We start from the raw sequence: 57304 nt of genomic DNA, 5'->3' as shown, positions 1-57304 counted from the left end.
AAGGCCGACGGGCTGGCGGCGGGCAAGGGCGTCACCGTGGCCCACACCCTAGAGGAGGCCATTCAAGCAGTCAAAGATGCCTTTAGCGGCAAGTTTGGCGCGGCGGGCCACCAGGTGGTAATCGAAGAATTCATGACCGGCCAAGAGGCGTCGGTGCTGGCCATCACCGACGGCCAGACCATTCGCCCCCTGGTGCCGGCCCAAGACCACAAAGCCATTGGCGAGGGCGACACCGGCCCCAATACCGGCGGCATGGGAGCCTACGCCCCGACCCCCGTGGTCTCCGCTGAGATGATGGAACGGGTGCAGAAAGAGGTGCTGGAGCCGGCGATCGCCACCCTGCGCCGCCGGGGCATTGACTATCGCGGCATTCTCTACGCCGGGCTGATGATTACCCCCGAGGGCATCCCCAAGGTGGTGGAGTTTAACTGCCGCCTGGGCGACCCCGAAACCCAGGCCGTGCTGCCCCTGCTCGAAACCCCGTTAGAAGAGGTGATGCTGGCCTGCATCGAAGGGCGGCTCGACACCCTAGAGCTGACCTGGAAACCGGAGGCCGCCGCCTGTGTCGTGGTGGCCGCCGAGGGCTACCCCGATAAATACCCCAAGGGTATGGAAATTGTCGGCTTTGAAGCCGCCGCCGCCACCGGAGCGCTGGTGTTCCACGCGGGCACCCGTCGCCGGGGCGACACCATTGTGGCCGACGGTGGACGAGTGCTGGGGGTGACGGGCCTGGGTGACACCTTTGAGGCGGCGATCGCCAAAGCCTACGAAGCGATCGACAAAATTTGCTTCGAGGGCATGTACTATCGCCGCGACATTGGCTACCGGGTCAAGGGGCTCTCGTAAATCGCGTGTTTACACTCAAACGATGGCCACAAAGGAGCCGGCTGGGGCCAACTTGGCCCCAACTGCGACGAAGACCAGTCCGGAAGCCATGGGTAGAGGACTAAGGGAAGAGGACTAAACCGCAAAGCCGGTCTTTTGCTTTGGTTTGCCCTTCGACTTTTTCTTGGATGAGTTTTGGCCCACCTCTTGCAGCGCCTCTTGAAACAAGTCATTCAGATGGATAGGCACGCTGGCAATCTCTGGCAGCGTCGGTTCCAACGGCTTGCCCGCTTGGACTAACACATCGTCTAGGTCGTCAGGGGTCAGCTCGGGGCGGTTAACGCATCGCTCCAAAGACGCCATCAACGGCAGGGCATTGTCTTCGGCAAAGCAGTGCCAAACGTAGGCGTTGACCGCATCTTCCTTGAGATATTTTTGAATCAGCTTGTCTACCTTCGCCGCAGATTCTTCATCGGTAGCGTCAAACAGTTGGGTGAGGCGCACGTAGTCTTTTAAGAACGTCTGCCCCCAGCGGGGATGAACAAAAACAGTAACCGCCTCGGCCCGACGCAGTTCATCGGGAAGGTTGATCGGCGGCATCGCCATCTTGATCGCCTGATCGTCTTTGAGCAGACGGCTCACCTCGCGACTGTCTTCGCCAAGCGACTCTACCGACTCAGCAACCTCTTCCTCAGACATGCCTGACTGAGCCACCAGTTCTTTCAATGACTTAGACCCATCCACTCCGATTTCTTCTAAACGGCGCTGGGTCGTCACCTCTTGATACTCTTTGAGCTTTTTGTTTAGCTCATAGCCAGACAGCGTGATCCGATCGCCACCAAAAAAATCGACAAAATCGTGATGGTAGCGCTCTACAGATTGCCAAGCTTCGGTCAACAGCTCAGGGGCATCGCCGTAGAGATAGTTGGGGAACCAATTTTTAAAGTTGCCAATGGCCACGGCCAGCTTTGGCTTTCCCAGTTTTCCCAACAGCATCAGGGGGCCTGAAAACGTCCAGATATCTCCTGTGTCGGGTGCCAGGCGAGTGACGACAATTTCACCGGGGCTTAACCGCGATAGTTCTGCCGCCGACTGCGCCCCGCTGGGTTCTACCCAGTAGCGCTTTTCGGTTAGCCAGTTCATCAATTCGTAGCGCTCTGCTTCGACCTGAAGCACTTTAAAGAGGCCGTTGAAGGTGTTCTGCCAGCTTTTAACCAGAGCCTGATCGTCTAGAGATAGGTCGGGCTGATTTTGTATAAAAATATCCAATACCGATCGGTTAGAAACCCGGCCTTCGGTTAAAAACATATCAATCGCCAGATCAGATCGACTGATGCCCTGGAGGTTGGTGGCTGACCAATGCTTTAAGCGATCGGCGCTGTAGGTTTCTAAGGCCGTTGCTAAATCGCCCTCGGCATCGAGCACAAAGGCCTGTAGGGCTTGCTTTAGAGCATTAGATCGTTTTAGTTGTTCGTTCACGCGCGGCCTTGTTGACACAGTGGAAAGAAAGCTAATCAAAACCTTACTAGAAAAAACAATTTAGGGCAACCTGCTGACAAGCTGCCCTAAATCATTGTAATTAGATAAGTTTATCGCCAAAGAACAGTCGCAATCCTAAGCAGTGAACCGAAGTTTCAATCTTTGGAAAATGCCATCTTTAATCTGGCTGACTTGTGCTTACCTACTTTGCTAGCAAAAACTGATAACGATTAGACGGCCCGCTTAGCCACTGCGTAGTAGATAAATAGAGCAACAATTGCGCCCAGAACCGCAATTACCACACCACCGATGCTGAGGCCGGTTGCCGTTAGGGCTAGCGATCCTGTGGTTAGCAGGGTATAGAGGCTACCGCCAACAAATGCACCAATTACACCCAGAATTAGCGTGCCTAAAATGCCGCCGCTCTGATGCCCAGGATAAATAGCTTTAGCAATTGCGCCAGCAATCAAACCCAATACGATCCATGCCAGAATATTCATGCGTCCTCTCCAAAATGTTTAGTAGGCAATTAGTGCCTTTGTCCTTACTGTTAAAACAATAGCGAATGGCCCCAGCTAGCGAGACCATCTAAAGATATAGTTGGCCCTCGTCTAAAGGCATACCTGAGGTTTTGGCGGCTAGCACTGCTGGCGTTTAGCTAGGCTATATCTTGCTGCCTCGGCACTGTTTCTAATTTAGGCAGCAAACCATCGGCTTCCGTGGCATCGGGGCCAAACTCTAAAGCGGATCGGCTTAGGTCATGGCGCTGGGCAACGGTGCTTTACTGGGCAAATGGCTCACCTGACACAAGGTTCAGGGCTGAGTCGATTGGGGCATCTTGAGACGACGCATCTCGTCAACGGTTTTCCGCTGTTTTTTGCTTCAGCCACTGGCGACGTGCTGTCAGGGCCGAGATCGATTCACTTGCTATGGCGCAACCAGCGGGCCGCCCAGGGCTGCAACTGACAGTCTTATGCTAAGAGGTCTAACCCCATGCCGTCTTTCACCCCCGCCGACCGGGCTCAACCCCGGTCGGCCTACATCACCCACATCGGCAAATGTCTGCCGGGAGACCCGATCGCCAACAATGAGATGGAAGCCTATCTGGGCCAGGTGGGCGATCGCCCCTCCCGAGTCAAGGCCCGCATTCTCAAAAGCAACGGCATTCAGCAGCGCTACTACGCCCTCGATCGCCAGCAGCAGACTACCCTCAGCAACAGCCAGATGGCGGCAACAGCGGTGCGAGACACCCTGGCCCAGGCTGAGCTAGACCCCAAGGCCATTGACCTGCTGGCCTGCGCCACCACCTGGCCCGACCTGCTGGTGCCGGGCTTTGCCAGCATGGTGCACGGAGAACTGTCGGAACTGGCCCCGGTGGAGGCGACCTCCCACCAGGGGGTGTGCTGCGCTGGCGTGGCGGCGCTTAAATACGCGGCGGCCCAGGTGCAGCTGGGTCAAAAGCGGCGGGCGATCGCAGTGGCCTCAGAGCTGGCCTCGCGGTTGTTTAAGCACACCCGGTTTGAGGCCGAAACCGCCGCCGGGACTACCCTTCCCTTCGACACCGAGTTTCTGCGGTGGATGCTGTCGGATGGGGCGGGGGCCTGCTTAGTCAGCGATCGCCCCAGCGCCAGCGGTCTCAGCCTCAAGATTGAGTGGATTGAGTCGGTCTCCCACGCCAACACCCATCCGGTGTGCATGTACGCCGGGGTCGATAACCCTACGAATCTGACCAGCTGGATGGACTTTCCCGACCAGGGGGCAGCGGCAGCGGCGGGAGCGCTCAACCTGCGCCAAAACATTCGCCTACTCGACCAGGTGGTGCAACTGGGCGTAGAGGGCTGGATTCGGCTGATTGAAGCCGGTCGGGTGCACCCCGACCAGGTGGACTGGCTGCTCTGCCACTACTCGTCGCATTTCTTTCGCAGTCAGATCATCGACCTGCTCGAACAGGCGGGCTGCATGATTCCTGAAGAGCAGTGGTTTACCAACCTCTACACCCGAGGCAACACCGGCTGCGCCTCGATCTATCTGATGCTGGAGGAGTTGTTTAACTCGGGCAAGCTGCGAACCGGGCAGCAGATCTTTTGCTTTGTGCCCGAAAGCGGTCGGTTCACCACTGCCTACCTGCTGCTGACGGTGGTGGAGGCGACCCCAAGCCAAGGTTCTGAAGCCGAGCCGCCGAGGGCTGTTGCTGCGGTCGCCCCCCCTAACCTTCCTACCCCGGCGGATACTCCCCCAGAGGTCGAAACTCTGGAGTCCACCGTCTCTGAAACGCTGCTGCGCCAGCTGATGCTGGTGTGGCTGACCTTTGAGCGAGAGCTGCGATCTGTCCCCATCGTCAGGCGACTGCACCGGGGGGAGTTTACCCTTGTAGACTACCGGGCGCTGCTGCGGGCCTTGCGCCCCCAGGTGGTCGATGGCGCAAGGTGGATTACTCGGGCCGCGTCGAATATGACCGACTTTGAGCTGCGATCGCACCTGATCGGCCACGCCCGCGACGAGCACCGCGACTTTCAAATGCTGGAGCGCGACTACGTCTCGGTGGGGGGAAAGCTTGAGGAGATCCTGGGGGCTGAGCAAAACATTGGTTCAGAGGCCCTGTCCGCCTTTATTTTTCAGCGTGCCTCCCGCGAAAACCCAATTGATCTGCTGGGCAGCATCTTCATTGTGGAAGGGCTGGGCAACCGCATGGCGGGCCAGTGGGCCGCGCTCATTCAACAAAGTCTGGGGTTAGATAAGACCCAGATCTCCTTCCTCAGCTACCACGGCGAGAACGACGAGGCCCACGTGCAAAAGCTCGATGCCTTTCTGACCGCCGACTGGATGACGGCAGACATTGCCGCCCGCATTGTCAAAACGGCCCAGGTCACCGCCCGCCTGTACCGCCTGCAACTGGAAGAGATTGACCTATGACCTACACCCCAGCGCCCCACAACCGGCAAGACCCCAGCTACTGGGATGCCATCTATGCCGACTGGGCCATCCCCCTCGACCCCACCGCCAAAGCCTATATGGTCAAAGACCTGCAAAGCTGGTCGCGCTGCTACCTGCTGCTGCCGATCAAACTCTTCGCCAACCTGGCCATGGCCTTGATTATGACGCTCAAGCGGCTGTTGCCCTTTCAGTTTCGCAACTACTGGCTGATGCACCAGCTGGCCGTCTGGTTTCTCAACACCTTTACCACCCCCGAAGCCTGCTACCTGATTGTGCGCCACTTCGGCATTGGCTCTAACATCGTCAATTTTTTAATTGACAACGGCCCCGACCCAACCCTGCCCCACGCCACCCTCTACCCCCGCCGGGTAGAAGACCTGGCCGCCAACGCCTTTTTAGAGCACGACATCAACCTCTACAACTTTGTGCTCGACTATCACCGCGCCCAGGAGCAGCATCCTAACTGGCTAGAGCATGTGCGTCAGCGCGGGCTCAGCTATGGCGGCATTCGCCCGGTGTCGGTTGCGATCGACATCACCCGACGGGGCTGGCTCCAGGTGCTCGATATGGAGTCCTCCCTGGAGCTGTTCAAGATCTGCTATTCCCTCTGGGTCACCAGCGACGAGTTTGAGCGGGCGGTACTTTCCCTTCAGTTTGACGAAAGCTTTGCCCTCTACTTTAGCCGGGTAACGGGCGACTACAGCTGGAACCACACCGTGAGCAACCGCCATCCCTTAGCCCCCAACAGCGCTTTTGGGGCGGCCCGCAATCTGCTGCTGCACGGTCTGGCGTCGGAGTCGCTTCAGCGGTATCTGGAACTGGCTATGGCAGATGGGCGGGAGAGAGTTGAAGGGGCAATCGCCCCAAGTCATACTGTCTAGGCAGACCGCCGCGGCATGCCGAATGCTGTCGGTAAGAGGTGGCAGCGATCGCTCCTGCCGACGCGCTATACCTCTAGCTACAGCCAGAACCCATGGGACATTGGTTAAGCTAAGGTCACCTTCCTTCCCTAGCCTCTCCTGCCCATGCCCCGTCTACAACAAACCTGGGACAACAGCGCCTTTTTCAGCGGTAGTGACGATCCCCAAATTGCCGTTACTGTCGAACGCATCAGGGCCGAAATCGATACTCTAGCCACTCTCTGCGCTCCCTTTGTCGAGCAGATCGAACCCGCAGAACCCCTGGTTCAAGACCAATTCGAGGGATTGCTGGCCCAGGTTAGAACCGCCCACCAGCAGCGCACCGCCACCGCCAAACGCCTAGGCAACCTGCGTACCTTTATTTCCTCTATTCTCAGCGTTGACTCCCGCGATGCCAGCGCCAGCGAGTGGAAACCCACCCTGCAACAGCTCAGCGCCGAAATCAGCCAGGCCACCAAAGCCCTGGATATTTTTCTGCTGCGGGTCGATGACGCCTTTATCCAGGCCTTGATTGCGGATCCAGTGCTCGCCGAGCTGAGCTTCTCGCTGCGGCACCAGCGCCAGCTCAACGATCAGCTGCTCAGCCTGGCCGAAGAAAAGCTGATCACCGGCCTGGCTGTAAACGGACTCCAGGGCTGGGGCAACCTCTACACCGAACTCTCGGGCACCCTGCAATGCACCGTGGCGGGTGACACCGTTGGCTTGGCCAAAGCCTTTAACCTGCTCAGTTCCCCCGATCGCACCATCCGCTCCGAGGCCTGGCACGGGGTCAACGCCGCCTGGGAAAGCCGGGCCGATACGGTAGCGGCCATCCTCAACGCCATCAACGGCTGGCGGCTCGAGGAAACCAAGCAGCGGGGGCACCACCGCCGCCTGCACTACCTCGACAAAAGCTGTCACCAGAGCCGCATCGATCGCACCACCCTCGACGCCATGATGGCGGCCACCTACGACCGGCGGGCGATCGGCCAGCGGGCTCTAACGGCGATGGGCAAAGTGCTCGACATCCAGCCCGCCCCCTGGGATTTATTTGCGCCACCCCCGGCAGCGGGCCAGACCGAGGGCTTTTCTTTTGAGGCGGCGATCGAACTAGTTGCCGATGCCTTTCGCCAGTTCACCCCGGCCATGGGCGACTTTGCCATGATGATGGCCGAAAAGGGCTGGATTGACGCAAAGCCGACTCCCAACCGAGCCACCGGGGCCTACTGCACCAGCTTCGCCGAGCCCAAGGAACCGCGCATTTTTATGACCTTCGAGGGCAGCATGAACAACGTGCTCACCCTGGCCCACGAACTGGGCCATGCCTGGCACAACTGGGTGATGCAAGATCTGCCCCGCTACAAGACCTTCTACCCCATGACCCTGGCCGAAACCGCCAGCATCTTTGCCGAAACCCTAGTGCGCGACGCCCTGTTTGAGCAGGCCCGCTCCCCCGAACAGATGCTCAAAATTGCCTGGGAAGAAGGAGCCGCCGCCATCACATTTCTACTCAACATTCCCGCTCGATTTACCTTTGAACAAAAATTGGTCGAGGCTCGCCAGCAAGGGTTTGTGATTGCAGGCACCCTCAAGGGGCTGATGCGCGACAGCTGGCAGCACTGGTACGAAGACAGCCTGACCAGCTACGACGAGATGTTTTGGGCCAGCAAGCTGCACTTCTCGATCGCAGAGCTGGGCTTCTACAACTATCCCTACCTGTTTGGCTATCTGTTTAGCCTGGGCATCTACGCCCAAAAAGACCACTACGGCGCTCAGTTCAATGATCTGTACACCAAGCTTCTGCGCGACACCGGCAGCATGACGGCAGAAGATGTAGTGCTGCGCCACCTCCAGCAAGACATTCGCCAGCCCAAGTTTTGGCAGGCCAGTTTAGACATCGTCGATCGCGCCGTCAGTCGCTTAGAAAGCCTGGTGGTGTAGGCGCAGAAATTTGCTGCCTGGTTGTTGCTGGTCATTAGAGCCTGTGAACTTGGCGAAATTTAGCGATCGCTAAATTTCGCCAAGTTGGCTCATGGATACTCTTCACCGCCAGCTTGCAGGATGAGGAAGGGTTAACCAAAATCGCTGAACACCTACTGATCTCCCTAAACTCCGTAGCAAGTGAAGTCCAGATTAGGACAGTCCAAAACGCCAGGATTCAAGCCGATCGCGCATTTTTAATTTTTCACTCTTCCATCTTTCATTTTTTGCCCTATGTCTATCGCTCACGATCTGTGGATACCCGATATATCCATCCTCGAAAAGATTGTTCGGCCCATCTTGGTCTACGGCTTTTTGCTCATTGCCCTGCGGCTGGGGGGCAAGCGCGAGCTAGGACAGCTGACTGGTTTTGATCTGGTTGTGCTGCTCATGCTCTCCAATGCCGTGCAAAACGCCATCATTGGCGACGACAACTCGGTCTCAGGGGGGCTGATTGGGGCCACTACCCTGCTGATTACCAACTACCTGGTGGTGCGCCTGGCCTATCGCTATCCCCGCATTCAGCAGGTGGTGGAAGGCCGATCGACGCCGCTGCTGGTAGACGGGCAGATGATCTCAAAAAACCTGGCCAAAGAGCTGATTAGCGAAAAAGAGCTGTATACGGTGCTGCGCCGCCAGGGGTTTGAAGACCTGGCGGAAATTAGGGCGGCAATTTTAGAAACCAGTGGCAGCATCACCGTCGAGCGAGCCACCGATTTGCCTACCCCCGTTGAGGCAGAGCTGCTGCACCGGCTAGACCGCATTGAGCAGCGGCTCCAGCGGCTTAGTTGAGATCGCCAAGGCGATTGGGGGGCCAAAACCGAAACACAGCGCGGCCAATCAGGTGGTCGGCCGGCAAAAAGCCCCAAAAGTGGGAATCGAAACTCTTATTGCGGTTGTCGCCCAGCACTAGGTAAGCATCGTCGGGCACCGTCACTGGCCCGTACTGGTAGTCGGGCTTAGCCGCAATGTAGGGTTCTGTTTGGGGCTCGTTGTTGACGTAGAGCTGTCCGTCTTTGACCTCAATTACGTCCCCCGGCAGGCCAATCAGCCGCTTGATGAAGGCCTCGTCTTGGCCCAGGGCGTCGGGGGGACGAAACACCACAATGTCGCCCCGCTGGGGATCGCCAAAGTCGTAGCTGACCTTGTCGATGATCAGGCGATCGTTGATCTCCAGGGTGGGCAACATAGAGCCCGAGGGAATGTAACGGGCCTCGGCCACAAAGGTGCGAATACCCAAGGCCAGCAGCACGCTGAGGCCCAGGGTCTCAACGGTTTCACGCAAAATGCCTTTGCCGCTGGGGGCCGAGGGTTGGGGCGGGGTAGAGCTAGAATCGGTCATGGCTGGCTCACTGGCAAGGGTTGAAAGCTAATGCTCGTTTGGTCGGGGTCGGCATCAACCGCCGGACAGGGCTGATACTGACCGTCATCACTGACACAATGCTAACGGTAAACACTGGCGTAGGTATAGGTACCCCCAAGTATGTTCTGGAGCGGCGGCGATCGCGCCAATTATAAACGATGCAGAAATAGCCAGTATTGCCAACCGGACAGCTCAGCGTCCTGCCACTAAGGCCTAGTCTTAGCTCTAGATTAGGCCTCAGGTATGTCAATGCCGTGGCGTTGCCGTGGCATTGTGACTGATTTAGCCCCGCGCAACAGAGCTGAAACGCCAGCGACACAGCATTGCCACAACCGCTGCTTAAGCTTTGCCTTCAAATGCAAGCCTGTCGCGAGTGGTCCGCTGCGGCTACTACCAGGCAGCATCAACGCTCCCTCACACCAGAAACTCGCTATGAACTCACCGATGATCAACCGGTTGGTCAGCTTTGTGCAAACCGAATTTGGGGTCTCCAACGAAGAAGTGGCTACCGCCTTCCACCACCATGACTCGGCCACTCAACTGCCGATGATTTTCTGGCAGTATGGGTTTATCACCACAAGCCAGCTCGACATGCTCTTTGCCTGGCTAGAACGGGCTAGATTCCGCTCTCTAGATTTCGCTCTCTGGGGAGAAATAATCAACGGCTCGGAGAATACCGTTTTGCCAATATCCCACAGCGGCGGCGTGACCCTGGGCCGTGCCGATTTCCTCGGCTCTTGCCGACAGCAGTGCGTACGCTCTCAGCAGCGGCGGCAAGGGGAATTTGTCTGCCGCAAACAAGTCAAGCTGTCGGCAGCTTCTCAGCATCGTGATACACCTCCTCAAAAATCCGCTTGATAGCCCCCGCCAGGGGCACCGCTAACAGCAGGCCCAAGACCCCCGCCAGCTGAGAGCCCACTAGCAGCAGTAGCAAAATCCAAACCGGGTTTAGCCCAATTAGGTCGCCGAGAATTTTGGGGGCCACAGCGTTATCAATCAGCTGATCGACCAGCAGGGCGACCACTGCCAGCTCGCCCCCCAGCAAAATGCTTTTAAAGCTGACAACAACAGCCGCCGTAAAAATTCCCACAATATCGCCAAACGGAATCAGCGCCATCAGGCCAATGCCGATGCCAAACACCAGCCAGTAGGGAATTTTCAGCAGAAAGAAGACGGTGGTGAGGCTGGTGGCCATGAGCAGGGCGATCGCAGCCTGCCCCACAAAGTAGTTCTTAAACTTTTCCTGAAACGCCAGCCGAATCTGGCCGCCAAAGTCGCCCGGCAGCCAGCGCAGCAGCCCACCCCAAAACTCATGGCCGTGGAGCAGCAGGTACAGGGTCAGCACAGCCGTAATCAGCACTTCCAGCAGGCTGTCGGCCACGCCAACGATGACTTCAAGCAGCTGGTCGGGCAGTTGGGCCACCTCATCGGGCAGCATTTGGGCCAGCTGAGTCACCAGCGCGGTGACATTTAGAGGAATGCGCTGAACCACCAACCAGTCATCCAGCGCCTGAAACTGCTCGCTACCCGACTCTAACCAGTGGGGCAGGCGATTGCCCAAATCTCCCAGCTGCAACAGCAGGGCCGGCACCAGGGTAAAGCCCAAAAGCCCCACCAGCCCAACGGTCAAGAGCAAAATTAGCGCGATACTGATGCCGGGTTTAATGCCCCGCTTTTCGAGCTGCTCAATCGGGTAGCTGAGTAAAAACGACAGCAGCGTGGCGGCAATCAGCATGGTAAAGGCTGCTTGAAAGGTTTGAAAGACCTTGTAAAGCAGCCAAACATTCAGCATGGTCAAGGGCAGGGCAATTTCCCACACCAGCCAACGGGGCAGCTTGTCGAATGCTTGCATGGTTAAGGGCGGGGCCAAACGGGGTGATCTATAAGACTTTAAGGTAGCGTCTTGCGATTGGGGCAAGTGAAGCCCTGAGGTAGAGATTGGCTGATAGCGGCGGCCTTGAGGAGTCTGCCCAAGGTCGCCGCAGGTTGAAAATTTACCTCAGTGAAGCAATGAAATATAAGTGCCCAGAGCTGCGCTCGCAGAGAGCGGTGGGGGAATGCTTAAGGAGCTATTCCTCAAGGTCAGACATGTTTACGCAGAACCGTAAGTTTCGCATTGGCGGTTATCAGCCGGGGCAAAAGCCGGACGACGTTAAGCATCACCAGATTGGGCGGTTTCAGAAAGAGGAATTGCCGCCCCGGGTCGATCTGCGTCACCACATGACCGAGGTAGAGGCGCAGGTGGGCAACAGCTGTGTGGCCAACGCCTTTGTGGGAGCCTATGAGTACTTGGCTAAGCGCGACCTGGGCGATGCCGCCGATGTCAGCCGGTTGTTTGTCTACTACAACGCGCGATCGCAGACCGGCAGCCACAACGAAGACCGCGGCACCCAGATGTACTGTGCGATCGAGACGCTGATGCAGCACGGAGCCTGCGCCGAAGACCTGTGGCCCAACGACGAAGCGCTGATCTTCACTGAGCCCGACACCGGGGCCTACGACCACGCCGCCAACTTTAAAATCATCGAAGCCGAAACCATCGACACCGACCTAGATCTCTGGCGGCACACATTAGCTGAGGGCTACCCGATCGCCTTTGCCCTCAACACCTTTGAATCGTTTGACGAGGCCACCCGCAACAAAGGCCGGGTGCCCCAGCCCAAGCGCTCCGACAACGTGCGCGAAACCCACGGCTGGCACGCCATGCTCTGCGTCGGCTACTCCGACAAAGACCGCTTCTTTATTGTGCGCAACTCCTGGGGGCCAGAGTGGGGCGATCGCGGCTACTGCTACATTCCCTACGACTACGTCATCCACGACGACTATAACGGCCACGACTCCTGGATCATCAAATCCCTCAGCGAACTCGACTTTAGTGCCGAAGTTTGGGAAGACGACGAGTCATTCTTTGCCGACGATTGCTCGCTCTTGCTCTACGACTTTTACATTCACACCGAAGACCCCGAGGGCTTTACCGACGCGATCGCCGCCCTCTGCCTCACCTACGTCGAAAGCGAAGACGACTACTACTTCGACTACGACTATAGCGACGACGAAGGCAGCCCCTACCTGCTAAATATCCTCAACTTTGACCTCAGTGTTGAGGACGGCACCGAGTTTGTCGCGGAGCTAGACGCCCTCTGCCAAGAGTACGCCGTCGATGAATCCTACGGTTTTGGCTACGGCAGCAGCGACGAAGAGGAGACCGAGGAATCCGAGGAAGAGGAGGAATCTGAGGAGGAAGAGTCTGACGAAGACTATTCCGAAGAGGAGGAATCCACAGACGAAGAATCAGAGGAGGAAGAGTCCGAAGACGCGGAAGAGGAATACTCTGAGGAAAACGAGGAGTCTGAAGAAGAGTACACCGAAGATGAAGAATCTGAGGAAGAGTACACCGAAGAAGAATAGCCGACTGGCTGCACCTTGATTTCGATGGCCAATTTCAGCCCTTACCCTCGTTGGCGATCTGCTTGCTCAGCCACAGCACCGGCAGCAGCCCCACCAGAATGATCGCCAGCGCCGGGGCCGAGGCCTCGATCAGTCGCTCGTCGGCGGCGTATTGGTAGACCCGCACCGCCAGGGTGTCAAAGTTAAACGGGCGAATGATCAGCGTGGCGGGCAGCTCTTTCATCACATCCACAAACACCAGCATGGTGGCGGTGAGCAGACTGCTGCCCAGCAGCGGGCGATGAATTTTGAGCAGGGTTTGGTTGGGGCTTTGGCCCAGGCTGCGGGCGGCATCGTCCAGCGAGGGCTTAATTTTGCCCAGGCCCGCCTCGATCGCCCCAAAGCTGACCGCCAAAAACCGCACCAGATAGGCCAACAGCAGCGCAATAATCGTGCCGCTCAGCAGCAGCCCAGTCGAAAAACCAAAGGTCTGCCGCATCCAGGCATCGACGGCATTGTCAAACCGCGCCAGGGGAATCAGCGTGCCCACCGCAATCACCGCGCCGGGGACGGCATAGCCCAGGTTGGCCCCCTGCACCGAGAGCTTGAGAAACGGCGTGCCGTTGAGCCGCAGACCGTAGGCCATCACCAGCGCCAGCAGCACCGCCAGCACCGCCGCCAGCACCGCCAGCACCAAGCTGTTGAGACTGAGCACCACAAAGTCACCATCGAGGGTGTCTTCGGCGTTCCGCACCGTCATCGCCAGCAGCAGCCCGGTGGGGATGATCAGCCCCAGCAGCACGGGGGCGGCACAGACCAGCCAGGCTCCCACGGCCCGCAGCCCACCCAGCCCGTAGCGCGACTGCGAAATCGTGCGAGCCATGCCCTGGTAGTAGCGAGCCCGACGGCGCGATCGCTGTTCCAACACCACCAGGGCAAAGATAAACAGCAGCAGCACCGCCGAGAGCTGCACCGCCGCCGGGCGATCGCCCATGCCAAACCAGGTGCGGTAGATGCCCGTGGTAAAGGTCGAGACGCTGAAGTAGGCCACGGTGCCAAAGTCGTTCAGGGTTTCCATCAGGGCCAGGGCGGTACCAGCGGCGATCGCCGGTCGAGCCATCGGCAGCGCCACCGCCCTAAAGCTGCGCCAGGGGCCACAGCCTAACGAGCGACTCGCCTCCAGCGTGGCGGTTGACTGTTCTAAAAACGCCACCCGCGCCAGCAAATACACGTAGGGGTAGAGCGTCAGGCTAAACAGGAGAATCGCCCCCTCAATGGAGCGAATATTGGGGAACCAGTAGTCGGTCGCTCGCTGCCAGCCAAACAGGCCGCGCAGGGCCGTCTGCACCGGGCCAAAGTACTCCAACGTGTCGGTGTAGACGTAGGCAAGAATATAGGTCGGGGCCGCCAGCGGCAGCAGCAGCAGCCATTCAAACCACCGCCTGCCCCAAAACTGGCAGGTGCTCACCAGCCAGGCGGTGCTCACCCCGATCGCCAGCACCCCCAGGCCCACCCCCACCATCAGCACCAGCGAGTTGCGAATGTACTCGGGCAGCACCGTCGCCGCCAGGTGCCCCCAGGCATCGCTGGTGTTGGTGAATAGGCTGGTAAGAATAATTGCCACCGGCAGCAGCATCACCAGGGCGATCAGCGCCACGCCCAGCGTCCAGCCGTCGAGCCGGGGTAGAAACGCTTTCCGGGAGACGCCGAGGGATTTCATAACCGGTAATTATTGCTACCCATTCCTTTTAACACAGAACGAAACCCCGACCATCAGCCGCTTCAGAATTACAAGTCTCATAGAGCAAAAGAACAAAAATGTAGAAGAGCGACAAATGGAAAGACATGCCCAATGGCTTGAACCCCGGTGTTTTAGGCTGTCCTAACCCAGCCCTCACCTGCCAGATGATCGCCAAGCCATCGTAAGTGAGAACTTTGGGGCTGATTGGGGCCGCACATAGCCCGAGTTTTCGTTACTGAAGTATGCTTTGCAGAGAGTTCCTGCGGGGTCAGTTTGGCCCCCCAAAAGCCACCCTAGGCCAGGGTGCGAATTTCGCCCTTCGCCCTACAGCGCCCACCTGTCCGTTGCCGATCTGACTATGGATATTCTCAACCTCTTAACCCGTCTGCTGCTGTGGCTTGGCATTGGCTACTTTCTGTGGTGGGTGCTCAAAAAATTTATCCCCGCCAACTTCTTGACCTGGTTTGGCGGAGCCATGATTTTGGCGCTGATTGCCGGGGCATTTTTGTTCCCTGAAGACAGCACTATCGGGGTGTTTTGGCAGTTTTTGGTGTTTCCGCTGACGCCCCTAGGGGCGGCCATTACGCTGCTGGCTCTGTCCCTCAGCAACGGCATGAAAAAGGTCAATGGGCGCATGGTGACGGTGGCGCTGCTGATCTTATTTTTCGCCAGTATGCCGCTGATTGCGCGGGCCTTGGTCAACCATTCTGAACAGTCGGTACAGCGGGCCTACGCCAGCCAGCAGCGGCTGTGTAGCGACATCTGCCCTGCGATCGACCAGGTGCCCGTAGACCGGGCCGTGTCGATTGTGGTGATTGGCGAAAACGCTGACGCCTACCGACAGACCAACGCCCTCAGCAGCCGCATTGATGCCGACAACCCCCTCGACCCGGTGCTGGTAGCCCGGCTGAATAGCGCCGCCAACGTCTACAGCCGCATCAGCTTGGCCCGTCCCTACGTGACGGTCACTGCCGGGCCTCGGTTTGGCAGCGGCGAAGAGCAAGAACCCCTGCGGCAGGCGATTCGCCAGCAGCTGGTGGGCCGGGGGGTGCCCTCAGAGGGCATTCGGGTTGAGGCCACGGGCACCGATATTCGCAATACGGTGGTCGATCAAAAGAACTTTTTGATCGAGCAGGGGTTGTTTACCGAGCCGGCCCGCGTGGGCCGCTTTGATACGGCCCGCACCAACCGTGACGCCAACCGAGTAGTGCTGGTGGCCCCCGCGTTAACCATGCGCCGCGCCGCCCTGGCCTTTGAGAATGAGGGCATTCAGGTGGTGGCGGCCCCCACCGAGCTCTACACGACCCTCAACCTAGAAAACCGCGATACCCTGGCCAGCCTGGCCGACCTGGCCCCCAATGTGAATGCCCTGGTGCTGACGACGCGCTACTGGGGCGAGCTGCTGAGCGCGGTTTACTACTACCTGCGGGGCTGGCTGCCCCCCTTCAGCATGCAGTGGGAGCAGGTGGTTGAGACGATTTAGGGAAAGTGTTGGCAGTTGGAAAGTTGGCAGGTTGGCTATGGGGAAGTCTTAAACCCTTTAACTTTCCAACCTTTCAACGTTTGAACCTTCAAACTTTCCAACCTTGAACTTTCTAACCGTTTAACCCTCAAGCCCATGCTCAACCCATCGCCCAGTGCGCTCCTCAAATTCGTCTAGGATAGGGGGGCAATTAGGGCGGATGTTATGGCGCGATCGCAGCTACAAAAACTGGGTACCTACCTCAACCCCCACAGGCGGCAGGCGGCCCTGGGGGTTGCTGCATTATTTATCGTCAACCTGGTCGGCGTGTGGATACCGCTGCTGATTCGCAACGGCATTGACGAATTGCAGGTCACCTTTAGCTTTAACCGGGTAATGTACTATGCCCTGCTGGTGCTGGTACTAGCCTCGGTGATGTGGGTGATTCGCATGGTGTCACGCATTACGCTGTTTGGGGTGGGCCGCCAGGTGGAGTTTGACCTCAAGCAGCGCATCTTTCAACACCTGCTGCGCATGGAGCCCGCCTATTTTGGCCGCAACACCGCCGGAGAGCTGATCAGCCGCGCCACCAGCGATGTCGATAATATTCGCCGCCTGCTGGGGTTTGCCATTTTGAGTTTGGCCAACACGCTGTTTGCCTATGCCCTGACGGTGCCGGTAATGCTCTCGATCAGCGTGCGGCTAACGCTGATTTCGCTGATTGTCTACCCGCTGATGCTGGTGCTGGTGCAAAGCTTTAGCCACCGCCTGCGCAATGAACAACTGACTGTGCAAGAGCGCCTCTCCGACCTCAGCGACCTGATTCAAGAAGACATGAGCGGCATTGCGCTGATCAAAATCTACGCCCAAGAAGAGAACGAGCGCCGTGCCTTCAACCGTCGCAACACCAGTCTGCTCGACGCCAACCTGAAGCTGGCCCGCACCCGCAATACCCTGTTTCCGCTGCTGGGGGGCCTTGCCAGCATTAGCCTGCTGGTGATTTTGGCCACCGGGGCGGGGGCGATCGCCACCGGGGCGCTGTCTGTAGGCGATTTCGTGGCCCTGCTGCTGTATGTGGAGCGGCTGGTGTTTCCCACCGCGCTGCTGGGGTTCACCATTACCGCCTACCAGCGGGGCGAGGTCAGCATCAACCGGGTCGAAGAGATTCTCGATGCCGAGCCCGAGGTGCAGACGGCTTCCACCGCCATCCCCCTGCCCCTAGAGCAGGTGCAGGGTACCTTAGAAGCCCGCCGCCTCAACTACGCCTACCCCGACAGCAAAATTCCGGCCCTAGATGAGGTGAGCTTTAAAATTGTGCCGGGAGAGCAGATCGCGATCGTTGGCCCGATTGGCTCGGGCAAATCGACTTTGGCCAACGCCCTGCCTCGCCTGCTCGACATCGGCCCCGGCCAGCTCTATCTGGATGGCTACGATGTCACCGAGCTGCCCCTGGCGGATCTGCGACGGGCGATCGCCTACGTCCCCCAAGACAGCTTTCTCTTCAGCACCAGCATCAACAACAACATCCGCTACGGCGAACCGCACATGGAGTTTCCCGAGGTGCAGTACGCCGCCAAACAGGCCCAAATGGATGAAGAGATTCAGAACTTTCCCCAGCACTACGACACCATTGTCGGCGAGCGCGGCATTACCCTCTCGGGGGGGCAGCGGCAGCGCACCGCCCTGGCCCGCGCCCTGGTGGTCGATGCCCCCATTCTGGTGCTGGACGACGCCCTCTCCAGCGTGGACAACCGCACCGCCACCGCCATTCTCAACGCCCTCTCGGAGGGCACCCAGCAAAAGACGGTGCTGTTTATCTCCCACCAAATGTCTGCCGCCGCCACCGCCGATCGCATCTTTGTGATGGACAAAGGCCGCATTGTGCAGCAGGGCTGTCATAGCGACCTGGTGAAGCAGCCGGGCCTCTACCGCGATCTGTGGGAGCAGCACCAGCTTGAATCAGCACTGCGGTAGGTTTGGTGGTTAAGACTGCCATGGGTTTTCTGCACCACCAAGCCTGACGCGAGAAGCTCTAAAAGCCTGCATTGCCTATGCCGCCGATCGCGAGCGACGGTTTATGACCGCGCCCCTATCGGCATGAAATTACTTTCTGATGAAAACCTATCGCCCAAACTGCCAAATCGTTATCTGGAATAGACCAGGAAAGATTCCCACCCTCAAAGGTCTGAAGCCGCTAGAATTTCTCTGACCCGGCTGCACAGACGGCGGGCAGCACCCTACTTCGTTAGCGCACTATGGCTACGCTCTCCCTACCCCGATTTCAGTTTCAACCCCTGGGCCATCGGCGATCGCGATGGCTGGGCGCGGTGGGCGGCATGGCGATCGCCCTCACCATTGCGATCGCCGCCCCCGCCCCCGCCGCCCAAAACCCGGTGATTCAGGTGGGCATTGTGCAGCGCTTTGGTGAAAACCTGCAAGACCGCATCACCCTCGAAGCTCTGCCCGGCGAGCAGCTCACCCTCAGCTTCGACACCCAGGGCCAGCCCCAGACCGTCACCACCGGCCGGGTTGTAATCGGTCTAGCCCCTGAGCAACTGCCCGAGGCCACCCTGGGCGAGCGCGTGGTGCTCAGCAACCACCGCAGCTTTGAAACCGCCGAATACAGTGCTCAGCAGTGGCGCGATCGCGGCATTGAGCCCGAGATTGCCCAGCCCGGCAGTTGGGAAGTGTGGGCCAACCGCGAAACCTACAACAGCCCCCTGGTGCGCCGCCTGTTGATTAAGAATCTGCAAGCCCAGGGGTTTACCGAGGTCTTTCTCGACAGCGAGGTGGTGGGCCAAATTCCCCGCGCCTACTTTGAGGCCAACGGCTATCGCTATGGCCGCGACACCCTCGACATTCGCGCCAGCGGCGGGCGGGTGCGGGTCACCCAGCCCGGCGACCCGCCTGTCACCCGCGTCTACGGCGGCACCCTGCGGGTACAGCCCAACACCTACGGCACCTACACCCTGGTCAACAGCGTGCCCATCGAAACCTACCTGCGCGGCGTGGTGCCCCACGAAATTGGCCCCAGCGCTCCGGTACCCGCTATTCAGGCCCAGACGGTGCTGGCCCGCACCTACGCCCTGCGCAACCTGCGCCGCTTCGCCATCGACGACTACGAACTCTGCGCCGACACCCAGTGCCAGGTGTACCGAGGGCTGACCGGCACCGCACCCGTAGCCGACCAGGCCATTCAGGCTACCCAGGGTCAGGTGCTCACCTACCAAAACGAGCTGGTCGATGCGCTGTATTCTTCCACCACGGGCGGCATTACCGCCGCCTTTAGCGATGTGTGGGAGGGGCCAGATCGGCCCTACCTGCGTCCGGTAGTGGATTCGGTCTATGGCCTGTGGAATATCGACCAGTACCCGCTCAACTCCGAGGAGGCAATCCGGCGATTTATTGCCATCGACAAGGGCTTTAACGAAGACACCTGGCAACTGTTTCGCTGGCGCAACGAGGGCACCCTCAGCGAGATTACGGCAGATCTCAAGGGCTATCTAGGGCGGCGGCAGCATCCACTGGCGGGGTTTAGCCAAGTGCGATCGCTGCGCGTTTCAGAACGGGCTAACTCGGGTCGGGTGCAGACCATTGACATCGAAACCGACCTGGGCGTAGTGCAGCTCAAAAAAGATGAAATTGTGCGGGTGCTCACGGCCCCCCGCAGCCTGCTGTTCTATGTCGAGCCTATGTATCAGGCCCCAGCGGCAGGCGGCGCTGCCCCTGCTGCCAGACAGATCACAGGCTACCGCTTTGTGGGCGGTGGCTGGGGCCACGGAGTCGGCATGAGTCAAACGGGGTCGTACCGCCTGGGCAATCTGGGCTGGGCCTATCCTCGCATTCTCCAGTTCTACTACCCCGGCACCACGCTACAGCCGATCGGCGAAAATCTGACCTTCTGGCGCGAGCCGATGTAGGGATGGGTAAATCAGTAGGTGGAGGTAAGGCTGTCTGTCTTTCAGAGCGGCCCTGTCAATGGGGAGCATCCCTAGAGGGGAAAGGGCACATAATGGGGACAATAACCCTGATACTGACCCATGACTCAGGCTACCCAACAGCGCAAGAGACCGTTCTCTAGCTTCACCTATCGGGACGCGTTTAAGCACCTGGAAGTCACCGAACTCAAGCGGTGGACACTTGCCGCCGAACCGGTACCCGTGAGCGACTTCTTTCGCGAGCGGTTAGAGCGACTGCAACGATTTGACTTAGAAAGCCTGGAGGCCTCTAAAACCCTACTCATTGATGCCATTTGTGAAGAAGGCCTAGAGGGCTTTGAGCGGCTGAAGGTTTGGAAAGGAGCCTACCTGGAGGGCGAAACCGTTTGCGGCAATGTGGACTACCTGATCGCTGAGCGGCGAGCTTACCTGGAGGCTCCCTTTGGCTGTGTGATTGAGGCCAAAAAAGACGACTTCGAGCAGGGAGCCGCTCAGTGCCTAGTAGAAATTCAGGCCTGCCAATGGGTCAACCACCAGCTGAGCCGAGCAATGGATATTTACGGCATTGTCACCAACGGTGAAGGCTGGAAGTTTTACCGGCTAACGCTGGATGGCGAGGTATCTGAATCACTGCTGCACGGTATTGGGGAGATGCCGACGCTGCTAGGATTGTTGCGCGTATTTTTTGGGCTGTGTTATGGAAATTTGGCACTCTTCTCTTAACCAGACCAGTCCCTCGTAGTAGGCTGTAAGCAACGCGTCCGCCGGCTAATTTCCGGGAAATAGTCATGGTTTTTAACCTCCGACAGCTTGACAACCTCAACGACGACGATGTCGAGCCACTGCTGTTGTCCAGTACTGAGTTTCGTCCAGAGCGGCACATTTTTAAGGTATCCCTAGGCAAGGCATGGCGGCGCGTTGCCGTAGTTGGCGAAGCTACCTTAGACGACTTAAGCGGCCTGATTCTAGAGTCAATTGAGTTTGATGATCACGACTATCTTCATAAGTTCACTTTCAAAACATCCGCTGGGCGAGTGATGGAGGTTACACATCCCTATGCCTATGGCGATCTATCTACCGACGAGGTCAAGGTTGGTAGCCTGCCGCTGCAAGTGGGTGACACGATAGACTACCTACCTGACCTTGGTGACTGCTGGGAGATTCAGCTCGTTCTAGATGGCATTGAGCCTGAAACTTCGAAAGGGTTTCAGAAAACTAAGATAGCTAAGCGCAAAAAGCCCAAGGTTCTTGGAGAAATTTTGGAAGCCTACGGCGAGGCCCCGGAGCAGTACCCAGATGAAGATTAGTAGGTGTGTTCGCCTACCCCAGCACGTCGCGCAGCATTTGGCGGTGCTGGCTGACCGAGGTCAGGGTGTTGGCGGTCATCAGCCCACAAGCAGCTACCGCTGGTAGGCCAATGCCGGGGAAGGTAGAACCGCCCACGCAGAGCAGCCCCTCCAGCGGGGTCTTTGGCCCTGGGAAGAGGCCATCTTGAACCGAGATGGCGGGGCCGTAGCTGCCCCGGTGGCAGCGCAAAAAACGCTCGTGGGTAAGGGGGGTGCCGACCAATTCCACCTCTACTCGGTGGCGCACATCGGGGATGATGCGCTCTAGGGCACGCCAGAGGGGTGCTGCCCGTTCTGCCTTGAGCTGGGCGTATTCGGGGCTGCGGCGATCGCACCCCTGCCAGAGTTCGTAGGGCTCAGTGGCGGGGGTGTAGACATGGATGGTGTGCTTGCCCGGCGGAGCCAGCAACGGATCGAGCACCGTAGGAATCGACATGACGATGAGATTCTGCGGGGCGTCAATGCCTCGTTCCCAATCCTCCACGGTGATGTAGTGGCAGGCTAGATCGGGCGGCAGTCCTTCACCATCAATGCCCAGGTGCAGGTGCAGAAAGCTGGGGCACTCCGGGGTGGCCTGGCGTTCCTCTACAAACGTCTTTGGCAAGGCTCCATCGGGCACCAGCTTCAGCGTGTCCCAAATGGAGGCGTTGGAGATCACGGTGCCTGCGCTGAGGACTTCTCCCGAGCGTAGAGTTACTCCTGTAGCGCGATCGCCCTCCACCAAAATTTCCTTGACGTGAGCGCCCAGCCGCAGAGTGCCACCATACTTCTCTAGACCGCGCACCAGGGCATTGACTAGAGCCGCGCTGCCGCCAATGGGATAGTCAAGAGTGACGCCCGGACGATACCACTCGGCAAACATAAAGGCCATTTCGGCGGTGCTGGTGCCCTCGGCGGGCAGGCCCGACAACAAAAAGCACAGCATATTCATCCAGTGGCGAATGAAGGGATCGCGGATGGTGCGATCGAGTACGGTGCTGAAGGGCTGGCTGGATTGGGACAGCGCTGGAGCATTGCGTAGGAGTTCCCACGCGTAGGGAGCGACGGTTTGCGCGGCACCCAGATCTAACCTGAGGGCGGCGGGGGGTAGGGCAGTAGCCGCTTTGCCCAGGGGAACCATCGCCTTTTGCAGGCGACGCCATTCTTGTACGGCGGCCTCGCCCCGCAGATTCCGCAGCAGATCGGCGAACTGATCGTTGCCCACGGTGGTGTCAAAGTCACCTTCAGGAATGCGCACACCCCAGGTGTTGTAGTTGGCCCAGGTAACGCTATCCCCTTCGCCTACCGCATCGAGCACGTGGCGCAGCGGATTGGTGGAAGCCCGGTACGACATCCCCGAGTAGAGCGATGGCCCCGAGTCGAAAATGAACCCCTGGCGCTCAAATCCGTGGGCCGCTCCACCAGGGATGGTGTGGCTTTCGCAGACCGTGACGCGATAGCCGTAGCGGGCCAGCAGTGCACCGCAGCATAGGCCACCAATGCCGCTGCCGATCACAACGATATCGGCGGTTTTGATGGACGGCATGGCCCTAGCTCCCCGAATAGCCCTGGATATTCTCGGGGCGAAACTTGCGCAGAATGGGGGTGGCCTGGCGAACCACCGCCTCGGAGCCGCGCACCACCACTAAAAATTTGCCGTCGTTGAGACGGTTGCGGTACGAGACAGCATCGCCACTGCCGAGAATGCCCATACCGCCGCCAATAAAGTAGGCACCCATAGAGCCCCCGATCGCGCCCAGCAGCCCACCAATAATCTGGTTGCCCAATCGCCCCGTAAAGGCAAAGGTATCTAGCCCGGTGATCAGGTTGAAGCTAAACCCGGCGATAAAGCCAAAGGGCACTAGCCACACCATCATCAGGCGAATTTGTTTCCAGGCCTGGTTAGCGGGGTCGATGAGCCCGTACTCGTCGGCGGACTTAAAGCCTTTGCCCAGAATGTCGAAGTTGTCTTTGGGCAGACTGGCTTCTTCAAGGGCGTTGTAGGCTTCTTCGGCTTTGATGCGATTGTCTAAAACGGCGACCAGGTAGTTCATGTACAGGAGGCAATGGGGCAAAGACAGTTGGGTTCGCACCCAATAGTTATTATGCCGTGTTGGTGTTCCTAACCCTATGGGGCTTTGACCGACTAAACCTGCCCTCCGGGACAAACCGTAGACCACTGATCCAGGTTGGCCCTGGCCTGAATGAACCCGGCCAGCTCGCCTCGGTAGGCAATCAGTCGAGCGCGATCGGCGGAGGTGGGCGGCACCAGCACCACCAGGCGATCGACCGAGGCGGCGGCGCAGGCCCAGTCGCTGGCCTCTACAGCGGCAGCTAGGGTGGCCTGGCGCTGCACGATTTCGGCCTGCTTGGCGGCCTCGGCCCGCTCTTGGGCGATGTAGGTCTGCATGTTGCGAATGCCAGCAGTGGCGTAGCGATCGCCTGGTCGATACGTCAGCGCCCGACGAAAGTTGATCAAGGCGGTGTGGTAGTCTCCCCGCTCGGTGGCGGAGTAGCCCGCCAGCATGGCGTAGCGGTAGGACTGCGATCGCGTCTGTTTCAACCGACTTTCCAGCGCCGCTTCTGCCGTAGACGATGCTGATTCCTTCGCCAGAGCAGACCCCAGCCCGCCGCTGAACAGAGTCGCCCCGAGGGCTAAACCCACCGCAATTTTGCCCACAGTCCCCATCGCTGCCATCCTTGTTGCTGCTTACGCTACACGACCGTTTAGGGTAGCGAATTTTTCGCCGGTCGCGGCACCAATCTGCCCTAGGGCTGCGGGGGAGGGTTGAGGGCTTTGTGGGCTAACGACCCGGCAATCATCGCCACCACAAACAGCACCGGATTGGCTGACCCCAGGCCCAGAGCGGCGATCGCAGGCCCAGGACAATACCCGCCTAGCCCCCAGCCAATGCCAAACAGGGCCGCACCCAGCACCAGAGGGCGATCGATATCGCTGCGGTTGGGCACAAAGAATTTGCTGTCCAACAGGGGATGGGGCCGCCGCAGAATGAAGCGAAAGCTAATCAGCGTCACCAGCACCGCTCCGCCCATGACAAAGGCCAGGGTGGCGTCCCAGTTACCAAACAAATCTAAAAAGCCAATCACCCGCTGGGGGTCGATCATCTGCGAAAAGCCTAAGCCCAGGCCAAACAGCAGCCCGGCGGCGAGAGTTACCAGGTTTTGGGCCAGGGTGTTGGGGGTGGATGCGTCTTGAGTTGTCATAGTTAATACCTCAATTAAACCCAGCCCAGCAGATGGCGGGTGATGAATACAGTGACAATGCCAGCAGCCATAAAAGTGAGGACGGCGACGAGCGATCGCCCCGACAGCCGCCCCAGCCCGCAGACTCCATGGCCGCTAGTGCAGCCGTTGCCCATGCGGGTGCCAAAGCCCACCAGCAGCCCGGCCCCAATCATGGTGGCGGGGGCGAAGGGATAGGTCGGCGTGGGCTGAGAGGCCAGGGCGTATTCGTAAATCAGGCCGCCCGCTACTAGGGCCAGCAGAAACAGCCAGCGCCAGCTCTCAGCGGCGGCAAAGGTAATGGCCCCGTTGACCATGCCGCTAATACCCGTAATTCGTCCATTAAAGGCCAGCAGCAGCGTGGCGCTAAGACCAATGAGAATGCCGCCAAACAGCCCATACCACCATTCCATGAGCATGGCTCAACTCCAATTCATTATCTAACGATATAGTAATATGTTTTTGATTTGATTGACATGGTTGGTGCGAATGTGCTCACACACAATTGCTGAGCAGTGGGAAAGCACCCTATGGTTTTTGAACCTGCTGGTCGGTGAGCGTTTTGGCGCGTTTGACGAACGCATTGTCGAAGGTATACAGGGCAGAGCAATGCTGGCTCGTGGCCAGATGCAGGGCTGCGGCAAAATCCAGGCCGTTTTCGTACCACTGCAAAATCTGGGCCGTCAAATTTTCGTTGGCGAGATAGACATTGGGCAGACCAAAGAGTTTTCTTAAGGCGGCGCAAATCTCATTGGCTTTAAAGCCGTAGGCAAAGCGCAACACCCACTCTGTCTCCAGAATCACCGTGTCAGGAATAAAGATGTCTGGTTTTTGAAAGAGTTCTATGCTGGCCCGGTGCTGGGCTTCGTCATCCTGGGTGATGAGTCGCACAATAATATTGGTGTCAACGGCGATCATGCCACTGCTCCCGTACGCCCTGAAGCAGAGCGCAATCCATCTCTTCCAGGCTTTTGGGTGGGCCTGCATACTTCAGGCAGCCCGCCACCTCGGCCAGGGTGGTGGGTTCAAAGGGCTTTTTGGGTTTGAGCAAAATGCCGTCGCCTACATCCACAGCAATCAATTCTTGCCCTGCTTCCCAGTGGTGGGCAACCCGCAGCGCTTTGGGAATAATCACCTGACCTTTGCTTGACAGACGAGTGACTTCCATAGGTGGGTGGACTACTCTGGGTAAGACGTTGGTAAGATTTTAGCATTCTACTTTGCTGTAGGGCAAAGCCTTGGGCCAGGGGTGGCCTTTGTCAGCCCAGTTTCGCTTTGCCGGAACCAGACTCTACAATAGAAAAAAGTGCCAATTTTACGAGTATCCTCGGTTCATGACTGACGCCGCTGTTTCTACCGCCGCCACCTCCGCCGATATTGCCGCAGCGGTAGAGCAACGGCGCAACTTTGCCATCATTTCTCACCCCGACGCTGGTAAAACGACGCTTACCGAAAAGCTGCTGCTCTACGGAGGCGCTATTCAAGAAGCTGGGGCGGTGAAGGCCAAGCGCGCCCAGCGCAGTGCCACCTCCGACTGGATGGAGCTGGAGCAGCAGCGGGGGATTTCAATTACCTCTACGGTGTTGCAGTTTGCCTACGGCGGCTACACCATCAACCTGCTGGATACGCCCGGCCACCAGGACTTTAGCGAAGACACCTACCGCACCCTGGCCGCCGCCGACAACGCGTTGATGCTCGAAGACGCCGCCAAGGGTCTAGAGCCGCAAACCCTGAAACTGTTTGAAGTGTGCCGCATGCGATCGCTGCCCATCTTCACCTTCTTCAACAAGATGGATCGCCCCGCCCGCGAACCCCTGGAGCTGCTGGATGAAATTGAGCAGCGGCTGGGCCTGCAAACCTACGCGGTCAACTGGCCCATCGGCATGGGCGATCGCTTCAAGGGCGTATATGACCGTCGCCACCAGCAGATTCACCTGTTTGAACGCAGCATCCACGGCAAAAAAGCGGCCAAAAACACGGTGCTCGATATTGGCGACCCCCGCATCGAAGACCTGCTCGACCAAGACCTCTACTACCAGTTCAAAGAAGAGCTGGAGGTGATCGAAGAAGTGGGGCCAGAGCTAGATCTCGACGCTGTCCACGCCGGGCAGCAGACCCCGGTATTCTTTGGCAGTGCCATGACCAACTTTGGCGTGCAGCTGTTTCTCGATGCGTTTTTGGACTATGCCCTTAAGCCCTCGGCCCACAACAGTACCCTGGGCGAAATTTCCCCCACCAACGAAGATTTCTCGGGGTTTGTGTTTAAGCTTCAGGCCAATATGGACCCCAAACACCGCGATCGCATCGCCTTTGTGCGGGTGTGCTCGGGCAAGTTTGAGAAAGATATGGTGGTCAGCCACGCCCGCAGCGGCAAGTCGGTGCGGCTGTCGCACCCCCAAAAGCTGTTTGGCCAGGGTCGCGAATCGCTTGAAGAAGCCTACCCCGGCGATGTGATTGGTCTAAATAACCCCGGTGTGTTTGCGATCGGCGACACCATTTACCAGGGCAAGCGGCTGGAGTATGACGGCATTCCCTGTTTTTCGCCAGAGATTTTTGCCTACCTCAAAAACCCCAACCCCTCGAAGTACAAGCAGTTCCAAAAGGGTGTGTCCGAGCTGCGTGAAGAAGGAGCGGTGCAGATCATGTTCTCCGCCGACGAGTCGAAGCGCGACCCGATTCTGGCGGCGGTGGGCCAGCTTCAGCTAGAGGTGGTGCAGTACCGTCTGCAAAACGAGTACAACGTCGAAACCCGCATTGAGCCGCTGCCCTACGCCGTGGCCCGCTGGGTTGACGGCGGCTGGGAGGCCCTCGAAAAAGCGGGCCGACTGTTTAACACCGTTACCGTCAAAGACAGCTGGGATCGCCCTGTTCTGCTGTTTAAAAACGAGTGGAACTGCCAACAGGTGATGACTGACCATCCCGAACTCAAACTCAGTGCGATCGCCCCGGTGGTCTCCGGCAAAGAGCCTGAGAGTCTCTAGATTTCAGCGCCAATGGTCTGCTGTCCCTGAGCCCAGTTGGGGCAGCAGACCAACAACAGGGCAACCGTCTACAGCAGCGGCGTTACGTCTTCGCCGCAGTCATCCGCCAGGTAAGACAGGGCGCGAAACCGCAGCCCCACCAGCTGCTCGTACAGCGGATTGATCTTGCACATGGGCGGAATGTGCATCAGCTTTTTGTTAAATAGCACCACATCGCGCTCAAAGGGGCACTGGGAGGGGATGAGTTTGCAGACAAACCGGGCCAGACGCGGGTCATGCACATCGAGCTGGTCAAGCCACTCGCGGGCGGGCTTGAGAGGGTCGCGCTTGCTGCCAGCAGGGGGGCGCAGCCCGGCAGCAAGCCCAGCATTCTCGGGCTTGAGGCTGTAGAGGGTCGATCGCACCGAGTTGAGCACAGTGTCTTGCAGGTTCAGAGCCTGACACAGCGCCTGGAGCTGGAGGTCTTCTTCTACGGAATACACGCCGTCGGCCAGGGCCACCATTACCGCCATGCGCAAAAAGTTCTCGGCCACCTTGGGGTCGGAGCCGAGCACCCGTGCCACTTCGGCGGGGGTGACGGGTTCAAAATGCTCAAAGTCGAGCTCGGGGGCCAGTTCGTCTTCGGTAATGGCGGTGATTAGCGCCTTTTCGTCGTCGTCAAAATTGCCGTCGGCCCAGGCCAGGGTGAGCAGCCCCCGGAGCCAGACCTTGATCTGCTCCTGGGTATAGGGAGACTCGGTAACTGCGGGCATAGATCCTCCTCAATGGTCAGTGCGATGGTCGTAGCGCAAGCGAAACCTTGAGACAGCCCTAGACCAATCGCGGGATGAACAGCCATCAATATCGGGTAAACAGGCTGTAGCGCTTTAATCTTAACGTCGCCAATTTAAGACTGCCCTGGCGAGGAATGATTTTCAGCATTGCTAATCACAAGCAGGGGATCGGGCCGCCAAACTCGCCCAATCCCCTGCTCTTATGGGTTCCTTATCGTTTTTGCTTACCCTCAAGGTGCTGAGTAGTTTAGTATCCACGTTATATAGCGCGTCCTCCACGAGGTAAACCATGAGCGATTACACAACCGCAGAGCTGCAAACCCTGGTTAAAGCGCCGATGATGACCGGGCTTTCGGTGGCCATGGTTGACATGGGCATTGTCTCTACGGCTATTGAAGCCGCGGCCATGTCGAAGCAAATTGCCGGGGCGGCCCAAAAGTACCCGGCCAACTCCATCATTCAGGCGGGCTTCTCGGAGGCGACCCTGAAGAGTGGCGATGTCAAACTTGACAAGCCCGACATCAAGCCCGAAGACGTTAAGTCTGGGGCGATGCTCGACAGCGCGATCGCCGACATCAGCGCCGCCCTCACCCTGGTTGAAGGCAAAGCCTCCGCTGAAGAAGTCGCCGAGTACAAGCAGTTCATCTACGACTGCGGGGCCGCCGTCGCTGCAGCGGCGGGCGAAGGGCTGTTTGGCACGGGTAGCAACAAGGTCAGCGCTGCGGAAGCCGCTGCTCTGGCCAAGGTTAAGGTGGCCCTGGGCCTCTAGCTGGGGCGCGATCGCATCGAAAACTAGCCCTAGGAGAGATGGTGTGGATCGGCCTGAGGGGTCATGGTCAGAGATGCGTTAATTCCGTAAGCCAGATCGAATGCCACAGTACTCTTTTGTGAAAGATAATTTTTGCTTACGCAAGCTTTATGTTTCTGTGCCAGGGTCAACGATAATCCTGAAGTAGCCCTAGACATCTTTAGGGTCTTAGCCATTTGCCTGTTTAAGGAGAGAGTTATGAGTTTTACCCGCTGGTTGAGGCGGCTAGCGCCCCTGATGGTTTGCCTGGTACTGCTGGTTAGCGCCTGTTCGTCAGCCCCCTCTAAATACGACCAGGTGCAAAAAGACACCACTGGTTTCGGATCCCCTGCGGCGGTCGATAAAAAAGCTGAGAAGGGCGGCACCTTTAACGCCTTTTTCCCAGGAGATCAGGGGGGCTACAACGTCATTCCCTACCAGGAGAAGAAGGGCTTTGCCGAGTACAAGCTGGAGCAGGATGGCAAAACTCTGGCCATGCTCACCATTAGCGACACCACCAGTGTGCCGGGCTCAGCCGAGAAATATAGCACCGCCACCCAGTCTGTCAGCGGCTTTCCGACCGTAGAGCAGGGCAGCACCGCCACCGGAGTGCTGGTGAACGATCGCTACCAGGTCAAGGTGCTCTCCCGCGACCCTTCCTTTACCCAAGAAGACCGGGTGGCCTGGCTACAAAAATTTGACCTCAGGGGCCTAGCCCAGCTCAAGGGGGCGATTAACCCCGTCGCCAAACCCGCCGCCGCACTGCCCCCGGCCCCCACCGCCGCCCCATCCTCTGCCCCGGCTCGGCCTAAAGATGGGTTTAAGTTACCCAGGGTGAAGCTGCCGAGCCTGTCTCCCAGTCTTCAGCCTGCCTCCTAGGGAGTCAGCAATGCAAACGGCAATAACGGCGATACCGAAACCAGGGCAGACCTAAGGAGTAAGTTGTGAGCAAAAAAATCTACGAAATTGTCGATAAGCTCCCCACCGGGGGCCTAACCGTGCGGGCACTCAAGACCCTTGACACCTTTGTCCCCGGCCAGTGGAACAACCTGGTCGGCTTTGACAACACCATCAAAACCGTCACAGGCGAAACCGACGAGGCTATGGTGCAGGCCATTGGCGAACGGGCGATCGCCCTCTTCAACGACAAAAAGCAGGGCTACCAGAGCGCCCTCTGGCTCTACGAAACCGTAGACTCGGCTTCCGGGCTGCTAGGGGCGGCGGCGCTAGCCAACCGCATTGGCCAAGACACCTTCTTGGGCTTTCTCAAAAATCTCTCCCCCAAGCCCGAAAAAGCCCAAACCATCGACCTGGTGGTGAAGCTGGTGGCTGAGGTGGTGGCCTTCTGCAAAATCAGCGGCATCCCCGGCGACAGCCTAGGCGACTTTCTCGCCGCCCTGGGCGACTACAGCAGCGAGTCGCTGGTGCGCATGGCCGCCCTGGTCAGTTTCGACGGCATCATTCCCCTGGGGGCCGACTTTTCGACCAAGGCACTCAGCGCTATCAAGGGTATGGGCTCCAGCGATCTGGAGGGCAACCAAACCTTCAAGGGCATCAAAGACGAAATTCCTGGCGGCAACGACAAGGCCAAGCTGTCGTTTATGACCGAGAGCTTTGAGTCTACCAAGGGCTGGATGGATCGCTTTGTAACCGACCACAACATCACCCAGAGTGGCCTGGTTGACAACCTGGGCGGCTTCATCGAAGGCTCTAAGGGCAAGCTCGACTACCTGGGCGCATTCCTCGATATGTCGGTGAAGTACTACGAGCACACCGGCACCCAAACCCTGGCCCGCCGACTGATCGAGCGCGCCGTGGCAGAAATCTAGCCCTCTGTCATGACCCTACTTAGAGAACCCTAGGCCTGTAGAAATAGAGGCCTAGACCCGCTCCTTAGCTCTCCTCCTAGTGCTACCCGATGGGGCTGTCAACGTTGGGAATTAAGATCTTGAGCTGCCCTAGGAGGATGTTTGAAAAGTCATCCTTACTTGTAGCAAAAGTGAAGATCCCCCTACCCCCTTAAAAAGGGGGACGTTTACCCCCCTTTTTAAGGGGGGCAGGGGGGATCGGCCGGTGACTAGAGCTACAGCAACTCGCTTTTCAAACCCCCTTTAAGGCTGGGGCGCAGATCTTCCGCTTCCTGCTGTACCTAACCCCTCTGGAGATTGTATGAATCCTCAACTCAAAGCCTTCAGTCGCTTGGTGGGCGGCTGTCTTGCGGTTCTGCTGGTCTTTACACTGGTATTTGGGGGTGGCGAGGCCCGAGCGCTTACGCTTGACGAAGACCTGACCTCGGCGGGCAAGAGCTATCTCTCATCGGTGCTCAAAGACTACGCCAAGGAGGCCCAAGACACCTACGGCAGTTCGCTAAAGCAGGCCCAAAAGCTGGTGAACGGCCTGGCCGAAGACCTGGAAGAAGCGGCGGATCCTGATACGAAAATTGGCGATCGCGCCGCCATCCTCACCAGCATCAATACCTCAAAAGCCGCCCTTACCGACCTGGCGGCTTCCTTCAGCGGCCTGGCCACCGAAACCGCAACCTTCGACAGCCAGCTTCAGGCCTCGGTGGAAGATCTACTCAAGCTGGTGAAGGGTGACGTGCGCACCCAGCTTACCCAAAACGAAGACAACTTCAAAAAAATTGCCGACACCCTCACGGCCCTGGCCAACGATGCAGGTAAGATCGATGATGCCAACCTGTCCAACCTGCTGGGCAGCGTGGGCGACCATATCACCGCGCTCAACACCGCTTTTGATGTGGGTGGCAAAGCCCTCAAAGCCTCCGCATCGCTGACCAAGTGAGCGCAAAAATCTGCTCCTGAAGCCCGGCTGAAATCTCTCAGCCGGGCTTTTTTGTGCATATAGACAAAAACCACATCTGTACGCAGGATATATGAACCTATTGATACATCGACTACCGAATGGTAAATTAATACAAATGTATTAGTATTGAGCTATGACACTTCTCCCTTCAGAGCGTCGCCTGCACGATTGTTTAAGGTTGTGGATCAATCTCCTCGGCTACGCCCCCACCATTCGAGAGATCAAAACAGCGCTGCAAGAATCGTCCACATCCTTTGTTCAAGACTTGTTGGATAGATTGCAGCAGAAGGGATTTATCGCTAGAGGCCATGGTCGGGCACGGGCGATTTGCATCTTGTATGGTGAGTTGCCGTTAAAGGGGATAATCCAAGCGGGCTATCTCACGGAGCATCCCATCTGCTGCGATCGCATCCGCCTGGATGGTAAGCGCTATCGAGAGGGCGACTACGCTCTCACGGTCAGCGGTGACAGCATGGTGAATGCCCAGATTCTCGATGGCGACATTGTAGTCATTCATCCTACGGACGATCTCTGGGATATTCGTCTCGGCAAAATTGGCGTGGTTTGGATTGCAGGGGAAGGCCCAACCCTCAAGCACGTTCACTATTGTGAGGGTGAAAACCAGGTTACGCTCAAACCGGCTAATCCCGCCCATCCACCGCGCACCCTAGAACGTCACCAGGTTGAAGTTCAGGGAGTTATGGTGGGCCACCACCGACATGATGATGGCCTTTGGGTTACTGTAGCCGATTGAGATTCCTGAATTTTCTCGCCTGACTTCAGCCTCACCTATTTCCCCAATTGACCGTTGGGCAGTTCTAGCGGTTGGAGGCGCTCATTGAGGGGGTTAATCAACTGCTGATTCACCTCGGCACCCGCATTCACCATAAATAGACGAGAGGGTTCGCCCTGGCTGAGGTAGCTGTCGTAGCCCGATCGCAGATACAATCCGTACTCGGGTCGGCGAGCCACGTAGCGACCGACAAAGGCCAGGCCCAGGGCATTCATATAGCGATCGATCACCTCCGGTTCGGCGAAGGTGAGCCCTGGCAAGGTAGACAGCAGGCGCGACAGACCCGCATCGAGGGCCGAGAAGTCGATGTGGGCCTGCCCTTCGATCAGCGCCAGAGAACGATTCTCGGTGGTGTACCACGGGAAGGTGCGAAACTGCTCAAATACCGCTGGGGTAGCGGGGTCATAGCTGCCCGCAATCACCATCACTGGCACCGTTACCGCCGCTAGCCCCTCGCGGCCAAAGACGCTGCTGTTAACCGGGTTGACCAGCAGCACCGAGTTAACTCTTGGATCACGAAAATTGTAAGTCTCCCGAGGCAGCTCTAGGGCCTGACACTGCAATAGCAGCGACATGTTGAGGTAAATGAAGTTGCGATTGCACACCTCTTGTAAATGGTCAAAGTTAAGCTCTGCCCCAGCCACCGCTAGAGCCGTGTAGCCTCCCAGCGAGTGCCCCCCCACCCCCACCTGATCGAGCTTAAGCCGCCCCTCAAACTCCGTGGGGTTGAGCCGCTCTAGCTCGTTGAGCACAAAGGTAATGTCGAGGGGGCGATCGATAAACTCCTGCACCTCAAACACGTCGCTGCTGAGGCCTGCCTGAAAGTCAGCCACCTGCTGAGCATCGCTGCCGGGGTGCTGGGGCAGCACCACCACAATGCCGTGGGAGGCCAGGTGAGAAGCCCACTGATGCCGCGCCTCAGGGCTAGAGGTCAACCCGTGGGAAAACACCATTACCGGAGCCTGGCCGCGCCACGATCGGGGCCGCACCACATCCACATAGAGCTGGCGGTCGCGCTGGGTATCGGTCAACTCAAACCGCTGAATTTGCACCCTCGCTGGGCCGGGAACGGTTAAATCGGCCAGGCTGGCGTAGTCGATGGCGGGCTGCTGGGCGGCCTGGCTCACCGTGATCTGCTCCAGCTGGGCAACCGATTCTGTAGTGGCGTTAACAATACGCTCGACGGCACTGGCTACCGCTTGGGCGTCGTTGATGTCAATTTGCATGTCGGTGGGCAGCGATCGCACCACGTTAATGGCCGACAGCCCCTCCGGTGAAGTTGCCGCCTGAATTAGCGCTGCCCGCAGCGACAGCTTGCCATTGCCCCCCGCTCGGGTTTTGAGAATTACCCCCACCTGGTCAAGCAACTCTTCGCCCAGGCTGGTGTAGAGAAAACGCGATAGCAGCACCCCGTCCACCTCTAGGGGGCGATCGAGGTTTTGGCGCAGTTGGGCCACATCGGCCTCGCTCAGCCCCACCAAATTGACGTAGAAAGCCAGGTCGTCGGTGAGTTCCCCCGACTCAAGCAGGGTTTCGAGGGAGCTGGTGCTCACCGATCGCTCCACCGGGCCATAGCTGAAGAAAATCGCCTCCGCCGCCTGCACCGGCAGCCCGCTCAGCAGGGTCAACCCCAGACTCAGCCCGCCCAGAGCCCACCCCCGCGATCGCCACCATCCCCCGACAGCTTGCCAGGTCATACCGTCACTCCAACAACGTGTTTAAAAGCGCCCTGGTTAATTTTCACTCAAGACCTCATCCCTTTAACTCAGCCCTTCGACTCATCCCCTTCGACTCCGCTCAGGAGACGAGTCCACCGGCCCCCTTACTGCGATCGCCAATCCGCATCCACCGAACGCAGCCGCCGCAGAATCACCATGTTTGACCCCACCACCGGGTTGCGGGCTACCACAACCCCCTCGGGGTCGCGCAGTTGTAGGGTGCCAAACTTGAGCCCCTGGGCCTGGGTGTAGATATCTTGGGCAATTTCGTTTTGCTGGTCGCCGAGCAGCCCGTACCAGGCTTCGGCCACATTCACCCCCAGGGTATTGCCCGGCAGGTTCACCTCTACCGACTGAATCAGCCCCGCCCCGTAGGAGCGGCTAATGCGGCTGACCCGGTTTTGAATGTCGGTGATGAAGCTCTGCTCGGGGGTCGGCTCAACCACGGGTGCGGGGGCCGAAACTGTGGGCTGCTCTGCGGTGGGGACGGGGGCCTCCAATAGGTCATCCCCATCGGGTGCCGTCATCTGAGGCGGCGGTTCTGAGACCACAACCGGTTCGCCCCGATCTGCCCCCAGGGGGTTCCAAAGGGCCAACAGCAGCATCAGCAGGCCGAGGGCAATGGCGGTAAGCATGCCGTCCGAGAGCTTGCGCTGGAGGTCGGGGGGCAGCTGCGATCGCACCCACCGCAAGCCCTTCTTCCAGAGGGTTGCCCCCTCGGCCAGCAGCAGCAGCAGTTGGTCAACCACGCCTAGCTCCTTCGGTTGATAGGGAATTCCGGTATCGGCCCAACCATCCTCGGCCGGAGCCGCAGGCCGCGCACTTTTGTAGGGCGCATCAGGCATTTGGCGGCGGTCGATGTAGGTGGGCTCGGGCTCAGGGGTGGGTACCGGCAGCGGGTCTTCGACGGCTTGCAGGTCACTGTCGGTCCAGGGCTCTGGGTCGGGGGTGTAGGGGCGACCGTTATTTAAAGCGGTAGGATGGGGCGCAGCACCGGGGCTTTGGCGGTTGGGGCGATCGGTAAAATCTGGCTCCGCTGGGGCATCTTCTCGGCCCAGAGCCTGTCTACCCAGTTCTTCGATGCTACCGTCAGCAGGGTTCAGGGGTACAGCCTCTTCCTCCACAGCCTCGGTGCTGGCGTCTACGCGGGACAATAACTCATCTCCTGATTCTGCTTCATCGGTGTTGCGCGGGGGCGGAATGGGGGGAATTTCTTCGGGAAAGTTGGGATCTTGAGGTCTCATGGGTTAGCCCACCTGGCCACGGTTACCGGCATACGCTGAAGAACGGCCCCGAGGGGCACATCCCTCTCAATACTGCCACGTTTCCCAGAAATCTTAGGGCAGAAATCCGCCGCCGACCCATTCAGCCCCGCGCCGCAGAACTCTGGTGCAAAATCAGCCGATTGCCGTCAGGATCGTAGGCATAGATCTCGCGCCCGTGGGAGGCCGTAAGCCCAGGGCCAGGGGGCGCATAGCCCAGTTGGGTCAGGTGGGCGATCGCCCTCTCCAAATCCGTCACCTCCAAACACAGGCTCATCGCGCCGCTGCTAGGGGCGGCAAATTGACTGGTCTGGTCAGGGTTGGGCTTAAAAATCGCCAGCCTCAGCCCCGGCAGCCGGAACTCGGCGTAGCGATCGCGCTGGTAGGGCTGGGCTGGTTGATTGAGCAGGTCACTGTAGAAGCTGACTAGCCTGTCAAAATTTACGCTGGCCAGAGCCACAAAAGCACTGGTGCAGCCTACCGATGCATGGGCCAAAGCCTTCTCCGCCAGGATGGTCTAGATATTGCGGGTCTGGTGTGCGTAGGGATGCGATCGGTAAGGCGATCGCCGTATTTCTCCACATTTGAGGGAATTGCGAGAAGCCAAAGCAATGGTGGGCATTGCCCACCCTACCCATCCACTCACCCATCTACCTCTTCAGTCCAACTCCCACTCGGCGGCATACTGCAACATCAGCGGCGGCAGGTGCAAGTCCTTCGGCGTCTTACAGCGGGCCTCAAAGACGCCCAAAATATCCTTCACGCTGGGCTTTCCCTTGCTGCTGCCGGTAATGCCGCTGGCAATAATGACCGCACAAGAGCCGTTACACGCTTTCTGCCAGGTGTCCCAGCGCTCCAGCAGGCGGCGATCGGTGCTGCCATTGGTCTCGTATTCGGCAAACAGGTGCAGCTCGCCGTCGCCGGTTTGCAGCAGGCCCAGCTCAAAGGCCTCGCCGCTAAAGGGGTCGCTGCCGGGGTTAAAGCACACCGCCTGTACGCCCTCGGCCCGTTGCAGCTGCTGAATTAGGGTCTTGGCCTTGGGGCGCGAAGTTTGAATCAGCACCACCGGCAGGTCGGGGCGATCGGCGGTGCCGTTGTGGGCCCATTTGCCCTCCAGTTGCTGAAAGGCGATCGCCGGATCTTGCTGCAGCGTATTCAGCACCTGCTGCTGAAACTGAGTGAGGATGATGATCGCCCCTTCGGGCACGTAGTCATCGCGCAGCACCGGAGAATTGACCAGACCGGTCAGGCTGACGTCATCGCCTAGGGCCTCCTCGGTTTCGGCGTTGAGTTCTGCGGTGACCTCAGGCAGCGTTTTAACCGTAATCTTTAGCGGCGACGAGCCACCGTTTTTCTCGGGGTTTGGAATTTTGTAGCTGCCCTGAAGCGTCTTGAGGGGAGGCTTTTCGAGCTGAGCCCGGTAGCGAGTGACAAAGCGCTTTAGCGCCTCCATCGCCACCAAAAACGTGGCCCCTTCTTCGTCGGCTAGCTGGCTGCGCATGCCCTCCAGGGGATGAATGCTGCCGAAGTCGGGCTGCACCGCTTCGGGAGCCGAGGCCAGCCAGCTCGCGGGCTGGGGCACGTTGGGAAAGGGTTCGTCGTCAAACAGCTCGAAGTTGAGGTAGAGACAGTCTTGCTCTAGAAAAGCCTCCTGCATCTGCTTGGGTGACTGCTGCCCCATCAGCACTCGCTGGCGAAACTGTTTGAGCGAATCCAGCGATCGATACATCAGCAGTCCGTACTCGACACCGCCCATGCCCAGCATCGACACGTAGAGGGTGTCGAGATCCCAGGCGTTGAGCTCGACGGCCAGCACCTGCTGCTCGTTGAGGGTGTTCCAGGGGGCGAGTTCCCAAATCTCCATGGCCTTGTCGAGCATGGCCTCGGCGTAGCGGGGGGGCAGCTCGGCCTCGGTCATTTCGGCAGACTGCTGGAGGGCGTTAAACAGCTCGTCGATCAGGGGCAGCTCGGGGGCATAGTCGATCGCAATATCGAGCCCCTGGAGCGCTCCCCGCAGATAAAACTGAATTTCGCGATCGCTAACTACAATTTTTTGCGGCCTGGCTGGGGCTAGGTTGCCCTGGGGCGACTCAATCGCCTGTAAGAGGGTGCGTACCACCGGTTCGTAGCCGCAGGTGGTGGGCACCATGGTCAGCCCCCGCACCGCGCCGTGGCTGCTATCGACCCAGAGAATGCAGTCGCTGGTTTCGGTGTGGCGCTGGCGCAACCCCGTATCGTCATCCATTAAACCGCCCACCGAACGGCGATCGCCCTCCCACACGCTGGCCACACGGGGCAGCCGCTTGAGGCGATCGATGGTAATGCGGTTCAATCGGGTCATGGGCTAACAGTAACGACGGACAGAACAGAATGGTCAGACTACCGCTGATTCGAGGCACAGCTTTGGTCAGCATAGCCAAGTTTAATCACGAACTGCCCACAGCAGCTTAGCCGCGCGTCCCGCAGTCGGCCCCAGAGGGAAGAACTGCAACTCGGCTGACACCCTTCACAGAGCGGGCCAGCGCCCAGAACGGCTGCTATAAACTATAGAAATTCTTGGCGGCAACAGCTAAGGCTAGGCTACCAAAGTGTTAGATTTCAAAACAATTTAGGCCGTCTCCGGCTTCGGTTGGGGCGAGTCTGTTTATGATAGTAGAAGCTGTACTTACATCGAAAGGTTGCAATGGCTCAAGCCACCGAACAAACCCAAGGCATTTTGATGTCTGAAACGGCCCTTCGGCACGTTAAGGCTCTTCAAGTATCCCAGGGCAACAAAGAACTCTGTCTGCGCGTGGGGGTACGCCAGGGCGGCTGCTCAGGCATGTCCTACACCATGGATTTTGAAGACCCGGCCAACATCAACGAGCACGACGAAGTCTACGACTACGACGGCTTCCGGGTAATCTGCGACAAGAAAAGCTTGCTCTATCTTTACGGCCTCATGCTCGACTACAGCGACGCGCTGATCGGCGGCGGTTTTCAGTTCACCAACCCCAACGCCGTCCAGACCTGCGGCTGCGGTAAATCCTTCGGGGCGTAGGGATACCCTACGGGGCTACAATCTGTGCTTTGCTGGATATCGCGTTAGATAGTTCATAGACCATGACTCAAACCGTAGAAACCCTGTTCGATGAGGGCATCGAGCGCTACAAGGCGGGCGAAGATCCCGCCGAGCTAATTCCTGTATTTAAAGAGGTGTGCGATCGCGCCCCCAAGAGCGCTGCCGCCTGGGCCTGTCTGGCCTGGCTCTACCTGCTCACCGACAAGCCCAACGCCGGCCTCAAAGCCGCCCAAAAAGCCGTCAAGCTCAACCCCCAAGACCCCCAGGGGCGCGTGAATCTGGCGGTGGCGATGCTCGACGCAGGCAAACCCGGCGTGCGTGAGCATGTCGAAATCGCGGGTCAAGTGATGACCGTCGCCGACGACCTGAAAAAGGAAGTCATGGACAGCATCAATGACGGCCTGGTTCGCAAGCCCGACTGGAAGAGCCTATCGCGCGTTAAGCAGTGGCTTGAGTAGAGTGTTTGCCGCAGTGTTTTGATGTAGGGCACTACCCACCAAAAGCGAAAGCGTTTCCGTAGTAATCCGCGGAAGCGCTTTCGCTTTTGTCATTCCTAAGCTCGTTTATCGTTCCTATGCTCTGCGTGGGAATGCCTCCGACGGCTCTAGCGCCTTAACAGAGGACGCTGGAGCGTCTGGGGCGGTGTGTCAACGCTGGAGCGTTGACACGATGAATAAATAGAGCCTACTGCCCGTACCACGACTGCCGCCACTGCGTCATCTGGTCGATTTCGGCTTGTTGAGAGGTAATGATCTCATCGGCTAGGGTCAGCAACTCAGGTCGGCTGCTCTTGCCCTTTAAATCTTCCGCCATGGCCACGGCCCCCTCGTGGTGGGGGATCATCGCGTTGATAAAGCGTAGGTCGAACTCCTCATCGGCCCCGCCCAGATCCATATCCATCCGCATGGCTGAGATCATCTCCTCGCTCATCGCCATATCGTGCTTCATTTCGGCGTGGTACATCATTGGCTCCACGGGGGCGTCGGGGTACCAGGCGGCCCGCCAATCCTGCATCTGGGCAATCTCCACCTGCTGGGCCGTAATAATCTCCTCAGCCAGCTGGCGAATTTCGGGCCGCTGAGAGTTTTCTAGCGCCGCCTCTGCCATCACCAGGGCTCCCTCGTGGTGGGGGATCATGCCGTCAACAAAACGCAGGTCGTAGGTGGCGTCGGCAGGGCCAAGATCCATTGCGTGCCCGGCTCCGGTGCCGTTCACCATGGCATCGCCAGAACTCTCCTGAATACCGCCTGAACCTTCGTGCATTGACTCCATGGTGCCGCAGGCAGCCAATGGCACTAGGGCGGTCAGGGCTAACACCATAGCCAAGGGGCGATTCAACGACATATCCGATCTCCAAAAGAGCTTTTAACCTAAGGGTACACATTCCAGCCCGCTAGAGAGTCAAGGCACTGACCCAGGTAAATTATTTATCTCGTCAGAGTTTATTTAATGTTTTGTTACAGGAATGAGAGAGGCGATCGCAAAGCATTGTAAGTTTTGTAAACAAAGTCGAGCCTGATTTATTGCAAATTGTGTCACCTAAACTCCCCTAAGCCTTATTGAATAAGGTTTTCTGGTACAAACAGGAGAGACACGTTCGTTTTTGCTTTCGTTACGAAATATTTCCTGTAGAGTCTGATGCAGCTGTCTACGGGTCGAATCAATCCCTCTGACTCGACCGGTTGGCTACAGCCCCTCAACACCCCAGCCCACGAAAGGAGTTTTACTGCATGTTCACCCACGTCAAGCCCACTGTGCGCCACATTGCCCCCGATGACCTCAACGGGCGGCGTCTGGTCAAAGTGGTCTATGTGGTTCTAGAGCCTCAATACCAGAGCTCGCTGTCCTCGGCCATCCGGTCGATCAATGCCAGCAACTCTCAAGTGGCCTTCGAAGTCAACGGCTACCTGATCGAAGAACTGCGCGACGCCAACAACTACGCGGCGTTTAAGCAGGATGTGGCCGAGGCCAACGTGTTCATCGCTTCGCTGATCTTCATCGAAGACCTGGCCGATAAGGTGGTCGAGGCCGTCGCCCCCGTGCGCGACCAGCTCGACGTGGCCGTGTGCTTCCCCTCCATGCCCCAGGTGATGCGCCTCAACAAGATGGGCAGCTTCTCCATGGCCCAGCTCGGTCAGTCGAAGAGCATGATCGCCTCCTTCATGAAAAAGCGGAAGGAGAAGTCAGGCGCGGGCTTCCAAGACGCCATGCTGAAGCTACTGCGCACCCTACCCACGGTGCTCAAGTACCTGCCCGTCGAAAAAGCCCAGGACGCCCGCAACTTCATGCTCAGCTTCCAGTACTGGCTGGGCGGTTCTCCCGAGAACCTGGAAAACTTCTTTCTCATGCTGGCCGATCGCTACGTGATCACCGACAGCCAGATCGAGGGTGCCCCCCAGGCCGAAAGCCTGGAGTACGAAGAGCCCGTCACCTACCCCGACATGGGCATCTGGCACCCCATGGCCCCGCACATGTTTGAGGACATCAAGGAATACCTCAACTGGCACGCCTCCCGCCGCGACATTTCCGAGGATCTGAAGGATCCCCTGGCCCCCACCATTGGTCTGGTGCTGCAGCGCACCCACCTGGTGACCGGCGACGAAGCCCATTACGTCGCCATGGTGCAGGAATTTGAATACCTGGGCGCGAAGGTGATCCCCGTATTTGCGGGCGGCCTGGACTTTTCCAAGCCCGTAGACGCCTACTTCTTTGACCCGGTCGACAACACCAAAACCATCGTTGATGCTGTGGTTTCTCTCACCGGCTTTGCCCTGGTGGGTGGCCCCGCTCGCCAAGATCACCCTAAGGCGATCGAAACCCTCAAGCGCCTCAACCGTCCCTACATGGTGGCGCTGCCCTTGGTCTTCCAAACCACCGAAGAGTGGGAAGACAGCGACCTGGGCCTGCACCCGATCCAGGTGGCGCTGCAAATGGCGATCCCTGAGCTGGACGGGGCGATCGAACCGATCGTGCTCTCGGGCCGCGATGGATTAACTGGGCGGGCGATTTCGCTCCAGGACCGGATCGAATCCATCACCCAGCGGGCAATGAAGTGGGCCAACCTGCGCCGCAAGCCCAAGCTCGACAAAAAGCTGGCCATCACCGTCTTCAGCTTCCCCCCCGACAAGGGTAACGTCGGTACGGCGGCCTACCTGGACGTATTCGGCTCCATCTATAAAGTGCTGGAGGCCATGAAGCAAAACGGCTACGATGTGCAAGATCTGCCCGAGTCGCCAGAAGCGCTGCTCCAGGAAGTCATCCACGACGCCCAGGCCCAGTACGCCAGCCCTGAGCTGAATATCGCCTACCGCATGCCGGTGCGCGAGTACCAGGCCCTCACTCCCTACGCCGAACGGCTCGAAGAAAACTGGGGGCCACCGCCGGGCAACCTGAATACCGACGGCGAGAACATGCTGGTCTACGGCAAGGCCTTTGGCAATGTGTTCATCGGCGTGCAGCCCACCTTTGGCTACGAGGGCGACCCCATGCGGCTATTGTTCTCCCGCTCCGCCAGCCCTCACCACGGCTTTGCCGCCTACTACACCTTCCTCAACAAAATCTGGGGTGCCGACGCGGTGCTGCACTTTGGCACCCACGGGTCTTTGGAATTCATGCCCGGTAAGCAGATGGGCATGTCGGGCACCTGCTACCCCGACAACCTGATCGGCAGCATTCCCAACCTCTACTACTACGCGGCGAATAATCCTTCGGAAGCCACGATCGCCAAGCGTCGAGGTTATGCCGAAACCATCAGCTACCTGACGCCCCCCGCCGAAAATGCGGGCCTATATAAAGGACTCAAGGAGCTGAGCGAGCTGATCGGCTCCTACCAGGGCAACAAAGAGAGCGGTCGGGCGGTACAGATCGTCAACGCCATCATCGAAACCGCGCGGATCTGCAACCTCGATCGCGATGTGGCCCTGCCCGAAGGCGACACCGGGGAGCTTTCTAACGACGAGCGCGACAACCTGGTGGGCAAGATCTACATCAAGCTGATGGAGATTGAGTCGCGCCTGCTGCCCTGCGGTCTGCATGTGGTGGGCAAGCCGCCTACCGCTGAAGAGGCGATCGCCACCCTAGTCAACATCGGCAGCCTCGATCGCGAAGAAGACGGCATCAAGAGCCTCCAGCGGATCATCGCGGAGAGCATTGGCCGGGATATCGATGATATCTACGGGAATAGCGATCGCGGCCACCTCGCCGATGTGCAGCTGCTCTACGACATCAACCAGGGGGTTCGGGCCGCTATCTCCGCCCTCGTCCATGAGCAGATCGACGCCGAAGGGCGCGTCTCCATGGTGTCGCGGCTCAATTTCCTCAACATTGGCCGTAAAGAACCCTGGATTCGTGCCCTCCACGAGGCGGGCTACAAGAATGTGGACGCCGATGCCATCAAGCCCCTGATGGAGTACCTGGAGTTCTGCCTGGAGCAGGTCTGCGCCGACAACGAGCTGGGTGCCCTGCTGCAAGCCCTGGAAGGTGAATACCTGCTCCCCGGCCCCGGCGGCGACCCCATCCGCAACCCCGATGTGCTGCCCACCGGCAAAAACATCCACGCCCTCGATCCCCAGTCGATTCCCACCACCGCCGCAGTGCAGTCGGCCAAGATTGTGGTGGATAGATTACTGGAGCGCCAGCGGCAAGAAAACGGCGGAGCCTATCCCGAGACCATTGCTACCGTGCTCTGGGGCACCGACAACATCAAAACCTACGGCGAATCCCTCGCTCAGATGATGTGGTTTGTCGGCGTCAAGCCCGTACCCGACTCCCTGGGCCGGGTGAACAAGCTGGAGCTGCTCTCCCTTGAAGAGCTGGGTCGCCCTCGGGTAGATATTGTGGTCAACTGCTCTGGGGTGTTTCGGGATCTGTTCATCAACCAGATGGCCCTGCTCGATCGCGCCGTCAAAATGGCCGCCGAAGCCGACGAGCCCCTGGAGATGAACTTCGTCCGCAAGCACGCCCTGGAGCAGGCGGCAGAAATGGGCATTGGGGTACGCGAAGCCGCCACCCGGATCTTCTCCAACGCCTCCGGCTCCTACTCGTCGAACATCAACCTGGCGGTGGAAAACAGCACCTGGGACAACGAGGCCGAACTCCAGGAGATGTACCTGAAGCGCAAGTCCTTTGCCTTCAACTCCGACAATCCCGGCGTGATGGACAGCAACCGTGGCCTGTTTGAGTCAGCTTTGAAGACGGCGGACGCCACCTTCCAAAACCTCGATTCATCGGAGATTTCCCTCACCGACGTATCGCACTACTTTGACTCTGACCCCACCAAACTGGTGGCGTCCCTGCGCGAAGACGGCAAGGCTCCGGCAGCTTACATTGCCGACACCACCACCGCCAATGCCCAGGTGCGAACCCTGTCGGAGACGGTAAGACTGGATGCCCGCACCAAGATGCTTAACCCCAAGTGGTATGAGGGCATGCTCTCCCACGGCTATGAGGGGGTACGCGAGCTGTCGAAGCGCCTTGTGAATACCATGGGTTGGTCGGCTACCGCCGGGGCCGTCGATAACTGGGTCTACGAAGATGTCAACACCACCTTCATTCAAGACCCGGAGATGTGCAAGCGCCTGATGGATCTCAACCCCAACTCCTTCCGCCGCATGGTCTCGACCCTGCTGGAAGTGAACGGGCGCGGCTACTGGGAAACCAGCGACGAAAATCTGGAGAAGCTCCAAGAGCTCTACCAGGAAGTTGAAGACCGCATCGAAGGGGTGGAGTAATCCCTGTTAGCTAGCTGACACCTTCTGCGAAGCCAGGGTTCTTGGAGAACCCTGGCTTTTCCTTGAGAACCTTTTTTATTTTTTCTCAGGGCTTTTGTCAACCTCAGCTGGGTCTGACACTATGAATAGAGTTGTCCCGTGAAGTTTCGCCCCGCCGCTAACTATGCTTGACCAATCGCTCCAGTTCCTCACCCCTGAAGAATCGGCGGAAGTCGATAGGGCGCTGCTGTCGTCCCCGGAGAAATTTTTGGCCCGGCTGACTATCTCAACGGCTAAGCTACTCCGGGTGATTGCCGCTGATGCCGAGACCCCCATCGAGGCCCTGACGGCGGTGCAGATTACCCAGTGGTTTGAAAAAGACGCCAAGCTCAAACGTGAACAGGGGGTAAATGCGTCGGTGCTAAAGTGGCAGGCGGAGGAGTTGGATTAAACTAGAAAAGACCATCGCAACACCATAGATTAAGGAAGCAGCACGTCATGGGGTTATTTGATCGCGTTAGCCGAGTGGTTCGCTCTAACCTAAATGCGGCGGTGAGTTCGGCGGAGAATCCAGAGAAGATTCTGGATCAGGCCATCATTGATATGCAGGAAGACCTGGTACAGATGCGTCAGGCGGTGGCGGGCGCGATCGCCAGCCAGAAGCGAGTGCAGCAGCAGTACGAGCGGGCTAGCAGTGAGGCCAACACCTGGCAGCAGCGGGCTCAGCTAGCCCTACAAAAAGGCGACGAAGAGCTGGCGAAACAAGCCCTACTGCGCAAGAAAACCCAGGCCGAAACCGCCGTTGCCCTGAAAACCCAGCTCGACGGTCAAAGCACTACTGTAGACCAGCTCAAGCGCAACCTGATTGGCCTAGAGAGCAAGCTATCTGAGGCCAAGACCAAAAAAGACATGCTCAAGGCAAGGGCCAGCGCCGCCAAGGCCAACGAGCAGCTGCAAAGTACCACCAGCAGCCTCAACACCAGCAGCGCCATGGCGGCCTTTGAGCGCATGGAAGAAAAAGTACTGCAGATGGAGGCTACCTCCCAGGCGGCGGCAGAGCTGGCTGGAGCCGACCTGGAGAGCCAGTTTGCCTCCCTCGAAGCTGGCGGCGATGTGGATCTGGAACTGGCGGCGATGAAGGCCCAGCTCTCGGGCGGCAGCGTAGACCAGGGGCAACTGCCCGCCGCTGAGACAGCGATCCCGGCCACTGAGTCCACTGAAGTTGATGCTGAGCTTGAAGAACTCAGATCGCAGATTGATAAGCTCGACTAAAGTTTTGAATCGGGGGTAGAGGTTGGGAGAAATCATGACTCACAACCTCTACCCTCGCCAGTTCTCAACCAGGGATAGCCAGAGATTGCGGGGTACTCAGCGCCAGTGAACCTGAGTTCATGACTGATGGCGCGATCGCGCCTAGAATCCCTAACTCAGCGCTGTGCCCTATTTACCAGGGTTTCTAGGGATCCTGATCAAAGGTTTTATAATGGGTGTTCTCTGGTTGAGGCATTCTTGCTAATTCTGTTTCGCCACCGGCAGACTGATCTAACTCCCCTGTCACCATGCAAATTGCCCAGCGGATGAGGCCCTTACAGGCCAACGTATTTGCCGATATGGATCGGGCCAAGGCAGCGGCCCGAGCGGCGGGTAAATCGATTGTCGATCTGTCACTGGGGTCGTCAGATTTGCCCACGCCACCCCACGTGCTTGAGGCGATCGCTGCTGCCCTGCACGACCCCAGCACCCACGGCTACTGTCTGTTTTCGGGCACTCAGGCATTCCGCGAAGCCGCCGCTCGCTGGTATACCGATAAGTTTGATGTCGCGGTCAATCCTGAAACCGAGGTACTGCTGCTGATCGGTTCCCAGGAGGGTACCGCCCACCTGCCCCTGGCCATTCTCAACCCCGGCGACTTTGCCCTGTTGATGGATCCTGGCTACCCCTCCCACGTCGGGGGGGTATACCTGGCCAACGGGCAAATTTATCCCATGCCCCTGCACCCCGAGGATGGCTTTTTGCCCCGCTTTGCCGACATTCCCCCGGCGGTGCTAGAGCAGTCGCGGCTGATGGTGTTGAGCTACCCCCACAACCCCACCACCGCCACGGCGTCGCTAGAATTTTGGCGAGAGGCGGTGGCCTTTTGCCAGCGGCACAACCTGGTGCTGGCCCACGACTTTCCCTACGCTGACCTGACCTTTACGGGCAAACCGGCGATCTCTGCGCTGCAGGCCGATCCTGAAAAAACCTGCACCGTCGAATTTTTCACCATGTCGAAGTCGTACAACATGGGCGGCTTTCGGGTGGGGTATGCGATCGGCAATGCCGAGATTGTCAATGCCCTGCGCCAGGTCAAGGCCAATGTTGACTTTAACCAGTATCCCGGCATTCAGCGGGGGGCGATCGCCGCCCTCACCGGCCCCCAAGACACCGTGCACAACATGGTCGCCACCTTTCGCCAGCGGCGCGATACGGCGGTGGCGGCGTTAAATCGCATCGGCTGGGCGGTGCCCAAGCCCGAGGCCACCATGTACCTGTGGGCCAAGCTGCCCGACCCGTGGGGTGAGCGATCTAAGGAGTTTTGCCTGCGCCTGGTCGAGCAGACCGGGGTGGCCCTGGCCCCCGGCGTGGGCTTTGGTAAGGCCGGTGAGGGCTATGTGCGCATCGCCCTGGTGCATCCGCCAGATGTGCTGGAGGGGGCAATCGCCCGCATCGCTGAGTTCTTGCCCAATAGCGCTAGCAAAATTTTCTAAGGCAAGATAGGTGGCCACAATGGGTGCCCAAGGCCAGAGCGCTGCTGTAAATAAATCCGCAGAAGTCGTTACAGCAATTAAAGCCGCAATAAAGCACCGATTAAGATGGAGTAATCGAGATAAGGATTGCATTAACTTGCCCAGTCTTGACCTCATGCTGGGCCACGCCATTAATTAGTATCCAGGGTGCACTCATTGGGTGATCAGACCGACTCGCGGTTCTGATGGGTCCAGTTCTCAGATCAGGATCTAAGGGTAATGGTGACATCTCCATCCAGCACCGCTGATGGTCAGCCCCGGATTGTCGTTGTAGAAGACGATAGGGGCAACCGTCTGTTTTTTGCTGACTACCTCACCTATTCTGGGTTCAGGGTGCTGGCACTGCCCCACGGGCTAGACCTACAGCAGCATCTCAAGGAATTTCAGCCCCACCTGCTGCTTCTAGATCTGGGGCTGCCCGAAATTGACGGCTACACGCTTCTCAAACAGCTGCGCGCCTCGGCACTGTGGCAGCACCTGCCGGTGATCATTGTGTCGGGCTACGCCTTTGCCGAAGATCAGCAGCGCGCCCTAGCGCTGGGGGCGCAGCAGTACCTGGTCAAGCCAATTGCCCTTCAGCAGCTCACCCAGGCCATCTATACCGTTTTGCGATCGCCCGAGGCAGAGTAGGGGTTCCGCGACGATCAAGGTTTGGAAGACGTGGGGCGCTGGCGTTCTGACCGGCGGGTGGGCAAGTTTGCACCTGCCCACTCTGCGCTGGGTCGCTTAGATGCCGTTTTCAACCCAAACTGCCGCTACGACAGACTGCCGTCCTCCGACCCCGACCGCTGTTCGGCTAAAAAACTCTCTACATCTCGGCTTAAGACCTGGACGGCTTCGCCAATATCGACAATGGTGTGCTCAAGCTGAGACGATGTTGCTATAGCCGACTGGAGCCGGTTGAGAATATCTCTGATTTGCTCGCGATAGCGGGTTTCGAACTCTTGGGTGGTCATATGGGCAGGATCTCGTGACGGTAACGATCAGGAACAGGATGTAATACTAACTACATCAAGGCCGAGAGGTTTCCAGAAGAAATGGCTGAGAAAATCAATCTTTATAGTTCTAGGCGCGATCGCAAGCCCCTATGAAGCAGGACACATAAATCACCAGGCCATCTACGCATAAATACTGAATTGGCTAACGTGCTCACCGGCCACCCGAACATATCACCCCTTCTTACGGCGGAAAACCGTCTGCTCAGGAGAATTTTGCCGGACAAATTTGCCGCTATCCTGGTTAGTACAAAGGTTTAGCCCCCAGCGTTCCCTGTGACTTCGGTTCAACCCATCACCCTAATCAACGACCCCGATCGCCTAGAGGCGCGTCTCAAAGAGATCCCGAAGGAACCGGGAGTCTACTTTATGAAAGATGGCCGCGACCAGACGCTCTACATCGGCAAGTCGAAATGTCTGCGCACGCGGGTGCGATCGTACTTTCGCGACTTTCACGGCCACATGCCCCGCATCACTGTGATGGTGATGCAGATTGTCGAGATCGAGTTTATCGTCACCGACACCGAGGCCGAAGCCTTGGCGCTGGAAGCCAACCTGATCAAGCAGAACCAGCCCCACTTCAACGTGCTGCTGAAGGATGACAAGAAGTACCCTTACCTCTGCGTCACCTGGTCAGAAGACTACCCCCGGATTTTTATCACCCGCAAGCGGCGCAAGAGTCTGAAGGATCGCTATTACGGCCCCTACGTCGATGTGGGTCTGCTGCGCAGCACCCTGCACTTGGTGAAGCGGATATTCCCATTGAGGCAGCGGCCCCAGCCGGTACACCGCGATCGCCCCTGCCTCAACTACGACATTGGCCGCTGCCCCGGTGTCTGCCAGCAGCTGATCTCGCCGGAGGACTACCACAAGACTCTTCAACGCGTCGTCATGGTCTTCCAGGGCCGCACTACCGAGCTAGTAGACATTCTCACCGCCCAAATGGAGAAGGCGGCAGAAGACCTCAAGTTTGAGCTGGCGGCCCGGCTGCGGGATCAAATCCGGGGTTTAGAGCGCCTCTGTGCTGACCAAAAAGTCGCCTTGCCCGACGATACAGTGTCAAGGGATGCGATCGCCCTAGCAGCCGACGACAAACACGCCTGCGTGCAGATCTTCCAGGTGCGAGCCGGTCGTCTGGTGGGTCGCCTGGGCTTCACCGCCGATGCCGAGTCGGGCACGCCGGGCGAAATTCTCCAGCGGGTGCTGGAAGATCACTACCAAACCGTGGAAGCGGTCGAGATTCCGGCGCTGATACTCGCCCAGCACGAGCTGCCCGAAGGCGATATGCTGGCTCAATACCTCACCCAGCGCCGGGGCCGCAAGGTGGCGGTGGAAGTACCCCAGCGCCAGACCAAGGCCGACCTGATCGACATGGTCGAGCGCAACGCCCAGTACGAGCTGGCCCGCACCCAGGCCGCCGCCGATCGCAACATTCAGGCATTGCAAGATCTGGCGATCGCGATCGACCTGCCCGACCTACCCAAGCGCATCGAAGGCTACGACATCTCCCACATCCAGGGTTCCGATGCCGTCGCCTCCCAGGTGGTGTTTGTCGATGGCATGCCCGCCAAGCAGCACTACCGCCACTACAAAATCAAAAACCCCGACGTGAAGCCCGGCCACTCCGACGACTTCGCCAGCATGGCCGAAGTGATTCGCCGCCGCTTTCGCCGCTACGCCACCGACCCCACCAAACAGCGCCTGGGCAACCCCGACTGGCCCGACCTGGTGATGATTGACGGCGGCAAAGGCCAACTCTCGGCGGTAGTCGAAGTGCTGCGGGAACTCAACCTGATGCAAGACCTCAACGTTGTTAGCCTGGCCAAAAAGCGCGAGGAGATCTTTCTGCCCGGCGAATCGATCCCGCTTCCTACCGAAGCCGACCAGCCTGGCGTGCAACTGCTGCGCCGCTTGCGCGACGAGGCCCACCGCTTTGCCATCAGCTTTCACCGCAAGAAAAGGACGGATCGGATGCGGCGATCGCGCCTCTCCGAAATTCCCGGCCTCGGCCAGCACCGCCAGAAAGAGCTGCTCGCCGCCTTCCGCTCCATCGACTACATCCGCGAAGCCAGCCCCGAACAGCTCGCCACCGTCCCCGGCATTGGCCCTCAGCTGGCGCAGCAGATCTACGAGTACTTCCATCCTCAGGCGGAAGAGATTGAGGAGATGGTGTAGGGGAGTAATGGGACAAGGGAGTGATGGGGTAGGGGAGTGTTGAGGAAGGTGGGGGAGATAGGGAAGGTGGGAAAGAGGGAGTGAGGTTGAGGGCTATAACCGCAGGATCTAAGGTTCCTCACAGACCCATTTGCAAAACAGAGGTTTAAACCGATGATCGGTCCCTCCTTTCCGTTGGGTCCAGGGCGGCGGCACGGCCCTGGTCGAAGGGGGTCTGGGGCCAGCGAAATGGCCCCAGCAGCAAATCTGGCTTTGTTCCCAAGTTCACTGCCCTCTGCCCGATCCTGGTGGGCAGTGCCCACCCTACCCATCGCAAGTCCCCCAGATCAAGTGGATGGTGCATTGCTGCGCGGTTGGCGGAGCCGCGCCTGAGCGCTGTGCACCCTACGGGAACTGTTTACACTGGGTAAAGTCCCCTAAATCAATCCTCCCCCTATGACCGTCGATGCCAACCTGCTAGAGCTGCTGTTTAGCGGTGCCAACTTTTTCGTGCTGCCCTTTTGGACCCTAATGGTGCTGGTGCCTAACACCAAACTTACCCGCACCGTCATGGGTTCCCTGCTCCCCTTTGCGGCCCTGGCTGGGCTATACCTCTTTCTCTTCGTTACCAGCTTTACCAACGTCGAAGGCATCGAAGCCCTCTCCGACCCTAACCTCAGCCTGAGCGACCTGGCAGCCATCTTCGCCCAACCCCACGTTACCGCCACCGGATGGGTACACTTTCTCGCCTTCGATCTCTTTGTCGGTCGCTGGATCTACTGGCAAGGCCAGGAAAGCGGCGTCTTCACCCGCCATTCTCTCGCTTTGTGCCTGTTTGCAGGCCCCCTAGGTCTGCTGTCGCACCTAATCACAGATGCGGTGTGGAATCGGTTTGCCGGTGGCAAGGTAGAAGAGGTGGTGAGTGGGTAGTGAGAAGTAAAGTTTTGAATTTTGAATTCCAAATCAAATTCAAAACTCAAAACTACACCCTCAAATCTTTCCCCACCCAATTCCCCCACTCCCCCTAGTCCCCAAAGGGTGATACAACTATCCCAGTGTTGGCCAGTTAGTTAGATAAAACCTGATGAGTTCTTTGGTGTCGTGGATGGGTAAAGGCAACGGAATTTGGGTACGGCAGCCCTGGCGGCGGGTAGTGCAGTTTGTCGGGCTGTTTGGGCTGGTGTTTGCGATCGCCCTGGGCTGCGCTGGCAACAACCAGCCCGCTGCCGACGCCCCCGCTGACAGTGGCGATGGCCGCATTACCATTGGCACCACCCTCACCGCCCGCACCCTCGACCCCGCCGACGCCTACGAGACCTTTCCCGGCATTTTGCTGTATAACTTGGGCGATCGCCTCTACACCTACGAGCCCGGCACCACCAACCTGGTGCCCCAGCTCGCCACCGAGCTACCCACCGTCAGCGACGACGGCCTGACCTACACTATTCCCCTGCGGGACGACGTCACTCTCCACGACGGCACCCCCTTTAATGCCGAGGTGATGGCCTTTTCCATCCAGCGATTTATGGAAAATGGCGGTCGCCCCGCCTACCTGCTGTCTGACAAAATCGCCACCGCCGAGGCCACGGGAGACTACGAACTCACCCTCACCCTCAAGACTCCCTTTGCGGCGTTTCCGGCCTTACTGAGTTTTTCGGGCGTCACCCCGGTTTCGCCTGAGAGCTACGAAATTGGCACCGGCAGCTTTAAGCCCGATAGCTTTGTCGGCACTGGCCCCTACAAGCTATCGGGCTTCACCAGCGACTCGATTAAGCTCGACGTCAATCCCGAATACTGGGGCGATGCCCCCGCCAACCAGGGCATCGACATTCAAATCTTTACCAGCCCCGCCAACCTCTACAACACCTTTAGAACGGGCGGTCTTGACATTGCCTACCAAACCCTCGACCCCGAGCAGGTGGCGGCCCTAGAGCGTGAAGAAAGCTCCGGCGGCTGGCAGGTGATCGAGGCAGGCACCAACGTGATCAACTACATGGCGCTCAACCAAAAGATTGCGCCGCTAGACGATGTCAAGGTACGACAGGCGATCGCCGCCATGGTCGATCGCCCCCTGCTCAACGAGCGCGTCTTCCAGGGCCAGGCCGAACCCCTCTACAGCCTGATTCCCGCCAGCTTTGACATCGCTGAGCCGGTGTTCAAAGACGCCTACGGCGACGGCGACTTTGACAAAGCCAAAACCCTGCTCACCGAGGCCGGGTTCTCAGAAGCTAATCCACTAACCCTGGAGATCTGGTATCCCTCAGCCTCAACCACTCGCAGCATTGTCGCCAACACCCTCAAAGAATCGATCGAGGCGGGTCTGCCGGGGCTGGTGACGGTGAGCGTGCAAAATACCGAAGGGGCTACCCTCTGGGAAAACGTGGGCAAAGGCATTTACCCCATCATTCTGGCCAACTGGTACCCCGATTACTACGACCCCGACACCTTCATTCAGCCCTTTATGAGCTGCGAAACAGGCAGCAACAACCTCTGCAAAGAAGGCCCTTCCCAGGCCAACGGCTCGTTTTACTACAGCCCTGAAGCCAATCAGCTCGTGGCCAAACAGCAGGCCGAGCAAGACCCCGATGCCCGCCAGCAGGTGATCGCCGACCTTCAGCAGATGATGGTCGATGATGTGCCCTACGTGCCCCTTTGGCAAAACAAGGACTACGTCTTTGCCCAAGACGGCATAGAAGGTGTGGCTGTGGAGCCGACGCAGCAGTTTTTGCTGTGGCAGATCAGCCGGGGATAGGGAGAGATGAGAAAGGGGGGAAGATGAGGAGATGGACGAATTCAAAATTGAGAATTCAAAATTTTGAACTTTGCACTTCCCCTTCCCCACTGCCGCCTTGCGGGAAGCCGTTCCGCGGCTGCATATCCCTCACTCCTCCACCTAGCCTACCCTCCTCACCCTCTCCCCATGTCTTCCCGCTCTGCCGCCCTGCGCTACTACATCTTCACTCGGCTGCTGCTGGCCCCGCTGATGATTTTGACCATCACGACGGTGGTGTTTTTGCTGCTGCGGGCGACACCGGGCGACCCGGTAGATGCACTGCTAGGGGCGCGGGCTCCGGCGGCGGCAAAGGATGCGCTCAGATCGCAGCTCGGCCTGGATCAGCCCTTGTTTATTCAATACTTAAGCTACCTGGGTGATCTGCTGCGGCTGGATCTGGGGTCTTCTCTGGCCACCCAGGGACAGACGGTGTGGCAAATTATTCGGGCGCACTTTCCGGCTACGGTGGAGCTGACGGTGTGCGGCATGATTGTGGCCACGGTAGTGGGGGTCGGCGTTGGTGCCCTGGCTGCCTCGCGCCCCAACTCGCCGCTAGATGCGGGGGGACGGCTGTTTGGCATTGTTACCTACGCCATTCCGATGTACTGGTTTGGCATGATTTTGCAGCTCATTTTTGCGGTGCAGCTGCGCTGGTTTCCTATCGGCACCCGCTACCCGCTGCGGGCCTCGCCCCCGGCTGGGCCGACTGGGCTATACCTGCTCGACAGCCTGCTGACGCTGGATTTTGGCGCATTTTTTACCACCCTGTATTACCTGGCTTTGCCCAGCCTCACCCTGGGGATTTTAATTAGCGGCGTGTTTGAGCGCATGGTGCGGGTCAACCTAAAGCAAACCCTGGCGGCAGACTACGTGGAGGCGGCGCGGGCGCGGGGCATTCCTGAACGGCGCATTGTGCTGGTGCACGCGCTGAAGAATGCGATGATTCCGGTGATTACGATTTTGGGGCTGACCTTTGCCTCCATGCTGGGGGGCGCGGTGCTCACGGAGGTAACATTTTCGTGGCCGGGGCTAGCCAACCGTCTCTACGAAGCGATTTCCCAGCGCGACTACCCGGTGGTGCAGGGGCTGATGGTGTTTTTTGCCATGATTGTGGCGGTGATCAGCATTGCGATCGATATTTTGAATGCCTATATTGACCCGCGTATTCGCTATTAAACCGGCTAGCAATACCTGCTGAGGTAGGGCACTACCTGTCTAGCCCCTACACTACAGCACCCTGCCCCCCATGATAGCGACGGGCTACTGCCCTCACATGAGCCACCTCGGCGAAACAATTCAGCGGATTAAGAGCTAACTAGAGGCGGGATGCGATGGATGGAAAAACCCTGGTTAGACGCTATGGTGAGGGCAAACGCGACTTTAGCTGGGCCGACCTACGCGCCGCCGACTTAGCTCAGGCGCAGCTGTCGAATATTAATCTATACCGAGCCAATTTGGCGGGAGCCAACCTAGTGGGCGTCAATTTGCGCCAGGCAAACCTCTTTAAGGCAAACCTGACCAGGGCTGACCTGACCGGGGCTGACTTAACCGGAGCCAATCTGCGCCGGGCCGATCTCACCGCAACCCATCTCAATCCAACTCAGTTGCAAGCAGCAGCAGATTTGCGCGGAGCAGTTGGGATAGCCCCCGTCACTATAGACTCAGCTGGGGTTGTCACGGACGATACGGACGAGATTGAGCAGTCAGTAAATCTGCCCTTTGACGAGCCCTCCTGCCCGCCATCTGCCCCAAGTGCCCAACCTTTGGTGGCCACTCCTCAGCCCGCTATAACTCCATTAGATCGGCGAGAAACCGTAATTTCTCTGGCCATACTGGGAATAGGCTATCTTTTCTACGGCATTCTTTTGGGGGCAGAGCAGGTAGCTTTTGGGTTTTGGCTGTTGGTGTGGCTACCCGTTTGCCTCGGCCTTTGGCAAGAGGAGCTACTTTGGTTTGGGCCAATGCTAGGGGCGATCGCAGTGGTGGCCTCGCTGGGTATATCGGCAGGGGTGCTGCTGTTTTTTCTGCCCGTGGCGATGGGCCTGGGCATATCGTTGGCAATCTGCGGCAGCATTATGGGCTGGGGCTGGGGCCAGAGTTTCAAGACCACCCTCTGGTTTAGCGGCCTAGCCTTCTTGGCTATGCACAGCGTCATTTGGCTGTTTGATGGCAGCAACGCTTACGGGGGCGGGGGCATTGTGCTGAATTTAAGCACCCTGCACATCGCGCTGCTGCTGGGGCTAGGGTTGCTGGCCGTAGTTCGCGGAGCTCTAGCCTACGGCCAGTTGGCCTTGCTGCGCGTACCAAAATCTCGCCAATGGCTTTACATCGGTAGCAGTGCGGCGGCGGGGCTGCTGGTAGGAGTAGTGGTGGGTAGTTAACAATTTGCGGAGGCAACCTAGCCTATGCTCTAACCCAGGCGTCACAGCCCAGCCCGCAGGCCCAGCGCCCAACTGATATACTGAACGTCCAACCGTTACAAAAAGCAAAGCGCACGCCTGCCCGCCCACGGAGATTATGCAGCCAACCGATCCAGATCAGTTTACCGCCAAAGCTTGGGACGCCATCGTTGAGGCCCAGGATGTGGCCCGCCGCTGCAAACATCAATATATGGAGGTTGAGCACGTCATCATCGCCCTGCTCGACCAGGAGGAAGACGGGCTGTCCCACAAAATTTTGACCAAGGCTGGCCTTGACAGCGACCAGATTCTCGATGAGCTAGAGACTTTTGCCAAGCGCCAGGCGCGGGTGCGGCCCGGTCTCGACAGCAATTTATATCTGGGTCAAAGCCTCGATCGCATGCTCGATCAGGCCGAGGCGGCGCGGCAGACTCTCAAAGATAAATTTATCTCCGTCGAGCACCTGCTGCTGGGTTTTCAAGAAGACGAGCGCATTGGTCGCAGGTTACTGCGTGGCTTCAATGTGGAAGGCCCCGAGCTGATGGCGGCGGTGCAGGCGGTGCGCGGTAGCCAAAAAGTCACCGACCAAAACCCCGAGCAGCAGTACGACGCGCTCGAAAAATTTGGCATCGACCTCACTCAGCTAGCCCGCGACGGCAAGCTCGACCCGGTGATTGGCCGCGACGACGAGATTCGCCGCGTGATTCAGGTGTTGTCGCGGCGCACGAAAAATAACCCGGTGGTGATTGGCGAACCGGGGGTGGGCAAAACGGCGATCGCCGAAGCCCTGGCCCAGCGCATTATCAACGGCGAGGTGCCCGAATCGCTCAAGGGCCGCACGCTAATTTCCCTAGACATCGGCGGGCTGATCGCCGGGGCCAAGTTTCGCGGCGAGTTTGAAGAACGGCTGCGGCTGGTGCTCAAGGAAGTCACCGACTCCGCCGGACAGGTGGTGCTGTTTATCGACGAGCTGCACACCGTGGTCGGCGCCGGAGCGGGCCAGGGCACTATGGATGCCAGCAACCTGCTCAAGCCGATGCTGGCGCGGGGCGAACTGCGCTGCATTGGGGCCACCACCCTCGACGAATACCGCAAGCACATTGAGAAAGACGCTGCTCTAGAGCGCCGCTTTCAGCAGGTGTACGTGGGCCAGCCCAGCGCCGAAGACACCATCTCCATTCTGCGGGGGCTGAAAAAGCGCTACGAGTCTTACCACGGCGTCGATATTGCCGACAGCGCTCTGGTGGCGGCGGCGGTGCTCTCCGATCGCTACATTGCCGATCGCTTTTTGCCCGACAAGGCCATCGACCTGGTGGATGAAGCCGCCGCCAAGCTCAAAATGGAGATCACCTCCAAGCCCGAAGAGCTAGAGGGCATTGAGCGCCGCCTGATGCAGCTGGAGATGGAAAAGCTTTCCCTAGAAGCCGAGAACGGCACCGCGACCAAAGCCTCGCGATCGCGACTCAGCCGCATTGAGACCGAAATCGCCGAACTCCAGAGTAAACAGAGCGAGTTTAGCGGCCAGTGGCAGAGCGAAAAGCAGGCCCTCGACGCCATCCACGCCCTCAAAGAAGAAGAAGATCAGATTCGCCTGCAAATTGAGCAGGCCGAGCGCGCCTACGACCTCAACAAGGCCGCCAAACTCAAGTACGACAGTCTGGAGAAGATTCAGCGCGATCGCGAGACCCTAGAGGCCCAGCTAATCGAAGTGCAGG

At 58.5% G+C, this 57304-nt stretch carries 50 protein-coding genes (2 of these 50 only partly in view); 31 read left to right on the top strand and 19 right to left on the bottom strand.

Annotated elements, in window-relative coordinates; genetic code table 11:
- On the top strand, window positions 1-846 hold the 3' portion of the coding sequence (purD, locus tag VB780_RS19040) for a phosphoribosylamine--glycine ligase (protein WP_323352756.1). Its footprint begins 432 nt before the window's first position; the window shows 846 of its 1278 coding nt (coding positions 433-1278); its start codon lies off the left edge, out of view; the stop codon is at window positions 844-846.
- 114 nt (window positions 847-960) lie between these two features.
- Here the strand turns inward: purD and VB780_RS19035 are convergent, their stop codons facing one another.
- The gene (locus VB780_RS19035) at window positions 961-2304 is read right to left on the bottom strand and encodes a hypothetical protein (protein ID WP_323352755.1); all 1344 of its coding nucleotides are present in this window, start codon (window positions 2302-2304) and stop codon (window positions 961-963) included.
- A 230-nt stretch (window positions 2305-2534) separates the two neighbouring features.
- The gene (locus VB780_RS19030; RefSeq protein WP_073610913.1) at window positions 2535-2804 is read right to left on the bottom strand and encodes a GlsB/YeaQ/YmgE family stress response membrane protein; all 270 of its coding nucleotides are present in this window, start codon (window positions 2802-2804) and stop codon (window positions 2535-2537) included.
- Window positions 2805-3297: 493 nt separating this feature from the next.
- Here VB780_RS19030 and VB780_RS19025 point away from each other — a divergent pair, with 493 nt between their 5' ends.
- From VB780_RS19025 to VB780_RS19010, 4 genes are all read left to right on the top strand, one after another.
- Window positions 3298-5217, top strand: coding sequence for a 3-oxoacyl-[acyl-carrier-protein] synthase III C-terminal domain-containing protein (locus tag VB780_RS19025; RefSeq protein WP_323352754.1), 1920 nt, complete (start codon window positions 3298-3300; stop codon window positions 5215-5217).
- Entirely contained in the window at window positions 5214-6119 is a 906-nt protein-coding gene (locus VB780_RS19020; RefSeq protein WP_323352753.1) for a DUF6999 family protein, read from the top strand. Before VB780_RS19025 ends, VB780_RS19020 begins: the two co-directional genes overlap by 4 nt.
- 144 nt (window positions 6120-6263) lie before the next feature.
- Entirely contained in the window at window positions 6264-8078 is a 1815-nt protein-coding gene (locus VB780_RS19015) for a M3 family oligoendopeptidase (RefSeq protein WP_323352752.1), read from the top strand.
- Between the two features lie 273 nt (window positions 8079-8351).
- Window positions 8352-8909: a DUF421 domain-containing protein gene (locus tag VB780_RS19010; RefSeq protein WP_323352751.1), complete on the top strand. Its 558-nt coding sequence runs from the start codon at window positions 8352-8354 to the stop codon at window positions 8907-8909.
- Here the strand turns inward: VB780_RS19010 and lepB are convergent.
- Window positions 8902-9459, bottom strand: a complete 558-nt coding sequence (lepB, locus tag VB780_RS19005) for a signal peptidase I (protein ID WP_323352750.1) — start codon at window positions 9457-9459, stop codon at window positions 8902-8904. The two genes, VB780_RS19010 and lepB, sit on opposite strands and share 8 nt — an antisense overlap.
- A 453-nt stretch (window positions 9460-9912) precedes the next feature.
- On the opposite strand from lepB, the gene VB780_RS19000 reads away from it, so the two are divergent.
- Window positions 9913-10338 (top strand): DUF2949 domain-containing protein, encoded by a 426-nt coding sequence (locus tag VB780_RS19000; RefSeq protein WP_323352749.1) that lies wholly within the window; start codon window positions 9913-9915, stop codon window positions 10336-10338.
- Here VB780_RS19000 and VB780_RS18995 read toward each other — a convergent pair.
- The gene (locus VB780_RS18995) at window positions 10283-11332 is read right to left on the bottom strand and encodes an AI-2E family transporter (RefSeq protein WP_323352748.1); all 1050 of its coding nucleotides are present in this window, start codon (window positions 11330-11332) and stop codon (window positions 10283-10285) included. The two genes, VB780_RS19000 and VB780_RS18995, sit on opposite strands and share 56 nt — an antisense overlap.
- 236 nt (window positions 11333-11568) lie before the next feature.
- On the opposite strand from VB780_RS18995, the gene VB780_RS18990 reads away from it, so the two are divergent.
- Window positions 11569-12888 (top strand): C1 family peptidase, encoded by a 1320-nt coding sequence (locus VB780_RS18990; RefSeq protein ID WP_323352747.1) that lies wholly within the window; start codon window positions 11569-11571, stop codon window positions 12886-12888.
- Between the two features lie 34 nt (window positions 12889-12922).
- Here the strand turns inward: VB780_RS18990 and VB780_RS18985 are convergent, their stop codons facing one another.
- The gene (locus tag VB780_RS18985) at window positions 12923-14587 is read right to left on the bottom strand and encodes an iron ABC transporter permease (protein WP_323352746.1); all 1665 of its coding nucleotides are present in this window, start codon (window positions 14585-14587) and stop codon (window positions 12923-12925) included.
- A gap of 379 nt (window positions 14588-14966) precedes the next feature.
- On the opposite strand from VB780_RS18985, the gene VB780_RS18980 reads away from it, so the two are divergent.
- The 5 genes from VB780_RS18980 (at window position 14967) to VB780_RS18960 (ending at window position 21315) form a co-directional block, all read left to right on the top strand.
- A complete protein-coding gene (locus VB780_RS18980; protein WP_323352745.1) occupies window positions 14967-16091 on the top strand; it encodes a YdcF family protein in 1125 nt (374 codons plus the stop codon).
- Window positions 16092-16295: 204 nt separating this feature from the next.
- Window positions 16296-18044: an ABC transporter ATP-binding protein gene (locus tag VB780_RS18975; protein ID WP_323352744.1), complete on the top strand. Its 1749-nt coding sequence runs from the start codon at window positions 16296-16298 to the stop codon at window positions 18042-18044.
- A gap of 281 nt (window positions 18045-18325) precedes the next feature.
- On the top strand, window positions 18326-19990 hold the full coding sequence (locus VB780_RS18970; protein ID WP_323352743.1) for a SpoIID/LytB domain-containing protein: 1665 nt from the start codon (window positions 18326-18328) through the stop codon (window positions 19988-19990).
- A gap of 120 nt (window positions 19991-20110) precedes the next feature.
- Entirely contained in the window at window positions 20111-20731 is a 621-nt protein-coding gene (locus VB780_RS18965) for a hypothetical protein (protein ID WP_323352742.1), read from the top strand.
- A gap of 65 nt (window positions 20732-20796) precedes the next feature.
- Window positions 20797-21315: an IS1096 element passenger TnpR family protein gene (locus VB780_RS18960; protein ID WP_323352741.1), complete on the top strand. Its 519-nt coding sequence runs from the start codon at window positions 20797-20799 to the stop codon at window positions 21313-21315.
- 13 nt (window positions 21316-21328) lie between these two features.
- Here the strand turns inward: VB780_RS18960 and VB780_RS18955 are convergent, their stop codons facing one another.
- From VB780_RS18955 to VB780_RS18925, 7 genes are all read right to left on the bottom strand, one after another.
- On the bottom strand, window positions 21329-22879 hold the full coding sequence (locus VB780_RS18955) for an NAD(P)/FAD-dependent oxidoreductase (RefSeq protein ID WP_323352740.1): 1551 nt from the start codon (window positions 22877-22879) through the stop codon (window positions 21329-21331).
- 4 nt (window positions 22880-22883) lie between these two features.
- Window positions 22884-23387 (bottom strand): hypothetical protein, encoded by a 504-nt coding sequence (locus VB780_RS18950; protein ID WP_323352739.1) that lies wholly within the window; start codon window positions 23385-23387, stop codon window positions 22884-22886.
- A gap of 92 nt (window positions 23388-23479) precedes the next feature.
- Window positions 23480-24031: a hypothetical protein gene (locus VB780_RS18945; RefSeq protein ID WP_323352738.1), complete on the bottom strand. Its 552-nt coding sequence runs from the start codon at window positions 24029-24031 to the stop codon at window positions 23480-23482.
- A 71-nt stretch (window positions 24032-24102) separates the two neighbouring features.
- Window positions 24103-24558, bottom strand: coding sequence for a YeeE/YedE family protein (locus VB780_RS18940; protein ID WP_323352737.1), 456 nt, complete (start codon window positions 24556-24558; stop codon window positions 24103-24105).
- A 14-nt stretch (window positions 24559-24572) separates the two neighbouring features.
- Complete coding sequence (locus VB780_RS18935) at window positions 24573-24989, bottom strand: YeeE/YedE family protein (protein WP_416349249.1); 417 nt, start codon at window positions 24987-24989, stop codon at window positions 24573-24575.
- Window positions 24990-25104: 115 nt separating this feature from the next.
- The gene (locus tag VB780_RS18930; RefSeq protein ID WP_323352735.1) at window positions 25105-25494 is read right to left on the bottom strand and encodes a type II toxin-antitoxin system VapC family toxin; all 390 of its coding nucleotides are present in this window, start codon (window positions 25492-25494) and stop codon (window positions 25105-25107) included.
- Complete coding sequence (locus VB780_RS18925) at window positions 25481-25744, bottom strand: AbrB/MazE/SpoVT family DNA-binding domain-containing protein (protein WP_323352734.1); 264 nt, start codon at window positions 25742-25744, stop codon at window positions 25481-25483. The genes VB780_RS18930 and VB780_RS18925 overlap by 14 nt, the downstream gene beginning before the upstream one ends.
- A 166-nt stretch (window positions 25745-25910) precedes the next feature.
- On the opposite strand from VB780_RS18925, the gene prfC reads away from it, so the two are divergent.
- Window positions 25911-27557, top strand: coding sequence for a peptide chain release factor 3 (gene prfC / locus VB780_RS18920; RefSeq protein WP_323352733.1), 1647 nt, complete (start codon window positions 25911-25913; stop codon window positions 27555-27557).
- Window positions 27558-27625: 68 nt separating this feature from the next.
- On the opposite strand, the gene VB780_RS18915 is transcribed toward prfC, so the two are convergent.
- Window positions 27626-28309 (bottom strand): Mo-dependent nitrogenase C-terminal domain-containing protein, encoded by a 684-nt coding sequence (locus VB780_RS18915; protein ID WP_323352732.1) that lies wholly within the window; start codon window positions 28307-28309, stop codon window positions 27626-27628.
- Window positions 28310-28619: 310 nt separating this feature from the next.
- Here VB780_RS18915 and VB780_RS18910 point away from each other — a divergent pair, with 310 nt between their 5' ends.
- The 5 genes from VB780_RS18910 to VB780_RS18890 all read left to right on the top strand — a co-directional run bounded on the left by VB780_RS18910 (window position 28620) and on the right by VB780_RS18890 (window position 32694).
- Window positions 28620-29099: a hypothetical protein gene (locus VB780_RS18910; protein ID WP_323352731.1), complete on the top strand. Its 480-nt coding sequence runs from the start codon at window positions 28620-28622 to the stop codon at window positions 29097-29099.
- Window positions 29100-29336: 237 nt separating this feature from the next.
- Window positions 29337-29996, top strand: coding sequence for a hypothetical protein (locus VB780_RS18905; RefSeq protein WP_323352730.1), 660 nt, complete (start codon window positions 29337-29339; stop codon window positions 29994-29996).
- Between the two features lie 65 nt (window positions 29997-30061).
- On the top strand, window positions 30062-30946 hold the full coding sequence (locus VB780_RS18900; protein WP_323352729.1) for a hypothetical protein: 885 nt from the start codon (window positions 30062-30064) through the stop codon (window positions 30944-30946).
- Between the two features lie 340 nt (window positions 30947-31286).
- The gene (locus VB780_RS18895; RefSeq protein WP_323352728.1) at window positions 31287-31919 is read left to right on the top strand and encodes a hypothetical protein; all 633 of its coding nucleotides are present in this window, start codon (window positions 31287-31289) and stop codon (window positions 31917-31919) included.
- A 154-nt stretch (window positions 31920-32073) separates the two neighbouring features.
- Window positions 32074-32694 carry a LexA family protein gene (locus tag VB780_RS18890; RefSeq protein ID WP_323352727.1) on the top strand — a complete coding sequence of 207 codons (621 nt, stop codon included), beginning with the start codon at window positions 32074-32076 and terminating at the stop codon, window positions 32692-32694.
- A gap of 35 nt (window positions 32695-32729) precedes the next feature.
- On the opposite strand, the gene VB780_RS18885 is transcribed toward VB780_RS18890, so the two are convergent.
- The 4 genes from VB780_RS18885 to VB780_RS18870 form a co-directional block, all read right to left on the bottom strand.
- Complete coding sequence (locus tag VB780_RS18885; RefSeq protein WP_323352726.1) at window positions 32730-34430, bottom strand: alpha/beta hydrolase; 1701 nt, start codon at window positions 34428-34430, stop codon at window positions 32730-32732.
- Between the two features lie 125 nt (window positions 34431-34555).
- The gene (locus VB780_RS18880) at window positions 34556-35695 is read right to left on the bottom strand and encodes a hypothetical protein (RefSeq protein WP_323352725.1); all 1140 of its coding nucleotides are present in this window, start codon (window positions 35693-35695) and stop codon (window positions 34556-34558) included.
- A gap of 121 nt (window positions 35696-35816) precedes the next feature.
- On the bottom strand, window positions 35817-36209 hold the full coding sequence (locus VB780_RS18875; protein WP_323352724.1) for a VOC family protein: 393 nt from the start codon (window positions 36207-36209) through the stop codon (window positions 35817-35819).
- 162 nt (window positions 36210-36371) lie between these two features.
- Entirely contained in the window at window positions 36372-38054 is a 1683-nt protein-coding gene (locus VB780_RS18870; RefSeq protein ID WP_323352723.1) for a DUF6930 domain-containing protein, read from the bottom strand.
- 342 nt (window positions 38055-38396) lie between these two features.
- Here VB780_RS18870 and VB780_RS18865 point away from each other — a divergent pair, with 342 nt between their 5' ends.
- Window positions 38397-38753, top strand: a complete 357-nt coding sequence (locus VB780_RS18865) for an iron-sulfur cluster assembly accessory protein (RefSeq protein ID WP_323352722.1) — start codon at window positions 38397-38399, stop codon at window positions 38751-38753.
- A gap of 62 nt (window positions 38754-38815) precedes the next feature.
- Window positions 38816-39232, top strand: a complete 417-nt coding sequence (locus VB780_RS18860; RefSeq protein ID WP_323352721.1) for a hypothetical protein — start codon at window positions 38816-38818, stop codon at window positions 39230-39232.
- Between the two features lie 226 nt (window positions 39233-39458).
- Here VB780_RS18860 and VB780_RS18855 read toward each other — a convergent pair whose 3' ends face one another.
- Window positions 39459-40118, bottom strand: coding sequence for a DUF305 domain-containing protein (locus VB780_RS18855; RefSeq protein ID WP_323352720.1), 660 nt, complete (start codon window positions 40116-40118; stop codon window positions 39459-39461).
- A 386-nt stretch (window positions 40119-40504) separates the two neighbouring features.
- On the opposite strand from VB780_RS18855, the gene VB780_RS18850 reads away from it, so the two are divergent.
- The 5 genes from VB780_RS18850 (at window position 40505) to VB780_RS18830 (ending at window position 47898) form a co-directional block, all read left to right on the top strand.
- Window positions 40505-44503 carry a magnesium chelatase subunit H gene (locus VB780_RS18850; RefSeq protein ID WP_323352719.1) on the top strand — a complete coding sequence of 1333 codons (3999 nt, stop codon included), beginning with the start codon at window positions 40505-40507 and terminating at the stop codon, window positions 44501-44503.
- A gap of 163 nt (window positions 44504-44666) precedes the next feature.
- Window positions 44667-44933, top strand: coding sequence for a hypothetical protein (locus tag VB780_RS18845; RefSeq protein ID WP_323352718.1), 267 nt, complete (start codon window positions 44667-44669; stop codon window positions 44931-44933).
- A 47-nt stretch (window positions 44934-44980) separates the two neighbouring features.
- Window positions 44981-45754 carry a PspA/IM30 family protein gene (locus tag VB780_RS18840; protein WP_323352717.1) on the top strand — a complete coding sequence of 258 codons (774 nt, stop codon included), beginning with the start codon at window positions 44981-44983 and terminating at the stop codon, window positions 45752-45754.
- 287 nt (window positions 45755-46041) lie between these two features.
- The gene (locus VB780_RS18835) at window positions 46042-47229 is read left to right on the top strand and encodes an LL-diaminopimelate aminotransferase (RefSeq protein WP_323352716.1); all 1188 of its coding nucleotides are present in this window, start codon (window positions 46042-46044) and stop codon (window positions 47227-47229) included.
- Between the two features lie 258 nt (window positions 47230-47487).
- Entirely contained in the window at window positions 47488-47898 is a 411-nt protein-coding gene (locus VB780_RS18830) for a response regulator (protein WP_323352715.1), read from the top strand.
- A 125-nt stretch (window positions 47899-48023) separates the two neighbouring features.
- Here the strand turns inward: VB780_RS18830 and VB780_RS18825 are convergent, their stop codons facing one another.
- Window positions 48024-48224 carry a hypothetical protein gene (locus VB780_RS18825; RefSeq protein ID WP_323352714.1) on the bottom strand — a complete coding sequence of 67 codons (201 nt, stop codon included), beginning with the start codon at window positions 48222-48224 and terminating at the stop codon, window positions 48024-48026.
- 315 nt (window positions 48225-48539) lie between these two features.
- Between VB780_RS18825 and uvrC the strand changes: the two genes are divergently transcribed.
- From uvrC to clpB, 6 genes are all read left to right on the top strand, one after another.
- Window positions 48540-50438: an excinuclease ABC subunit UvrC gene (uvrC, locus tag VB780_RS18820; RefSeq protein WP_323352713.1), complete on the top strand. Its 1899-nt coding sequence runs from the start codon at window positions 48540-48542 to the stop codon at window positions 50436-50438.
- A gap of 435 nt (window positions 50439-50873) precedes the next feature.
- Window positions 50874-51347, top strand: a complete 474-nt coding sequence (locus VB780_RS18815) for an ABA4-like family protein (protein ID WP_323352712.1) — start codon at window positions 50874-50876, stop codon at window positions 51345-51347.
- 154 nt (window positions 51348-51501) lie between these two features.
- The gene (locus VB780_RS18810) at window positions 51502-53169 is read left to right on the top strand and encodes an ABC transporter substrate-binding protein (protein ID WP_323352711.1); all 1668 of its coding nucleotides are present in this window, start codon (window positions 51502-51504) and stop codon (window positions 53167-53169) included.
- A gap of 168 nt (window positions 53170-53337) precedes the next feature.
- Window positions 53338-54366 carry an ABC transporter permease gene (locus tag VB780_RS18805; protein WP_323352710.1) on the top strand — a complete coding sequence of 343 codons (1029 nt, stop codon included), beginning with the start codon at window positions 53338-53340 and terminating at the stop codon, window positions 54364-54366.
- 155 nt (window positions 54367-54521) lie between these two features.
- Complete coding sequence (locus tag VB780_RS18800) at window positions 54522-55571, top strand: pentapeptide repeat-containing protein (protein WP_323352709.1); 1050 nt, start codon at window positions 54522-54524, stop codon at window positions 55569-55571.
- Window positions 55572-55707: 136 nt separating this feature from the next.
- Window positions 55708-57304, top strand: the 5' portion of a protein-coding gene (clpB, locus tag VB780_RS18795) for an ATP-dependent chaperone ClpB (protein ID WP_323352708.1). It continues 1106 nt past the right edge of the window; the window shows 1597 of its 2703 coding nt (coding positions 1-1597); it begins with the start codon at window positions 55708-55710; its stop codon lies beyond the right edge, outside the window.

This window comes from Leptolyngbya sp. CCNP1308 (assembly GCF_034932455.1).
GTDB lineage: Bacteria > Cyanobacteriota > Cyanobacteriia > Phormidesmidales > Phormidesmidaceae > Nodosilinea.
Note: the sequence above shows the minus strand (reverse complement) of the source record. Positions and strands in the feature narration are given on the sequence as shown.

What these genes read in the sequence shown, in the direction of transcription:
- VB780_RS19030 (WP_073610913.1), bottom strand. Translation starts at nt 2,804, where the DNA reads ATGAATATTCTGGCATGGATCGTATTGGGTTTGATTGCTGGCGCAATT.
- VB780_RS19025 (WP_323352754.1), top strand. Translation starts at nt 3,298, where the DNA reads ATGCCGTCTTTCACCCCCGCCGACCGGGCTCAACCCCGGTCGGCCTAC.
- VB780_RS19020 (WP_323352753.1), top strand. Translation starts at nt 5,214, where the DNA reads ATGACCTACACCCCAGCGCCCCACAACCGGCAAGACCCCAGCTACTGG.
- VB780_RS19015 (WP_323352752.1), top strand. Translation starts at nt 6,264, where the DNA reads ATGCCCCGTCTACAACAAACCTGGGACAACAGCGCCTTTTTCAGCGGT.
- VB780_RS19010 (WP_323352751.1), top strand. Translation starts at nt 8,352, where the DNA reads ATGTCTATCGCTCACGATCTGTGGATACCCGATATATCCATCCTCGAA.
- lepB (WP_323352750.1), bottom strand. Translation starts at nt 9,459, where the DNA reads ATGACCGATTCTAGCTCTACCCCGCCCCAACCCTCGGCCCCCAGCGGC.
- VB780_RS19000 (WP_323352749.1), top strand. Translation starts at nt 9,913, where the DNA reads ATGAACTCACCGATGATCAACCGGTTGGTCAGCTTTGTGCAAACCGAA.
- VB780_RS18995 (WP_323352748.1), bottom strand. Translation starts at nt 11,332, where the DNA reads ATGCAAGCATTCGACAAGCTGCCCCGTTGGCTGGTGTGGGAAATTGCC.
- VB780_RS18990 (WP_323352747.1), top strand. Translation starts at nt 11,569, where the DNA reads ATGTTTACGCAGAACCGTAAGTTTCGCATTGGCGGTTATCAGCCGGGG.
- VB780_RS18985 (WP_323352746.1), bottom strand. Translation starts at nt 14,587, where the DNA reads ATGAAATCCCTCGGCGTCTCCCGGAAAGCGTTTCTACCCCGGCTCGAC.
- VB780_RS18980 (WP_323352745.1), top strand. Translation starts at nt 14,967, where the DNA reads ATGGATATTCTCAACCTCTTAACCCGTCTGCTGCTGTGGCTTGGCATT.
- VB780_RS18975 (WP_323352744.1), top strand. Translation starts at nt 16,296, where the DNA reads ATGGCGCGATCGCAGCTACAAAAACTGGGTACCTACCTCAACCCCCAC.
- VB780_RS18970 (WP_323352743.1), top strand. Translation starts at nt 18,326, where the DNA reads ATGGCTACGCTCTCCCTACCCCGATTTCAGTTTCAACCCCTGGGCCAT.
- VB780_RS18965 (WP_323352742.1), top strand. Translation starts at nt 20,111, where the DNA reads ATGACTCAGGCTACCCAACAGCGCAAGAGACCGTTCTCTAGCTTCACC.
- VB780_RS18960 (WP_323352741.1), top strand. Translation starts at nt 20,797, where the DNA reads ATGGTTTTTAACCTCCGACAGCTTGACAACCTCAACGACGACGATGTC.
- VB780_RS18955 (WP_323352740.1), bottom strand. Translation starts at nt 22,879, where the DNA reads ATGCCGTCCATCAAAACCGCCGATATCGTTGTGATCGGCAGCGGCATT.
- VB780_RS18950 (WP_323352739.1), bottom strand. Translation starts at nt 23,387, where the DNA reads ATGAACTACCTGGTCGCCGTTTTAGACAATCGCATCAAAGCCGAAGAA.
- VB780_RS18945 (WP_323352738.1), bottom strand. Translation starts at nt 24,031, where the DNA reads ATGGCAGCGATGGGGACTGTGGGCAAAATTGCGGTGGGTTTAGCCCTC.
- VB780_RS18940 (WP_323352737.1), bottom strand. Translation starts at nt 24,558, where the DNA reads ATGACAACTCAAGACGCATCCACCCCCAACACCCTGGCCCAAAACCTG.
- VB780_RS18935 (WP_416349249.1), bottom strand. Translation starts at nt 24,989, where the DNA reads ATGGAATGGTGGTATGGGCTGTTTGGCGGCATTCTCATTGGTCTTAGC.
- VB780_RS18930 (WP_323352735.1), bottom strand. Translation starts at nt 25,494, where the DNA reads ATGATCGCCGTTGACACCAATATTATTGTGCGACTCATCACCCAGGAT.
- VB780_RS18925 (WP_323352734.1), bottom strand. Translation starts at nt 25,744, where the DNA reads ATGGAAGTCACTCGTCTGTCAAGCAAAGGTCAGGTGATTATTCCCAAA.
- prfC (WP_323352733.1), top strand. Translation starts at nt 25,911, where the DNA reads ATGACTGACGCCGCTGTTTCTACCGCCGCCACCTCCGCCGATATTGCC.
- VB780_RS18915 (WP_323352732.1), bottom strand. Translation starts at nt 28,309, where the DNA reads ATGCCCGCAGTTACCGAGTCTCCCTATACCCAGGAGCAGATCAAGGTC.
- VB780_RS18910 (WP_323352731.1), top strand. Translation starts at nt 28,620, where the DNA reads ATGAGCGATTACACAACCGCAGAGCTGCAAACCCTGGTTAAAGCGCCG.
- VB780_RS18905 (WP_323352730.1), top strand. Translation starts at nt 29,337, where the DNA reads ATGAGTTTTACCCGCTGGTTGAGGCGGCTAGCGCCCCTGATGGTTTGC.
- VB780_RS18895 (WP_323352728.1), top strand. Translation starts at nt 31,287, where the DNA reads ATGAATCCTCAACTCAAAGCCTTCAGTCGCTTGGTGGGCGGCTGTCTT.
- VB780_RS18890 (WP_323352727.1), top strand. Translation starts at nt 32,074, where the DNA reads ATGACACTTCTCCCTTCAGAGCGTCGCCTGCACGATTGTTTAAGGTTG.
- VB780_RS18885 (WP_323352726.1), bottom strand. Translation starts at nt 34,430, where the DNA reads ATGACCTGGCAAGCTGTCGGGGGATGGTGGCGATCGCGGGGGTGGGCT.
- VB780_RS18880 (WP_323352725.1), bottom strand. Translation starts at nt 35,695, where the DNA reads ATGAGACCTCAAGATCCCAACTTTCCCGAAGAAATTCCCCCCATTCCG.
- VB780_RS18870 (WP_323352723.1), bottom strand. Translation starts at nt 38,054, where the DNA reads ATGACCCGATTGAACCGCATTACCATCGATCGCCTCAAGCGGCTGCCC.
- VB780_RS18865 (WP_323352722.1), top strand. Translation starts at nt 38,397, where the DNA reads ATGGCTCAAGCCACCGAACAAACCCAAGGCATTTTGATGTCTGAAACG.
- VB780_RS18860 (WP_323352721.1), top strand. Translation starts at nt 38,816, where the DNA reads ATGACTCAAACCGTAGAAACCCTGTTCGATGAGGGCATCGAGCGCTAC.
- VB780_RS18855 (WP_323352720.1), bottom strand. Translation starts at nt 40,118, where the DNA reads ATGTCGTTGAATCGCCCCTTGGCTATGGTGTTAGCCCTGACCGCCCTA.
- VB780_RS18850 (WP_323352719.1), top strand. Translation starts at nt 40,505, where the DNA reads ATGTTCACCCACGTCAAGCCCACTGTGCGCCACATTGCCCCCGATGAC.
- VB780_RS18845 (WP_323352718.1), top strand. Translation starts at nt 44,667, where the DNA reads ATGCTTGACCAATCGCTCCAGTTCCTCACCCCTGAAGAATCGGCGGAA.
- VB780_RS18840 (WP_323352717.1), top strand. Translation starts at nt 44,981, where the DNA reads ATGGGGTTATTTGATCGCGTTAGCCGAGTGGTTCGCTCTAACCTAAAT.
- VB780_RS18835 (WP_323352716.1), top strand. Translation starts at nt 46,042, where the DNA reads ATGCAAATTGCCCAGCGGATGAGGCCCTTACAGGCCAACGTATTTGCC.
- VB780_RS18830 (WP_323352715.1), top strand. Translation starts at nt 47,488, where the DNA reads ATGGTGACATCTCCATCCAGCACCGCTGATGGTCAGCCCCGGATTGTC.
- VB780_RS18825 (WP_323352714.1), bottom strand. Translation starts at nt 48,224, where the DNA reads ATGACCACCCAAGAGTTCGAAACCCGCTATCGCGAGCAAATCAGAGAT.
- VB780_RS18815 (WP_323352712.1), top strand. Translation starts at nt 50,874, where the DNA reads ATGACCGTCGATGCCAACCTGCTAGAGCTGCTGTTTAGCGGTGCCAAC.
- VB780_RS18810 (WP_323352711.1), top strand. Translation starts at nt 51,502, where the DNA reads ATGAGTTCTTTGGTGTCGTGGATGGGTAAAGGCAACGGAATTTGGGTA.
- VB780_RS18805 (WP_323352710.1), top strand. Translation starts at nt 53,338, where the DNA reads ATGTCTTCCCGCTCTGCCGCCCTGCGCTACTACATCTTCACTCGGCTG.
- VB780_RS18800 (WP_323352709.1), top strand. Translation starts at nt 54,522, where the DNA reads ATGGATGGAAAAACCCTGGTTAGACGCTATGGTGAGGGCAAACGCGAC.